The 57,671-nt window shown below is 61.7% G+C and carries 45 protein-coding genes, 1 tRNA gene and 1 pseudogene (1 of these 47 cut by a window edge); 18 read left to right on the forward strand and 29 right to left on the reverse strand.

The window, feature by feature from the left end; genetic code table 11:
- Together N005_RS05320 and N005_RS05325 are read left to right on the forward strand one after the other, a co-directional pair.
- The coding region (locus N005_RS05320; RefSeq protein ID WP_047700061.1) for a beta strand repeat-containing protein at positions 1–3,966 on the forward strand (3,966 nt) is incomplete at its 5' end.
- A gap of 183 nt (positions 3,967–4,149) precedes the next feature.
- Positions 4,150–4,488, forward strand: coding sequence for a hypothetical protein (locus tag N005_RS05325; protein WP_047700063.1), 339 nt, complete (start codon positions 4,150–4,152; stop codon positions 4,486–4,488).
- Between the two features lie 183 nt (positions 4,489–4,671).
- Here N005_RS05325 and N005_RS05330 read toward each other — a convergent pair whose 3' ends face one another.
- From N005_RS05330 to lapG, 3 genes are all read right to left on the reverse strand, one after another.
- Positions 4,672–5,004 (reverse strand): DUF6124 family protein, encoded by a 333-nt coding sequence (locus tag N005_RS05330; protein WP_047700065.1) that lies wholly within the window; start codon positions 5,002–5,004, stop codon positions 4,672–4,674.
- Between the two features lie 724 nt (positions 5,005–5,728).
- On the reverse strand, positions 5,729–7,681 hold the full coding sequence (lapD, locus tag N005_RS05335; protein WP_047700066.1) for a cyclic di-GMP receptor LapD: 1,953 nt from the start codon (positions 7,679–7,681) through the stop codon (positions 5,729–5,731).
- A 14-nt stretch (positions 7,682–7,695) separates the two neighbouring features.
- Positions 7,696–8,319 carry a cysteine protease LapG gene (gene lapG, locus N005_RS05340; RefSeq protein ID WP_408003363.1) on the reverse strand — a complete coding sequence of 208 codons (624 nt, stop codon included), beginning with the start codon at positions 8,317–8,319 and terminating at the stop codon, positions 7,696–7,698.
- Between the two features lie 280 nt (positions 8,320–8,599).
- Between lapG and N005_RS05345 the strand changes: the two genes are divergently transcribed.
- The 5 genes from N005_RS05345 to N005_RS05365 all read left to right on the forward strand — a co-directional run bounded on the left by N005_RS05345 (position 8,600) and on the right by N005_RS05365 (position 15,749).
- Positions 8,600–9,289 carry a GntR family transcriptional regulator gene (locus N005_RS05345; protein WP_047700070.1) on the forward strand — a complete coding sequence of 230 codons (690 nt, stop codon included), beginning with the start codon at positions 8,600–8,602 and terminating at the stop codon, positions 9,287–9,289.
- 687 nt (positions 9,290–9,976) lie between these two features.
- Positions 9,977–10,753 carry a DUF3050 domain-containing protein gene (locus N005_RS05350; protein WP_047700071.1) on the forward strand — a complete coding sequence of 259 codons (777 nt, stop codon included), beginning with the start codon at positions 9,977–9,979 and terminating at the stop codon, positions 10,751–10,753.
- On the forward strand, positions 10,750–11,682 hold the full coding sequence (locus N005_RS05355) for a diiron oxygenase (protein ID WP_047700073.1): 933 nt from the start codon (positions 10,750–10,752) through the stop codon (positions 11,680–11,682). Before N005_RS05350 ends, N005_RS05355 begins: the two co-directional genes overlap by 4 nt.
- A 10-nt stretch (positions 11,683–11,692) precedes the next feature.
- Positions 11,693–15,253, forward strand: coding sequence for a non-ribosomal peptide synthetase (locus N005_RS05360; RefSeq protein ID WP_047700075.1), 3,561 nt, complete (start codon positions 11,693–11,695; stop codon positions 15,251–15,253).
- Positions 15,254–15,284: 31 nt separating this feature from the next.
- Complete coding sequence (locus N005_RS05365; protein ID WP_047700076.1) at positions 15,285–15,749, forward strand: SRPBCC family protein; 465 nt, start codon at positions 15,285–15,287, stop codon at positions 15,747–15,749.
- 194 nt (positions 15,750–15,943) lie between these two features.
- Here N005_RS05365 and N005_RS05370 read toward each other — a convergent pair whose 3' ends face one another.
- On the reverse strand, positions 15,944–17,824 hold the full coding sequence (locus tag N005_RS05370; RefSeq protein WP_047700079.1) for a methyl-accepting chemotaxis protein: 1,881 nt from the start codon (positions 17,822–17,824) through the stop codon (positions 15,944–15,946).
- A gap of 252 nt (positions 17,825–18,076) precedes the next feature.
- Between N005_RS05370 and N005_RS05375 the strand changes: the two genes are divergently transcribed.
- From N005_RS05375 to N005_RS05385, 3 genes are all read left to right on the forward strand, one after another.
- A complete protein-coding gene (locus N005_RS05375) occupies positions 18,077–18,577 on the forward strand; it encodes a sigma-70 family RNA polymerase sigma factor (RefSeq protein WP_047700172.1) in 501 nt (166 codons plus the stop codon).
- Positions 18,567–19,568, forward strand: coding sequence for a FecR domain-containing protein (locus tag N005_RS05380; RefSeq protein WP_081993224.1), 1,002 nt, complete (start codon positions 18,567–18,569; stop codon positions 19,566–19,568). Before N005_RS05375 ends, N005_RS05380 begins: the two co-directional genes overlap by 11 nt.
- A gap of 84 nt (positions 19,569–19,652) precedes the next feature.
- Positions 19,653–22,157 (forward strand): TonB-dependent siderophore receptor, encoded by a 2,505-nt coding sequence (locus N005_RS05385; protein WP_047700081.1) that lies wholly within the window; start codon positions 19,653–19,655, stop codon positions 22,155–22,157.
- Positions 22,158–22,220: 63 nt separating this feature from the next.
- Here the strand turns inward: N005_RS05385 and N005_RS05390 are convergent, their stop codons facing one another.
- On the reverse strand, positions 22,221–23,294 hold the full coding sequence (locus N005_RS05390; protein ID WP_047700083.1) for a fatty acid desaturase: 1,074 nt from the start codon (positions 23,292–23,294) through the stop codon (positions 22,221–22,223).
- A gap of 100 nt (positions 23,295–23,394) precedes the next feature.
- Between N005_RS05390 and N005_RS05395 the strand changes: the two genes are divergently transcribed.
- Positions 23,395–24,399: an AraC family transcriptional regulator gene (locus tag N005_RS05395; protein WP_047700085.1), complete on the forward strand. Its 1,005-nt coding sequence runs from the start codon at positions 23,395–23,397 to the stop codon at positions 24,397–24,399.
- Positions 24,400–24,513: 114 nt separating this feature from the next.
- Here N005_RS05395 and N005_RS05400 read toward each other — a convergent pair.
- The 3 genes and pseudogenes from N005_RS05400 to N005_RS05410 all read right to left on the reverse strand — a co-directional run bounded on the left by N005_RS05400 (position 24,514) and on the right by N005_RS05410 (position 26,788).
- Positions 24,514–25,750, reverse strand: a pseudogene (locus N005_RS05400) (type II toxin-antitoxin system HipA family toxin).
- Positions 25,743–25,991, reverse strand: a complete 249-nt coding sequence (locus tag N005_RS05405; protein WP_047700087.1) for a helix-turn-helix domain-containing protein — start codon at positions 25,989–25,991, stop codon at positions 25,743–25,745. Before N005_RS05405 ends, N005_RS05400 begins: the two are co-directional and overlap by 8 nt.
- 110 nt (positions 25,992–26,101) lie before the next feature.
- A complete protein-coding gene (locus tag N005_RS05410; RefSeq protein WP_047700089.1) occupies positions 26,102–26,788 on the reverse strand; it encodes a Crp/Fnr family transcriptional regulator in 687 nt (228 codons plus the stop codon).
- 85 nt (positions 26,789–26,873) lie between these two features.
- On the opposite strand from N005_RS05410, the gene N005_RS05415 reads away from it, so the two are divergent.
- Positions 26,874–27,398, forward strand: a complete 525-nt coding sequence (locus N005_RS05415) for an Mpo1 family 2-hydroxy fatty acid dioxygenase (protein ID WP_047700091.1) — start codon at positions 26,874–26,876, stop codon at positions 27,396–27,398.
- A gap of 136 nt (positions 27,399–27,534) precedes the next feature.
- On the opposite strand, the gene N005_RS05420 is transcribed toward N005_RS05415, so the two are convergent.
- From N005_RS05420 to dibA, 9 genes are all read right to left on the reverse strand, one after another.
- A complete protein-coding gene (locus tag N005_RS05420; protein ID WP_047700093.1) occupies positions 27,535–29,751 on the reverse strand; it encodes a GMC family oxidoreductase in 2,217 nt (738 codons plus the stop codon).
- Positions 29,748–30,266: a sorbitol dehydrogenase gene (locus N005_RS05425; protein ID WP_047700095.1), complete on the reverse strand. Its 519-nt coding sequence runs from the start codon at positions 30,264–30,266 to the stop codon at positions 29,748–29,750. The genes N005_RS05420 and N005_RS05425 overlap by 4 nt, the downstream gene beginning before the upstream one ends.
- On the reverse strand, positions 30,263–31,627 hold the full coding sequence (locus N005_RS05430; protein WP_047700097.1) for a hypothetical protein: 1,365 nt from the start codon (positions 31,625–31,627) through the stop codon (positions 30,263–30,265). The genes N005_RS05425 and N005_RS05430 overlap by 4 nt, the downstream gene beginning before the upstream one ends.
- A 264-nt stretch (positions 31,628–31,891) precedes the next feature.
- Positions 31,892–32,881: a sulfate/molybdate ABC transporter ATP-binding protein gene (locus tag N005_RS05435; RefSeq protein ID WP_047700099.1), complete on the reverse strand. Its 990-nt coding sequence runs from the start codon at positions 32,879–32,881 to the stop codon at positions 31,892–31,894.
- Between the two features lie 3 nt (positions 32,882–32,884).
- Positions 32,885–33,754 (reverse strand): sulfate ABC transporter permease subunit CysW, encoded by an 870-nt coding sequence (gene cysW, locus N005_RS05440; protein ID WP_047700101.1) that lies wholly within the window; start codon positions 33,752–33,754, stop codon positions 32,885–32,887.
- A gap of 12 nt (positions 33,755–33,766) precedes the next feature.
- Positions 33,767–34,585, reverse strand: a complete 819-nt coding sequence (cysT, locus tag N005_RS05445) for a sulfate ABC transporter permease subunit CysT (RefSeq protein WP_041023314.1) — start codon at positions 34,583–34,585, stop codon at positions 33,767–33,769.
- 104 nt (positions 34,586–34,689) lie between these two features.
- Positions 34,690–35,703 carry a sulfate ABC transporter substrate-binding protein gene (locus N005_RS05450; protein ID WP_047700104.1) on the reverse strand — a complete coding sequence of 338 codons (1,014 nt, stop codon included), beginning with the start codon at positions 35,701–35,703 and terminating at the stop codon, positions 34,690–34,692.
- Positions 35,704–35,783: 80 nt separating this feature from the next.
- Entirely contained in the window at positions 35,784–35,966 is a 183-nt protein-coding gene (oscA, locus tag N005_RS05455) for a sulfur starvation response protein OscA (protein WP_042732574.1), read from the reverse strand.
- A gap of 232 nt (positions 35,967–36,198) precedes the next feature.
- The gene (gene dibA, locus N005_RS05460) at positions 36,199–38,103 is read right to left on the reverse strand and encodes a phosphodiesterase DibA (RefSeq protein WP_047700108.1); all 1,905 of its coding nucleotides are present in this window, start codon (positions 38,101–38,103) and stop codon (positions 36,199–36,201) included.
- 146 nt (positions 38,104–38,249) lie between these two features.
- Between dibA and desA the strand changes: the two genes are divergently transcribed.
- Both desA and N005_RS05470 read left to right on the forward strand, forming a co-directional pair.
- Positions 38,250–39,434, forward strand: a complete 1,185-nt coding sequence (gene desA / locus N005_RS05465; protein WP_047700110.1) for a delta-9 fatty acid desaturase DesA — start codon at positions 38,250–38,252, stop codon at positions 39,432–39,434.
- 333 nt (positions 39,435–39,767) lie between these two features.
- Positions 39,768–40,757 carry a GGDEF domain-containing protein gene (locus N005_RS05470; RefSeq protein ID WP_047700112.1) on the forward strand — a complete coding sequence of 330 codons (990 nt, stop codon included), beginning with the start codon at positions 39,768–39,770 and terminating at the stop codon, positions 40,755–40,757.
- Between the two features lie 126 nt (positions 40,758–40,883).
- On the opposite strand, the gene N005_RS05475 is transcribed toward N005_RS05470, so the two are convergent.
- The 3 genes from N005_RS05475 to gabD all read right to left on the reverse strand — a co-directional run bounded on the left by N005_RS05475 (position 40,884) and on the right by gabD (position 45,139).
- A complete protein-coding gene (locus tag N005_RS05475; RefSeq protein ID WP_047700114.1) occupies positions 40,884–42,101 on the reverse strand; it encodes an HDOD domain-containing protein in 1,218 nt (405 codons plus the stop codon).
- Positions 42,102–42,242: 141 nt separating this feature from the next.
- Positions 42,243–43,520: a 4-aminobutyrate--2-oxoglutarate transaminase gene (gabT, locus tag N005_RS05480; protein WP_047700115.1), complete on the reverse strand. Its 1,278-nt coding sequence runs from the start codon at positions 43,518–43,520 to the stop codon at positions 42,243–42,245.
- 176 nt (positions 43,521–43,696) lie between these two features.
- Positions 43,697–45,139, reverse strand: a complete 1,443-nt coding sequence (gene gabD, locus N005_RS05485) for an NADP-dependent succinate-semialdehyde dehydrogenase (protein WP_024780856.1) — start codon at positions 45,137–45,139, stop codon at positions 43,697–43,699.
- Between the two features lie 349 nt (positions 45,140–45,488).
- On the opposite strand from gabD, the gene N005_RS05490 reads away from it, so the two are divergent.
- Positions 45,489–45,565: transfer RNA gene (locus N005_RS05490), tRNA-Arg, on the forward strand.
- A gap of 167 nt (positions 45,566–45,732) precedes the next feature.
- Positions 45,733–46,365 carry a hypothetical protein gene (locus N005_RS05495; RefSeq protein ID WP_047700119.1) on the forward strand — a complete coding sequence of 211 codons (633 nt, stop codon included), beginning with the start codon at positions 45,733–45,735 and terminating at the stop codon, positions 46,363–46,365.
- A 262-nt stretch (positions 46,366–46,627) separates the two neighbouring features.
- On the opposite strand, the gene N005_RS05500 is transcribed toward N005_RS05495, so the two are convergent.
- From N005_RS05500 to N005_RS05515, 4 genes are all read right to left on the reverse strand, one after another.
- Complete coding sequence (locus tag N005_RS05500; RefSeq protein WP_047700121.1) at positions 46,628–47,245, reverse strand: hypothetical protein; 618 nt, start codon at positions 47,243–47,245, stop codon at positions 46,628–46,630.
- Entirely contained in the window at positions 47,242–47,814 is a 573-nt protein-coding gene (locus N005_RS05505; RefSeq protein WP_047700123.1) for an RNA polymerase sigma factor, read from the reverse strand. Before N005_RS05505 ends, N005_RS05500 begins: the two co-directional genes overlap by 4 nt.
- 235 nt (positions 47,815–48,049) lie before the next feature.
- Positions 48,050–49,729: a vWA domain-containing protein gene (locus N005_RS05510; RefSeq protein WP_047700125.1), complete on the reverse strand. Its 1,680-nt coding sequence runs from the start codon at positions 49,727–49,729 to the stop codon at positions 48,050–48,052.
- 181 nt (positions 49,730–49,910) lie between these two features.
- The gene (locus N005_RS05515) at positions 49,911–50,912 is read right to left on the reverse strand and encodes a zinc-dependent alcohol dehydrogenase family protein (protein ID WP_047700126.1); all 1,002 of its coding nucleotides are present in this window, start codon (positions 50,910–50,912) and stop codon (positions 49,911–49,913) included.
- A gap of 107 nt (positions 50,913–51,019) precedes the next feature.
- On the opposite strand from N005_RS05515, the gene N005_RS05520 reads away from it, so the two are divergent.
- Positions 51,020–51,898 carry a LysR family transcriptional regulator gene (locus N005_RS05520; RefSeq protein ID WP_047700128.1) on the forward strand — a complete coding sequence of 293 codons (879 nt, stop codon included), beginning with the start codon at positions 51,020–51,022 and terminating at the stop codon, positions 51,896–51,898.
- A 31-nt stretch (positions 51,899–51,929) separates the two neighbouring features.
- On the opposite strand, the gene N005_RS05525 is transcribed toward N005_RS05520, so the two are convergent.
- Entirely contained in the window at positions 51,930–53,243 is a 1,314-nt protein-coding gene (locus N005_RS05525) for an MFS transporter (protein ID WP_047700130.1), read from the reverse strand.
- An 82-nt stretch (positions 53,244–53,325) separates the two neighbouring features.
- Positions 53,326–53,886, reverse strand: a complete 561-nt coding sequence (locus N005_RS05530; protein ID WP_047700132.1) for a YbhB/YbcL family Raf kinase inhibitor-like protein — start codon at positions 53,884–53,886, stop codon at positions 53,326–53,328.
- A 138-nt stretch (positions 53,887–54,024) separates the two neighbouring features.
- Here N005_RS05530 and N005_RS05535 point away from each other — a divergent pair, with 138 nt between their 5' ends.
- Positions 54,025–55,560, forward strand: a complete 1,536-nt coding sequence (locus tag N005_RS05535) for an FAD-dependent oxidoreductase (protein WP_047700133.1) — start codon at positions 54,025–54,027, stop codon at positions 55,558–55,560.
- 112 nt (positions 55,561–55,672) lie between these two features.
- Here the strand turns inward: N005_RS05535 and pgaD are convergent, their stop codons facing one another.
- The 3 genes in view from pgaD to pgaB are tightly spaced (at most 1 nt apart) and all read right to left on the reverse strand, a layout consistent with a single transcriptional unit that may run on beyond the window.
- On the reverse strand, positions 55,673–56,176 hold the full coding sequence (gene pgaD, locus N005_RS05540) for a poly-beta-1,6-N-acetyl-D-glucosamine biosynthesis protein PgaD (RefSeq protein WP_047700135.1): 504 nt from the start codon (positions 56,174–56,176) through the stop codon (positions 55,673–55,675).
- Positions 56,173–57,528, reverse strand: coding sequence for a poly-beta-1,6-N-acetyl-D-glucosamine synthase (gene pgaC / locus N005_RS05545; protein ID WP_047700138.1), 1,356 nt, complete (start codon positions 57,526–57,528; stop codon positions 56,173–56,175). Before pgaC ends, pgaD begins: the two co-directional genes overlap by 4 nt.
- 1 nt (position 57,529) lies before the next feature.
- Positions 57,530–57,671: the 3' end of a poly-beta-1,6-N-acetyl-D-glucosamine N-deacetylase PgaB gene (gene pgaB / locus N005_RS05550; RefSeq protein ID WP_047700140.1), read on the reverse strand. The gene runs 1,856 nt beyond the window's last position; only the last 142 of its 1,998 coding nucleotides appear in the window; the start codon falls outside the window, past its right edge — the gene reads right to left on this strand; the stop codon is at positions 57,530–57,532.

A 57,671-nucleotide genomic window follows, 5' to 3' on the forward strand; every position in this document is an offset into this window, starting at 1 on the left:
TACACCGCAACCCTGACCGACGCCAAAGGCAATCCAGTCACCGCGCAAAATGGTCCTGTAACGGTCACCCTCGACAGCGGCAAAACCATCACCATCGAAGCCGGTGCAAGTGCAGGTACGTTGGACGTGGCCGTTGGTAATGACGTCTACCAAGGCCCAACGACGGTTACCGAGTCGATCAAAGATGCGACCGGCGGCAACCTCGAAGCCATCGGCGTCAACAAGACCAACGCGTCGACGGCCGTTGGTGACACGGTCGACAACACCACCGTCAGCATCAGCGGCAGCACGTCGGTTACCGAAGGCCAGGCCGCCACCTACACCGTCAGCCTGACCAACCCGGCGCAGACCGAGGTGACCCTCAAGCTTGTCTACAGCGGCACCGCTGCCGACGGCACGGACTTCACTGGCGTCTACACCGTCAAGATCCCGGCCAACGCCACCAGCGCGACCTTCAACGTGGCGACGCTGGACGACAAGATCACCGAAGGCACGGAAAACTTCGTGGTCAAGATCGATTCGGCGACCGGTGGCAACTTCGAGCACCTGGCGATCAGCGGCACCAATGGCAGCGTCAGCACCTCGATCATCGACAATGATGCGCCGCCGGTACTCGACCTGGACGCCAACAACTCCAGCGGCAAGACCGGAGCCGATTACCAGGTCACCTTCACCGAAGGCACCGCCGGCCCGGGCGTGTCGATTGGCGATACCGACCTGAAGATCACCGACCCGGACAGCACCCTGCTGACCGGCGCCACCGTCGTGCTGACCAACCGCCAGCCGGGCGATGCGCTGAACCTGGGCAACAGCGTCAACGGCATCAGCATCAACGCCAACAGCACCAACGGCACCGTCACGCTGACGTTGTCGGGCAACGCGACGCTGGCCGACTACATGCAGCAGATCAAGAACATCACCTTCATCAACAACAGCGACGACCCGAGCAGTGTGCCGCGCATCATCACCGTGACGGTGACCGATGGCACCAACTACTCGAACACCGCCACCACCACCGTGAACGTGGTCGGGGTCAACGATGCACCAGTGGCTGTCGGTGGCGCGGTGACCGGCACCGAAGACACTTCGCTGGTCCTCGGCTGGTCGACCTTTGGCGTCAGCGACGTGGACAGCGCCGTAGCCAGCCAGGGCGTGAAGATCACCGGCCTGCCAGGCGACGGCAAGTTGCAGTACCTGGACGGCACAACCTGGAAGGACGTGACCAACAACCAGACCTTCACCAAGGCTGACATCGACGGCGGCAAGCTGCGCTTCACCCCGGACGCCAACGAATCCGGGGCCAATGGCAACCCGACCGGCGTGGGCGACCAGAAATCCGATTACGCGCAGATCCAGTTCCAACCCACCGATGGCCAAGCGCTGGGCAACACCAGCACCGTGAAGATCGACATCACCCCGGTGGCGGATGCACCGAGCCTGAGCGTGGCCGGCAACAACGTGACCTCCACCGGCCTGATCAAGGAAGTCTGGACCGGCCTGTCGGGCCTGGGCACCGACGGCAGCGGCGCGCCGTCCGGCACGCTCAAGTCGGTGATCGATGCCGCTGGCACACCGAACAGCACCAGCACCGTGACCAACGTGCAGTCCGACAGCAACGTGAACCCCGGCACGGCCTCGAAGACCTCGGGCCTGATCTACCTCGAAGCGGGCAAGACCTACACCTTCAGCGGCACCGGCGACGACAGTTTGCTGGTCACCGTCGGCGGCAAGGACGTGGCAGCCATCACCTGGGGCGCGGGCGGCAAGCTGAACGGCTCATTCACGCCGACCACCAGCGGCTACTACACCCTCGATATCTACCACCACAACCAGACCGGCCCGGGCAGCTATGACGTGAACCTGTCGGTCAACGGCGGCACGCCTGTCGACCTGAGCGGCGCGGGCGTGCCGCTGTACACCAGCGTGACCGATCTGACCAACGCCGGCGTGACCGTCTCCGACCTGCACGGCACCAACGGCGAAGGCTACTACGACGGCTACAAGCTCAACGAAGGCGCCGAAGGCACCAGCGTGCATCTGTCGAAGATCACCACGGCGCTGACCGACACCGACGGTTCCGAGAAACTGAGCGTGAAAATCGGCGGCATGCCGGAAGGCAGCGTGCTGACCGACGGCGCGGGCCACACCGCGACCGTGGGCAGCAACGGCGAAGCAACGGTCAGCGGCTGGAACCTGGGCAGCCTGACCCTGACGCCGCCGTCCTACTACAACGGCCACCTGGACCTGACCGTAACCTCCACCTCCACGGAAACCCTCGGCGGGTCCGCCGTGACCACCGCGCATATCCCGGTCACCGTGTACCCGGCGGTCTACAACGCGGCGACCGCCACCTCGGGCAGCGACAACGTCACCGGCACCGATGGCAACGACATCATGGTTGCCGACATCGGCGGGCTGACCGTCGTGCCGGGCGTCAACTACAACATCGCGTTCATGGTCGACAGCTCCGGCAGCATGAGTTCGTCGTCCATCACTGCGGCCAAGAACTCGTTGTCCCAAGTGTTCAGTACCCTCAAGCAGAGCCTGGGCAGCAACTCCGGGACCGTGAACATTTTCCTGGCCGACTTCGACAACCAGGTGAACAAGAACGTATCGGTAAACCTCAATGACCCGAATGCGCTGACGCTGCTCAAGAGCGTCCTCGATTCGATGGTCTCCGGCGGCGGCACCAACTACGAAGACGTGTTCAAGACCACGGCGAACTTCTTCAACAGTACCCAGGCCCTGAGCAATACCGGCGCGAAAAACCTGACGTACTTCATCACCGACGGCCAGCCGACGCTCTACCAGTCCGGCGAACAGACGAACCCGACGCTGTACGGCACCGTCAAGCTCGATGACGTCTTGAGCGCGGCCAACTACACCATCGGCAAGTACTACACCCAGACGATCGACAGCACGCACAAATTCACCATCTACGAAGATGGTGAGATGTACCTGTCGACCAAGAACGGCAAGAACTGGAGCGACAACTACGTCGGTACGGTGCACGCCGAGGGCAACGGCACCTTCGAGTTCTCCTACCTCGACGGCACCTACAACGCCGACTCCTGGGCCGCGGCGGGTTCGACGGCCAGCTTCACCCTGCTCAAAGGCCTGAGCAACGTCGAAGCCATCGGCCTGAACAACGGTGTGACCCTGAACGACCTCAAGCCATACGACTCGGATCAGACCCCGCAGACCAACATCGACCCGAGCAACCTGGCCAACTCGATCATCGGCCACACCGAAGCGACCCTGCCGGGCGCGGATACGGTCAACGGTGGCGAAGGCAATGACATCCTCTTCGGCGACCTGGTGAGCTTCAACGGCGTCACCGGCGAGGGTTACCAGGCCATCCAAGCGTTCGTGGCCCAGCAGAGCGGCGTGGACGTCAGCAAAGTCACCACCAGCAACGTGCACCAGTACATCACCGAGCACTACACCGCGTTCGATGTGTCCGGTGCCCACGATGGCAACGACACACTGTTGGGCGGCGGTGGCAATGACATCCTCTTCGGCCAGGGCGGCAACGACTCGCTCGACGGCGGCAAGGGCAACGACATCCTGCTCGGCGGCACGGGCGACGATCGGCTGGTCGGTGGCCTGGGCAATGACACCCTGATCGGCGGCCTGGGGGGCGATACCTTTATCTGGAAGGCCGGTGACACCGGCAACGACGTGATCAAGGACTTCAAGGCTGCCGATGGCGACCGGATCGACCTGCGGGATCTGCTGCAAGGCGAGTCCGGCAGCACCATCGACCACTTCCTGCAGATCAGCACGGTCGATGGCGTGTCATCGTTGCAGGTCAGCACCACTGGCCAGTTCAACGGCGCCAACGGTGCATCGGCCGCACCGGACGTGACGATCAAGCTGGAAGGCAACAACTGGTCGAACGTCAACCTGAACACGTTGATCGCCGGCAGTGACCCGACCATCAAGGTCGATCACAACAATAGCTGAAGCTGAAACATGACTCGTGGCGAGGGAGCTTGCTCCCGCTGGCCTGCGCAGCGGCCCCCCAAAAAACGGGGCCGCTTCGCGCCCCAGCGGGAGCGAGCTCCCTCGCCACATAAGTGTTCATACTCGCGTTCAGTTGGCCTATGCTGCTCGGCATGACGCCGCTTAATCCATGAGGGATGCCCGATGTTTTATGTGCAACGCGATGCACAAGGCCTGCTGGTGCGCGTAGAAGCCATCGCCTATGCCGAAGCCACCGAAACCCTGCCGGCCGACAGCCACGAGATCCAGGACTGGTTCGCCAACCAGGCCGTGGAAAACAGCCTCAAACAACTCAAGCAAAGCGACCTGGAGATGATCCGGGTGCTGGACGACCTGATCCAGGTGCTGACCAGCAAAGGCATCATCCGCGTCACCGACCTGCCCGCGGCCGCCCAGGCCAAGCTGATGGACCGCAACCAGGCCCGGGAAGCCCTGGGCGGGCTGAGCCGGTTGATCGATGATGATGAGAAGGGGTTGATCTAGGCTGCCAGCGTGCAGGGAAAAGCCTGGACCCTGGCACAGGTTCAGGGTTGTCTGGGCTGACGCCATCGCGAGCAGGCTCGCTCCCACAGTTGATCGGTGCTGACCACACTATTCGGCGTAACACCCATCCCTTATGGGAGCGAGCCTGCTCGCGATAGCGATCTTCAACCCACCCGAAACCCCTCAGCCCGACGCCTGGGCTTCCAGCCGATCCATCGCCCGCTCCACCAACAAATGCACCCCATCGGCCATCCGACTGATCGCCAGGATCACGCTGCGCCGTGAACCGTCGACATCGTCGGCCAGATCAGTGGCAATGGCGCTGATGGACAGCAGGTCTTCGGAGGCGTTGGCCAGCAGGGTTTCGGTGTCGATGTCCGGGGCGACGACAAAAAGCTGACCGGATGGAGACTCGTCGACGGGTTTGGGTTTGAGGTAATAGTCGAGGGCGCGTTGGGCGGCTTCGTCAAGTGCGTTGGAACTGTGTGAAGTGTGTTTCGTTTCCGCTGTTGTCATTGGGAACTCCTAAACGACTAGTAAGGAGCCTTTGCTACACAGCGAGTCCAAATGAGATCGCTGAATCGCATGGGCCGTTTCGCCCTAAACAGATATTTCGGGCTTGCACGCCCATATCACCGCTTTTTTCAGTGACAAACCCAGACTAGCCACTCGTCCGGGGCCGGACAAGTTCACCAACTTCGCTACAACTTGAAGGAAACCTCCTAGGACCTGGCTGCCCTCTGCATAACCTCAAGAGCTGGGTTGTCTGGGCTGGCGCCATCGCGAGCAGGCTCGCTCCCACAGGGGATTGAAGTACAACAGAAAGGAACCAGTCGGCCGTAAGGCCGCCTTCGCGAGCAAGCCCGCTCCCACAAGGGGATCGAGGTCAGCCGCAAGATCAGGTCGGCCATAAGGCCGCCTCGCCTCGCTTTGCTTTTGCTTTTGCTTTTGCTCTGCTTTTGATCTGAAAGCCCCATTAACCACGCTGGCCGAACGCAGGCATTGCGTAGTGGGCAATCCGGNATGGATGCCGGGTTAGCCGCGCTGGGCCATGGATGGCCCTTCGCGGCGGGCCCACGGAGCAATGCCGGAGTGAGGGAACACCTCGCCTTGGCGAGGTGCCGAGTGGTGGGGCAAAGACCTTTGGTTACTTTGGGGCGTTTGCCAAAGTAACCCGCCGTAAGGGCGGAACCGCCAGCAGCCATTACCGCAGCAACGGATATGCACTCAACGTCAAACCTCAAACCTCACCCCAACGCCGCGGCCCCCCCACCAACTGCCCCTGCACCCCAAACAACCCCATCTCCCGAATCACCGCCAGTTCCCCCTCCGTCTCCACCCGCTCAGCAATCAACGGCAGGTCAATACTGTGGGCAGCACGCTGAATCGCCTCAATAAACAAACGCTTATCACTCTCCTGATCAATAGCCCGAATATAACTGCCATCGATTTTCAAATAGGCCAACCCCAACCGCGACAAATTGCCGATCATGCTGAAACGCCCACCAAAACGCTGCAGACTCAAGGAAAAACCAAGCTCACGCAGACGCCGGGTCAACTGCTCCAGCACCGCCTGCTCTGGCAATTGCTCCTCACCAATCTCCAAGGTCAGACGCGACCCGAGATTGGAATGGGCCCGCAGAATCTCAAAGACTTTGTTCAGCGCCTGCGGGTCGCCCAAGGTGGCGGAAGACAGGTTCAGCGCCAGGGCCTCTTCGTGCCCGGCCATTTGCTTGAGCACCTGTTCGAGCATCAGCCGGTCCAGGCGCGCCGTCCAGCCGAAGCGCTCCAACCAAGGCAGGAAACGCCCGGCAGGAATGGTCTGGCCCAGATCGTCGAGCAACCGCGAAAGAACTTTGTAATGCAGCACCAACTGAGTGTCCTGGGCGGCCACCACCGGCTGGAAATAGAGCTCGAACCGCTCATTGTCCAACGCCCGGTCAAGCAGCGTGTGCCAGGCATGATGATCGTCGCCGACACTGGCCGACGCACTGTGCTCCAGACAAGCCCAGCCCGGCTCGCCCTGGCTTTCGGCCTGGGCCAGGGCCTGGTCGCCAAGCTGTAGCACCGCTTGCGGCGAGTCGCCATGGACGAAGGGCGCCAGCCCGATAGCGGCCACCGACGCCACGTCGGTCGCCCCAGTGGCATGCAGGCTCGCCAGGGCGGCTTCGAGGTTCTGCGCCAGTTGCAGCGCCTCCTCGCGCACCAGCCCCGGCGCCAGCACCGCGAACTCCCCACCACGGATACGTGTCACCAGATTTTGGGTTTCCGGGTATCGGGCACACTCGCGTAACAGTTGCTCGCCCACGGCCTTGAGCAACTGGTCGGTGCGCTGCCCACCCAAGCGCTGGTTCAAACCGGCCAGGTCCCGCACCCGCAGCAACAACAGATAACCGGAACTGGCTTGTTCCGGGTTGCTCACCCGAGCATTGAGCTGCATTTCGAAATAACGCCGGTTGGCCAGGCCCGTGAGGTTGTCCTGGTAGGACTCGATCCGCAGCTTTTCACTGCGCTCGGCCTGCTCCTGGAACAGCGCCTTGAGCTTCTCGACCATCTGGTTCATCGCCTGCACCACGCGGCGCAGTTCAGGGGTGCGTGGCAGCTCCGGCAAGCTCAGGAATTCGCGCCGGGCGATAGCATGGGACTGGCGCACCATGTAATCCAAGGGCTTGAGCTGGCGACGCAGCAGCAAGGCCCCCAGCACCGCGCTCACGGCACCGCACAGCAGCAACCAGCCCAGGCTGCCCAACGCGCTCTGCCACAGCTTCGCAAGCGCGAACATCGGATGGCTGACCACTTCGACCCGTGCCGCCTGTTCCCAACCACGACTGACAATCGCATCGCCACCGGCCGGCTCCAGGCCGATGAGTTTGACGAACCACTGCGGCACGCTACCGGCGTCCGGCGTGCCGGTGCGCTCGACCAGGGTCTTGTCGGTGGCCACGTCGACCACGCGGATGCTTGCGTAGTAGCCGCTGTCGAAGATGGAACTGACCATCAGCTCCACCATCGCCGGATCGTCGATGTTCGGCGTCAGGGACAACGCCAGCGCCGTAGCCGCGTCCTGGGCGTGGGAGCGCAGCTGATTGACGTACTGGGCCCGCGAGCTCTCCAGGCTGACCATGAAGCTGCCGCTGAAGGCAACCACCAGGAACAGACAGATAGCGATCAACAGTTGTTTGAACAAAGACATCTGAGCGCGTGCTCCTAGTTAGTCGTCTCGACCGGAAAACCTTCGGCCTGCATTTTTTTCAACACATCCTGCCACCGGGACAGGCGCTTGGTATCGCTGACTTTCTTGTTGCCCTTGGTACCCGGCAGCCACAACCCTTCGGCATTGAAAGAGTAGACCGGCAACAGGTCGGTTCGCTGGCTGGCCGGTTGGATCGCGTCGATCAGACTGTCGAGCACCAGCGGCATGGCTTCGGGCGTGGCGTAATAGGTGAGCACCATGTGCGCCCGGTTCTGTCGCAACGCCTTGACGTAGGTGATGCGCAGCTTGTCACTGGATACCCCGAGGTGCCGCAGGCTGAAGTACTTGGCGATGGCGTAGTCCTCGCAATCGCCGGCGCCCTTCCATAACGCCTGGATCGGAGTTTCCCAGTAATCGACCTCATGCCACAGGTCGATGTCTTCCACGTAGCGCACCTGTTTGTTGAAGAACAGGTTCACCACCTTGAGCTGCTCCAGCTCAGGTGTCTGCTTTTCGGTCGCCAGCAGATGTTGCCAGGCGTCGATCCGTTGCTGCCCTTCGCCAAGCGGCCCATACAGTGCCTGCGCCCGTCGGCTGATCTGCGCAAAGTCCCAGTCGGCCCGCAGGCCACCCAGCATGAGGCCGGCCAGCAACAATGCCGAACACAGCCAGCGCAGGGACCTGAGGGCGGGGAAAGGTACAGCCAAGGGAATGCGTCCAGAAAAGACCGTTGGGAATGCGTGGGATGGTGAAGCCTGACCCGGCAAAAGACAATGGCAGGATGCAATCACCCAAGGCACGCTAAACTTCAGTTCAGGAACACTTTAGTTTATGAACTCCGGCCGTGAGGTTTTGACGGGCTGGTAATCTGCCACTAATGTTGGCATGGATCCAATTCGTCATTCAGGATGCGTGGTCGTGACAAAGAAGCCCAAGCCGTTAAGTACTATCCAGGTCAACGGACCCATCCCCGCTGCCCAGGCCCGCTCGATCATCGAGAGCGTGCTGCGCGAGGCCATCCTCGACGGACGCCTGCCCTGCGGCACGGCCCTGCGCCAGCAGGAACTGGCTGACCTGTTCGGCGTGAGTCGCATGCCGGTGCGCGAGGCGCTGCGTCAGCTTGAAGCGCAATCGCTGCTCAATGTGGTTCAACACAAAGGCGCCGTGGTCGCCCCGCTGATCACCAACAACGCCATCGAAACCTATGCGCTGCGCGCGGTGCTGGAAGCGTTCGCCTTGCGCCTGTCGGTACCTTTGCTCGATGCCGATGACCTGGCGCTGGCCGCCCACTACATCGAACAGTTGGAAACACAGACCGATCATGCCGAGATCGGCAAGCTAAATCGGCTGTTCCACATGTCGCTTTACCACAAGGCGCCCAACAGCAAGTTGTTGGACCTGATCGAACGCGAGCTCAATGAAGAGGAGCGTTTCCTGCGCTTTCACCTGTCGTCCATGGGGCTGGGCAAGCTGACCCAGGATGATCATCGCGCATTGCTCGAGGCGGTGAGCGCCAAGGACACCGATACAGCGGTGGCCCTGCTGGAGCGTCATCTGGAAAAAGCCTGCGTCACTATTCGGCGGTACCTGGAACAGCCATCCAATTGATCGTTCGCCGGCGACCTGGCCGGCGTATCACTTTCTTACATATCCTTCCTACCCGTCTTCCCGCCCATCTGACGCGGCCTGGCCGTGTCTGCGACCCGCCGCCACATCAGTTCAATGGCACTGCCGTCGATTTGGGCTCACTCTTGCGTTTGTCGATTCAAAAAAAGACCTGAAGAAGTCAGCGCCTGGCGACAAGCCAGGCGAATCGAAGCCACCACGCAAGGAGCGTCGCCCACCGGCGGGAGAATCGAATGTCCGACCGACGTCCCGCCCATAAAACCCAAACTTCTTTATTCCCTGTTCCCTGAAGTGCTCCGGGTGAGGCATTCACTCGAACTATTTATTCTGATCGCTATAAATCGGAAGGAGCAACTTCGCCCCAATAAAACTTACCCAATAAGTTTTATTGGAACTCTTCGCGCCCAATAAAACATGAACTTTAAATAATTAAAAAACTGCTTGCCGTCGGCTTGTTTCGTGTATTAGTTTTTTCTACGTCGAGTTATTTGCGACGCTTTAAAACCTCCGCAACCGATTAAAAATAAAGGCATTCATGCCTTGTAATTGAAATAGCAGCAGACACTTGCATGACTTGGGTAATTCATGGATTCCGGTTCAGGCACCCACTCGCCTTATTAAAGGCCCGGGGCACCCTGTCGGACAAACATCATTGATGAGGACGTTCAAATGCAGCCAACAAAAGAACAACTTTTTTTGAAAAAACGCGAACTTGGCCAGCACCCTGTTTTTTCCGAAATAACATCAATCGACCTGTTACGCCGCTTTATGGAAAGCCACGTCTTTGCCGTGTGGGACTTCATGTCGCTGACCAAGCGGCTGCAACGGGAGCTGACCTGCGTCCATCTGCCCTGGCTGCCTCCGGCCGACCCGCAGGCGGCACGCCTGATCAATGAAATCGTGCTGGGCGAAGAGTCCGACGATCGCCCCGGCGCAGGGTACTGCAGCCATTTCGAACTGTACCTGGACGCCATGCGCGAAGTCGGCGCGGACACCCGGGCGATCGAGCAATTCATCACCCTGCAACAGGAAGGCGTCAGCCCCGAAACTGCATTGGATAGCGTCGAGGTCGAACCCGCCGCGGCCCGCTTCGTTCGTCAGACCCTGCACACGGCCCTGCATGCCCCAGCCCACAGCGTCGCCGCCGCGTTCGTGCACGGTCGCGAGAGCGTCATCCCGCAGATGTTCCAACGCATGCTGGATGCCTGGGGCATCGGCCTGGATCAGGCGCCGACGTTCCGGTACTACCTGCAACGGCACATCGAAGTCGATTCCGAAGACCATGGCCCTGCGGCGGAGAAACTGTTGGCGCGCTTGATCGACGGCGACCCGCAGCGCGAAACCGAGGTGCTGTCCGCCGCGCTTGCCGCCGTCCACAGTCGAGCGGCGCTGTGGGATGGCTTGCGCCAGAGCATGACCCAACCGCTCGCGCAGGTGACGCCATGAACGCCATCCAATACCAGTCCTTCGCCGACGCCTGGGAAAGCCGCGCCACGATCCGTACCCGGCCACGGCGCCGGGTCGAAAATGACGACAAGCTGATTTTTCCCATGAGCCGTCAGCCCCTGGTGCACAGCCAGACTTTCCTCAGCCATTGCCCGCAGCTGCGCGATTATGCGCTGGTGCAGAGCCTCTACAAGTTCATCAACGACGTGGTGATCTTCGAGACCGAGCTGGTGGACCACACCGCCCGGCGCATCGCCAAGAATCGCTTCGGCATCGAGTTCCCGTTCGCCTGTCGCTACGACGCGATGACGGTCGTGGTGGACGAGGATTATCACGCGCTGGTGGCGATGGATTTCATGCAACAGACCATCGACATGACCGGCATCGAGCCTATTCCGTTGCCGACCCAGATCGAACTCAGCCGCGCGATCCCGGCAACACTGGCCCAGGCCCCGGAACACCTGCAAAGCGCCGTGGAGCTGATCTGCATCGCGATCGCGGAGAACACCGTGACCAACGAAGTCGCGGCGTTCGCCCGGGACGACTCGGTCAAGGCGTCGATCAAGGGCCTGATGGCCGATCATCTGCTGGACGAGGGACGACACTCGGGTTTCTGGACACGGCTGGTGCAGATGTACTGGCGCGCAGCCCCCGATGAAGACCAGCAGGCGATTGCCCGGCTGATGCCCGGTTTCATTGTCCAGTACCTGGCGAGCGATCTGCAGCAGGCCTTCGATTTCGAGCTGATCGCCCATCTGCCCGTCGACGAATCGGTGCGCCAGTCCCTGCGCGAAGACGCCAGCGCACTGGCCTACCCCATCAATCGCTTCCATCCATTGGTGGGCAACATCACCCGCTTTTTCCGCAGCAGTTCGATGCTCGCTTCCCCCTGCGTGCGCGATGCCCTGGCCGACTACCTGACCTCATGAGGAGCTGCCGATGAGACGCCTCGAAATTGCAGTGCCTGGCACCAGCCAGGCCATGGCCGAACTGGCCCGGGAACTTGAACTGCACGGCCATGGTGTCGTGACGACTCAAGCGCCGGCGATCGACCTGTTGATCGACGACGGTACCGCGCCTTCCACTATCGAAGCCCGCTTCTGCCTTCAGGTGCGCCTGGCGTTGCAGGCGCTGCCCGGAGAAGCATTGCCGCAGCCGATCATTGTGTTTCGCGACGGCGCGCAGCGGTTGTTGTGCCAGGAGATCATCGCCCCCGAAAACGGCAATGGTCAGTCCTTGCGGTTGCGGACACTGGCGAGGGTGGTTGAAACCGGTGCGCGGCTGGTCAGCCAACTGTCCCGCGAGGACAGCGGCTTCGAACATTGGCCGACGGTGCAGGCCGACGCCGAACTTGCTCTGCATGGGCTGGATGCCCTGGAGTCGCTGGCCTTCGAGCATTGCCTCAACCGGCCGCCGGTACCCTGGCTGCTGGCCGCCGCCGAGGTGCCGGTGATGCATGGCATCGAACAGCGCATGCTCGACGATGCACTGCAACCGGCGTTGTGGGTCGAAGGCCAGCTCACTGACTACAAGACTTTGCGCACCCAGGTGCTGAGGTTGCAGCAGGCCATGCTGGAACAGCTGGAACAGCTGGAACAGCTGGAACAGCTGGAACAGGCAGATTCTGCGGAAGCAAAACCTGTGGAGACAAGGCTTGCCCGCGATACAGACACAGCGGTACCCAACCAGACCGAGTCATCGTTCATCGCGGGCAAGCCTTGCTCCCACAGGTCTTGCACGCACAAGCCTAGCTCTCAAATGGTGATTGCGGTGTGTCTGCCCAAATCCGCGCCGTTATATGCAGCGATCCTGGCGGTGCTGGGCTGTGGCGCCGTGTACCTGCCACTGGACCCGCAACACCCCGTACAGCGTCGACGCTTCATCCTGGAAAACGCCAAGGCCGACCTGCTGCTGCACGACGGCGACAGCGACCTGGGCGACCTGCCGGTGCCCGCGCTGAACGTGCATCGGCTGCCAGCGCTCAAGCCGGGCATCCCCGCCTCGCCGATCCGCCGCCCGGTGGCCCTCGACGAGCCGGCCGTGGCGATCTACACCTCCGGCACCACCGGCCAGCCCAAAGGCGTGCTGCTCAGCCATCGCAACCTCAGCCATTTCTGTGCCTGGTACAGCGACTACGTCGAGTTGCAACGCGACAGTCGGGCGCTGCAGTTCTCCACCATCAACTTCGATGCGTCGCTGCTGGATATCCTCCCGACCTTCCTCCAGGGCGCATTGCTGGTGGTGCCCAGCGAAGACCAGCGCCGCGACCCGCAGCAACTGGTGGCGTTGATTCACGAACAGCGGGTCAGCCACGCCTTTCTACCGCCGGCGCTACTGAGCGTGTTGCCGCTGGAGACACCGCTGGGCCTGGCGCACCTGATCACCGGAGGGGATGTCTGCGAGCCGTTCGTGATCGAGCGACTCGCGCCCCAATGCCGCTTCCACAACATCTATGGCCCGACTGAAACCACGGTGCTTGCCACCACGCGGCAGTTTGGCGTTGGCGATAACAACCGCAACCTCGGCGTGCCCATTGCCAACGCTCGGGTGTTGATCCTCGATGAACAGCTGCAACCGGTGCCCCAAGGCGTACCCGGCGAGCTCTACATTGCCGGGCCGGGTGTCGGCCTGGGGTATCTGCACGACCCGACACTGACGGCCACGCGCTATCTCGACCTGACCCTGCCCGACGGGCAAACGCTGCGGGTCTATCGCACCGGGGACATCGGCCAGTGGAGCGACAACGGCATCGAACTGTGCGGCCGGCGCGACAATCAGGTGAAGGTCCGGGGCTTTCGGGTCGAACCCGAGGAAATCGAACACTGCCTGCGGGAGAGCCAGTTGTTCCGCCAGGTGGCGGTAGGTGTGGACGAGCGTCGACGGATCCTGGCGTTCCTGGTCCATCCCCGGGAAGACCAGCCCGGAGCCGCCCTCCAGGCACTGCGCGAGCATGTGCAGGACACGTTGCCCAGCTACATGCACCCGGGCGCCTACATCGAACTGCCCAGCCTGCCCTACACCAGCAACGGCAAGGTCGATCGCCGCGCCTTGCTGGCCCTGTCGGTGCAGGTCCAGGTCGGTGGCCAGCGACGCCAGCCGCAGAATCCGCTGGAAACCCAGCTGCAACAATTGTGGGCCGAATTGCTGGAGCTGCCGGCCGAAGACATTGCCACCGACGAAAGTTTCTTCAACCTGGGCGGGCATTCGATCCTGCTGTCGCAATTGCTGCTGAGTATTCGCCAGACCTTCGGCCGCAGCCTGTCGATCAATCGCTTCATCGAGGCACCGACGCTGATGACCCTGGCGAAGCTGCTCGACAGCCCGGAGCACAGCGACACATCGGTGCTCAGCCCTCAGGCCTTCATCGATGCCGAGGCCGAACTCAACGTCGAGCCGCTGCCCATCAGCCAATGCGGTGATGTGCACAAAGTAGTGGTGACCGGCGCCAACAGCTTTCTCGGCGTGCACATTGTCGAGGCGCTGCTGGCCTGGGGCGCCACCGAAGTGGCCTGCCTGGTGCGCGCGTCCGCCGGACAGAGCGCGGCAGAACGCTTTTCCCAGGCCCTGCAGGACAATCGCCTGACGCATCTGGACCTGAGCCGGGTCAGCGTCTATGCCGCCGACATCACCCAACCGCAACTGGGTTTGCCGGACGACGTCTATGCCCGCATCGACCGGACCTTTGGCGCCTTGGTGCACAACGCTGCCCACGTCAATCATGTGCTCGACTATGAGTCCCTGGCGCGGGACAACGTCGAGCCGATCTTCGAATGCCTGCGTCTGTGTGAAGGGCGCAGCAAGAAGATCTTCAACTTCGTCTCCACGCTTTCGGCCTCCAGTGCCCTCGGCGCCGACGGCCAGGTGCTGGAACAACCCGCCGCGCCGACGCCGCCAATCTACATCAAGAACGGCTACAACCTGTCCAAATGGGTCGGCGAACGGATCCTGCAACGGGCACAGGACCGCGGAGTGTGGGTCAACCTGTTCCGCCCGGGCAACATCAGTTTTAACAGCCAGACCGGGGTCTGCCAGCCCCACAAGAATCGCTTGATGCTGATGCTCAAGGGCTCGATCCAGCTGGGCCAGGTGCCGGATCTCTCACTCAACTTCGACCTGATGCCGGTGGACTTCCTGGCCCGTTTCATTGCCTTCCACGCCAGCCGCTACCAGCCGACGCAAGCGGTGTTCAACCTGCACAACCCCGAGCCCTTGAGCTGGGATGCTTACGTGGCGTCGTTCCGCGACAGCGGCCGGGAGTTTTCCCTGGTCAGCGTCGCGGATTGGCAAGGGCAACTGGGCCGGGTCGATGCCGACAACGCGCTGTTCGGCGTGCTGGGGTTCTACCTCAACGGGTTTGAAGAAGACATCGGCGACATCTCGATGATTCGCCATGACAACGCGCGGACCGGGGTGCGGCAGATGGGCGCCCGTTACCCGGAAAAGTCCCCGGCCCTGCTGCGACGTGGTGCCGACTACCTCAAAGCCATCGACTTCATCTGAAGCCATCCAACCCAAAGCAAGGAGCAAGACCATGAATGCATTTCAACCCGACACCCTGATCAGGAACCCTCAAGCCTGCCACGTAGAAACCTCAGTGGAGGTCGCGGCCGACGCGGCGCAGGTCTGGGAATTGGTGGGCGATTTTGGCGGTTTCAACCGTTTCATCCCGGCGCTCGCGCGTATCGAAATGACCGGCGAAGGCGTGAGGTCCCTGCGCAAGAAGTTCTTTGTCGACGGGCAGAACCTGGTGGTGGAACAGCTCAACAGCCGTGACGACCAGGCCATGCACATGACCTGGACCCTGATCTACAACACCCTGGGCATCGACAACCTGTGGGCCGCGATGCGCGTCGAGCCCCTGGCGGACAAGCGTTGCCGTGCCACCTGGACCATCATCGCCGACCACACCGACGCCCATTCGCCATCGGGGTTCAGGGACTTCCTGCAAGGCTTTGCCGATGAGGCGATGGGGAATGTGCAGAAGATGTTCGCCTAGGTAGTCCCCTTGTGGGAGCGAGCCTGCTCGCGATAGCGCCGGGTCAGTTGGCGATGAGGTTGGCTGTGCCGCCGTCTTCGCGAGCAGGCTCGCTCCCACACTGGGTTCCGAGCGGCTGCAAAATCCAGACTCACCCCAAATCCCCTGTGGGAGCGAGCCTGCTCGCGATGGCGGCAGTACAGCCCCCGCGCCTGTCAGATCTTGAAGCTGTCCACCAGCTGCTTCAGCCGATTGGCCTGTTGGGACAAGGCATCGCAGTCCCTCAGGGTTTCATTGAGGTTGGCCACGCTTTGCTGGTTCAGCAGGTTGATGTGGCTGACGTCCATGTTGAGGGTTTCCACCACGGCGCTCTGCTCTTCGGTCGCGGCGGCCACCGACTGGTTCATGCCATCGATTTCGCCGATCCGCTGCGTCACGCTGACCAGCCGCAGGCCGGCCTGGTTGGCCACTTCCACGCTTTCTTCGCTGGACACCTGGCTGGCGTTCATCGTCGTCACCGCTTCACGGGAGCCGACCTGAAGCGAGGTGATCATCTTGTGGATTTCTTCTGCCGACTCCTGGGTGCGGTGCGCCAGGTTGCGCACTTCATCGGCCACCACCGCAAAGCCACGTCCGGCTTCACCGGCGCGGGCCGCTTCGATGGCGGCGTTCAAGGCCAACAGGTTGGTCTGCTGGGAAATGCCCTTGATCACGTCCAGGATGTGCCCAATGTTGTCGGTGCTGGCATTCAGGGTTTCGATCTGGGTGCACGAAAGGCTGATTTTCTGCGACAGCTCGGTCATGGCCTGGATGGTTTTTTCCACTACCTGACGACCGTCGTCGGCCTGTTCGCTGGCACCGCTGGCCTGTTGCGATGCGTCGGCGGCATTGCGGGCGATTTCCTGGGTCGCGGCACCCAGCTGGTTGATGGCTGCCGCCACGCTGTTGGTGCGGGCGCTCTGTTCATCCGAACCGACGAGCGAGGCGTTGGACGATGTCATCACGCGTTGCGACAAGTCATGCACCTGGCGGGTAGCGGACGACACTTCGGAAATCGAGGCGTGGATCCGCTCCACGAACTGGTTGAACGAGCCGCCCAACACCGCGAACTCATCCTTGCCTTGCACGACCAGACGCCGGGTCAGGTCGCCTTCGCCCTGGGCGATGTCCTGCATGGCACGGCCCATGGTGGTCAGCGGACGCATCAATACCTGGATCAACAGGCTCAGCAGCAACGCGATGGCAGCGACCGCGACAAACATCGCAATCAGCGCGGATGTGCGGAACTGGCTCAGCGGCGCATAAGCCTTGGCCTTGTCGATCGACAGGCCGATGTACCACTCGGCGCCCGGCAGCCCGGTCACCGGGGTGAACGAAAGAATACGATCCTGCCCATTCAGTTCGACGTCCTGGATGCCTTTGCCGATGCGCACAGGCGTGCCGGGGTAGATGTCCTTGAGGTTCTTCATCACCTGGTCCTTGTCCGGGCTGACGATCACCTGACCGTCACCACTGACCAGGAAGGCATGGCCGATGCCACCGAAGTCCACCGAGTTGATGATTTTCACCAGGGTATCCAGGCTGAGGTCGCCGCCCACCACACCCAGCAATTCACCGCTCTTCTTCACCGGCAGGGCAATGGTCACCACCAGCCCGCCGACGGCGGCCGAATAAGGTGGGGTCAGCATGGTTTTATCGGCGGTCACCGCCTGTTTGTACCAGGGGCGCTGACGCGGGTCGTAGCCGTCGGGCATTTTTGCGTCAGGACGCTGGGTGAATACCCCGTTGGCCTGGCCTACGTAAGTGAACTGGAAATTCGACGTCAGCGCCGGCTGGTCGACCAGCCCCGCCAGATCGGCGGTAGCACCCTGGTGCGCAATGTTCTGCGCCAGGTTCTCCAGCACCAGCACGCGCCCGCTCATCCAGTTCTGCACACTGCTGGCCGTCAGGTCACCGGATTGCTCGATGGACGACTCGAGGCTGCGGCCGATGGTGTTGCGCTGCAGATAGTCGTTGTAGAGGGTGAACAGGGCAAACGCCAGAACCACCACACCAGAGGCGGCCAGAAGGATTTTATGACTGAATTTCAAATTCATCGGTGAGGCTTCTTATGCAAGGAGTGGGGGTGCGTTCCGGTTGCACGATCCATGTAACAGCGCGGGCAGGACGTGTGGCCTGCTCCACTTTGGTGCACACATATCAAGCTGTCGGCCAAGAGCTGAAAAAAATTAGCGCTTCGAAGAAATGGGCGACAGAAGGCCCCGATGGGTGAACGGAGGTTGCAAATTCACCAGACCATGATGACAATGCGACACATTATCATTTGCAGCATCAGGCCCGTCGCGTTCATGTCATCTCCCGAGTTTGCAGTACAGGCGCTCTACAGCAATCATCACGGTTGGCTCAATACATGGCTGCGCAGCCGATTGGGCAATGCGGCCGATGCGGCGGACCTGGCCCACGACACGTTCGTCCGCCTGTTGCAACGCAGCGAGCGCCTGGAACTCAAGGCGCCGCGGGCATTCCTGCGTACCATCGCCCAGGGCCTGGTGATCGATCACTGGCGGCGGGAAGAAATCGAGCGCGCCTACCTCGAAACCATCGCCCACCTGCCACAAGCCGAAACCCCGGGTGCCGAAGCCCAAGCCTTGATCCTGGAACTGCTGGAAGCCATCGCCCGGATGCTCGAAGGCCTCAAGCCGAAAGTGCGCAGGGCCTTTGTGCTGGCCCAGTGCGAGGGGCTGACCTACAAGCAGATCGCCGAACAGATGGGTATCTCGCTGCGCTCGGTGGAGCGTTATGTGGCCGATGCACTGTACCACTGCTATGTGTTGCGCTATGAAAGCTGAGCCGCTGGATAACACCCGGATCCACCGCAGCGGCCCGCCGCAGCAGGTCGTCAGGCAAGCGATCAACTGGTTGCTGCGCCTGCGCAACCACGCTTCCGATCCCGCTCTGCGCCGACAGTGTGAGGCCTGGCGCGCTACCGACCCGGCCCATGAACTGGCCTGGCAACGGGTGCAGTCGCTGCACAGCGAACTGACCGCGAACCTGCGGGCGGTGCCCGGCGTTCAAACGACCCTCGATACCTTGGAAAACAGTGCCCAGGGACTTGCTCGTCGCCAGGCATTGAAGCTGCTGTCGGGCCTCGTGCTGGTAGGTGGCGCAGCATGGCTGGGGAAAAATTCGCAATGGCAGCCGTGGAGCGCCGACTTCGCCACCGCCACGGGTGAACGACGCGGCTTCCAACTGCCGGACGGCACCCGACTTGAACTCAACACCCACAGTGCCGCCAATGTGGACTTCAGCGCCGACCATCGCCGGGTGACCCTGCTGCGCGGTGAAATCATGCTCAACTGCAACCGCGATGCCGCGCGCCCCTTGCGGGTACAAAGCCGCCACGGCTTGTTCGAGAGCGTCGAAGGACGCTTCGTCGTGCGCCAGGACAGCGACTGCACGCGCTTGAGCGTCACCCATGGCACGGTGGCGATCCGCTCCCATTCCAACGCCAGCGGCGCGCCCATCCAGGTGAGTACCGGGCAAAGCTACGTGATCACCCCGTCGACCGCGACGCTGGCGCCTTCGCTGGATATGGACGCCGGTGCCTGGACGGACGGGTTGATTGTCACCCGCAACATGCGCCTGGAGGACTTCCTCAACGAGGTAGGCCGCTACCGTTCGGGTTATCTGAAATGCACGGCGGCCATTGCCGACCTGCGCCTGTCGGGAGTGTTTCGCCTGGAGGACACCGACAAGCTGCTGGCTGTTCTGCCCCGCACGCTCCCGGTGCAGATACGCTACCGAACCCGGTGGTGGGTCACGGTGGAGCGACGGGTCTGATTTTTTTGGCGGGTTTTCGGCCGGTGTCCGGCTAGGACAGTAAGCAACGCTTATCTGCCTTCAGCGACTCCAATGGAACCTACAATGACTGAGCGCTCACTTCACCGTAATGCCCTCGCCCGCTCTTCGCAACCGGGCCTGTTGCGCCAGGCCATCCACGCCGCGCTGTTCTCCACCGTACTGGGTGTCGGCGTCCTGCCGCTGCTGGCGGTCGCTGCCGATGATGGCGCGACAACCAGCCATCAGCGCTACAACATCGCTCCAGGCCCGTTGAACGAGGTGTTGAATCAATTCGCCCGTCAGGCAGGCATCACCCTGGCCAGCACGCCGGCACAGACCAACGGTGTGCAATCTCCCGGACTCAAGGGTGACTACTCGCCCGACCAGGCCCTGAGCCATCTGCTCAGCGGGTCGGGGCTGGTTGCCGTCAGCCAGGATGGCAGCAGCTACGTGCTGCAAGCCGCGCCCGCCGACAACACCCTGGAACTGCCGACCACCGACATCCGCGGTTTTGCACTGGGCAATGCCTTGGGCAGCATGGAGGGCTACAACGCCACCCATAGCCAGGTCGCCACCAAGACCAGCACCGCACTGCGGGAAACCTCGCAAAGCGTGTCCGTGGTCACCCGCGAACAAATGGACGACCAGGGTGCGCAAACCGTGTCCCAGGCCATGCGCTATACCCCCGGCGTGCTGACCAACCCCTACGGCGCGACGCACCGTTACGACTACGTGGCCATGCGCGGTTTCAACGACGGTTCGGTGGACAACATCTACCTGGACGGCCTCAAGTCCATGGGGGACAGCGGGACCTACAGTTCCATGCAGGTCGATCCCTATTTCCTGGAGCGGGTCGATATCCTCAAGGGGCCGTCCTCGGTGCTCTATGGCCGCAGCTCCCCAGGAGGCCTGGTGGCGCTCACCAGCAAGAAACCCTTGTACGAGGCCTACCGCCAGGTCCAGGCCACGGTCGGCACCCAGGGCCAGCGCGGCATGGGCTTCGATTTCACCGGACCGGTGGATGACGAGCAACGCCTCACCTATCGCCTGATCGGCCTGGCGGACACCTCCGACACCCAGTTTGACCACACCAAGGAAAAGCGCTTCACCCTGGCGCCCACGGTGAACATCGACTTCAGCGAGGACACCTCGCTGACGCTCCAGGCCTATCTGCAGCATGATCCCGATGGCGGCTACCACGGGGGCATGCCGGCCGATGGCGCCTTGCACTCGCGCAATGGCCGGCGGATTTCCGAACACTTCTTCGAAGGCGAGCCTGGCATCGACCGCTATGAACGCGACCAGCAGTCGTTCGGCTACCAGTTCGAACATCGCTTCAGCGACGTGTTCACGGCCCGGCAGAACTTCCGCTACCTGGATTCGGAGGTGAAGAATGATCAGGTCTACGCCTTCGGCTGGACCACGCTTACCAGCAATGAACTGAACCGCTACTACACCGGCGCCGAAGAAAAACTCCACTCCTTCATCGTCGATAACATGCTGCAAGCCGAGTTCTTGACCGGCGCGACAAAGCACACCCTGCTGATGGGCGCCGACTACCAGCGACGCAAGACCGTGGTCGATTGGACCAGCGGCAGCCTCGCCCCGATCAACGCCTTCGACCCCAGCTACGGCAACACCGCCATTACCTACTTCAGCCCCACCAGCTACCTGCGGCGCCTGGAGCAGACCGGTGTCTACCTGCAGGATCTGATCGAACTGGACCAATGGCGCTTCTCCCTGGGTCTGCGCCAGGATTGGGTCGAGACCTCCGACGAGAACCGCATTGCCGAATCCGGTCGCCCGCAGGGCACCGAGATCAACGACAAGCGCACCAAGCTCACCGGCCGCGCCGGCGCGCTGTACCTGTTCGACAACGGCCTGGCCCCGTACATCAGCTATTCCGAGTCGTTCAACCCCAACTCCTATGCCGACAGCGCCGGCAACCCCCTGCCGCCCACCGACGGCAAGCAGTGGGAACTGGGCTTGAAATACCAGCCGCCGGGCACCGACGACCTGTACACGGCCTCGCTGTTCCGCATCGATCAGGAAAACCTGGCGACCAAGCTGCCCCAGGAAAACTTCTACCGTGCCATCGGAGCCGTGCGCTCCCAGGGCCTGGAGCTGGAAGCGCACCTGCAACTGACCGAACAGTTAAAGCTGCTGGGCAGCTACACCTTTACCGACATCGAATATTCGAAATCGATGATCAGCACCCTCAGCAGCGCCACCGACATCATCGAAAACAAGGGCAACTCGCCGACCCAGGCCCCGCGTCACATGGCCTCGCTCTGGGCGGACTACCGCTTCGACAGCGGCGCGCTCGATGGTCTGCGCCTGGGCGGCGGTGTGCGCTATGTCGGCTACAGCTGGGCCGACGCGGAGAACACCATGAAGGTGCCGGCCTATACGCTGTTCGATGCTTCGGTGGGGTATGACCTGGGCAAGGTCGGATTGAAAGGTGTGGACGTTCGCCTGAACGCGAACAACCTGACCAACGAAAGCTACGTCGCCTCATGCGCCAGCCTGAGCTTCTGCTACCTGGGTGAAGAGCGCAATGTGGCGGCTACGGTGAGTTATCAGTTCTAGTCATACCCATTCCTGTGGCGAGGGAGCTTGCTCCCTCGCCACAGGTTCTTTGCACGGACCGCCTCACGCCCGGACCGTATCCCCACCTTCCCTGGCGACGCTCTCCTGGCGCACGAACCGGTTCGCCCGGCCGAAGGTGCCGAAGTCATTGAACCGCACCCCCATCTCACGCATTACCTCATGGGCCACCGGCACCGTCAGTTGACGGATGTAGAACGGCTCCTTCACCACAAAGTGATGGATCCCGTGACTGCTGCCGAAGTTGAAGCAGAACGCCTGCAACGGCCACAGCCACCACGGGTTGAGCACCTGGGTTTGCTGAATGACATTGCCCGGTTCGACGTCACCGTAGTAATGCATGTTGGAACTGATGAAGTGCAGGCAAAAGGTGCGCAACACGTTCGGGCCGATGATCACCACCGCCGCGATATCGATCACGTGCATCATCGCCAGGGTGTCCGCCGACCAGTCAATCGACGCACCGAACAGGCCCGCAACGCCATTGGCCCCGTGGAAACCGAGAAACATGTACCAGGCTCCCCAGTGCAGCAAGGCCAGCGGGAAATACACCTTCAGCGTGCGCTTGAGGATGCTGCGTCTGTGCGTCCAGGTCTTGGCCCGCAACAGACGGATGAGCGCCGACATGACGTTGTCACCGACCATCAGCAACCGCGCCATCCCCCAGGGCTCGCCGTTGGTGATGGCCCGTTCTTCCAGGTCGGCCTCGGTGCCGGACATCTTGTGGTGATTGAGGTGCAGATGGCGGCGGATCCACGGGTTGATGGTGCTCGGCCGCGCCAGCCACACCAGCCCCATCATCAGGTTATGGGGCAGGCGCTGCTTGCGGAAATACATGCTGTGGATCAGATCGTGCTCCAACTCGTGGGTCAACGAGGCGAAAAAGGCATTGAGCAACAGACACGCCCAACCGGCCAGATAGCCATTGATGTAGAGCAGCGCCGAACCGATCATCCCCGCCAGGGCGAACGCCAGGATGCCCGCACCCAAGGCATCCTGATGCAGCAGGATCGGGTAGCGTCGGCGCAGTTCTTCGCCATGGGCCAATACCGCTTGGCGAATATGGGCGGATCGCTGTTGTGCATTCAATCGCTCGGGACTTGCGCTACGGCCAGGCATGGCTTAAATCCTCTGTTAGAGATGTGCTCATCCTGACCAGCCTTGCTGTGCAGGGTGGTAGCCGTAGACGCCAACCTGTTGACCGCAAGCGCCAATCATCATGACTGAACCGACCACCCTCGCCAGCTGGACCCGCGCCCTGCGCAAACAGCTCGATGCGCTGGGCCTGGATGGCCATGCCCTGTGCCTTGAGGCCGGACTGGACCCGCAGTTGATGGACGATCCGAACGCCCGTTACCCGCTGTCAGCCACCACCCGCCTATGGGCCTTGGCGGTGCAGGCCAGCGGTGATCCGGCCATCGGCCTGCGGGTATCGCGCTTCGTCAGCCCCACGACATTCCACGCCTTGGGCTACGCCCTGGTGGCCAGCGGAAGCCTGCGGGAAGTGTTCGAGCGCATCGTGCGCTATCACCCGGTGGTCAGCGATGCGCTGACGCTGCAACTCAATCGCTGCCAAGACCGTTACCGCTTCACCCTGGATGTGCCCCAGGGTCGTCCCATGCCGGCTTTCGAAGCCATCGACGCGTTCGCCGCAATCTACGTGCGCACCTGTCGTAACCGCCTGGGGCGCGACTACGCACCGCTGGCGGTGTACCTGCGCCGCCCTGAACCGGCAGACCCTGCGCCGTGGCATAAAGCGTTCCGCTCGCCGGTGCATTTCGCCGCCGAACAGGATTACCTGGAGTTCAGCCTCGCCGACTTCGACAGCCATCTGGACGACGCCAACCCGGAGCTGGCCGAACACAACGAAGCGGTGCTCAAGCGTACCCTCGCCCACCTCCAGCCGCTGACCTGGGAGCGCAAGGTGCGTGAAGCCATCGAAGCCCAACTACCCGAAGGTGAACCCAGCGCCGAACGCATCGCCCAAGCCATGCACTTGAGCCTGCGCAGCCTGCAGCGACACCTGGCGGACGAAGGCTGCCGCTTCGACGCGCTGCTCAACGAATGCCGGGAAAACCTGGCGCTGTTGCACCTGCGCGATCCCCAATGCTCGTTGAGTGAAGTCGGCTACCTGCTGGGCTTTGCCGACGCCAGCAGCTTCAGCCGCGCGTTCAAGCGCTGGACCGGGATGACGCCGGGACAGTTTCGGGAGGGGTTGCGCTAGCAGGACTGGCCTCATCGCGAGCAGGCTCGCTCCCACAGGGGTTAGGCGTTGCTGCGGATACCATGGCAAACACAGACCCGATGTGGGAGCGAGCCTGCTCGCGAAGGCGATGGGTCAGTCCATCGAAGGCTTGAGACTGCGTTGGAGCCCGGCCGTCCAGGCCTCGAATGGCTTCTCCGGTTGCTCTGAATCGTTCGTTAGCCCCCATGTAATGCCGCATCTCCACCATGGCAAGGTCCATCCCATGGATCACTTGCTCTATCAGCTCGTTGCAGCGGCCCTCGGTCAGGTTGCACGCTGAACGACCGAATCGTGTAAGCATTTTGTATTTTGGCCAGGCTTTTGAACCACCCAGCAACAGCGCCATGTTGTCATTTCGGATGTACACGGCAGTGCTGACGATGTCATAGGCTGGCGCAAGTCTGATAGACGCATCTGCCCCGCAATGGTCATAAAGCACTCCGAAATTTTTCAGATGTGCGTCGCCATTTTTCAGACCGGCCGAGAGTGCAACGATCTTGAACAAGGACTCCAGCGCCTGATTGAGTAAATGAGGTGAAACGAATGCCTTGATCTGCCGAGCCGCCCCTTCATATGAACCGTCGTACTTGGCCCTGGAGGGTGAGCCGTTGAGCACACAAAAATCTTCAAAGCCCAGATGACTCCCGGGACCCGGTAAATCAAAACGCTTCACGATCAGAAATTTTCCACGTTCGCTCAGCTCAAGTTCAGGAACCTCAAGCCCCGCGTGCAACGCAGCCCGCATGCAAAAAAACTCATTAGCGGCCAGTTCCGGGAACTCGTCGGAGCGAAAAGCCTTGATCAAATGCGTGGCCCCCCGATGGATCAACCGATCGAATGTCGCTCCACTGTCACGCACCAGAACCTTGGGTTGTACTCCCGAGACACCAGAATACTGCCCGTAAGTGTGCAGCAGATCCTCGAACAGGCCTTCGGCCCCATCATGCACCAACAAGTCCCCCAGACTGGTTTCGGGCGGACCGACCTCGGCCTCCAAGCGACCGATGCCAACCCGGCCCAATTGATGGGGGCCCACGATGGAAAGCATTGAAAAGTCATCGAACCCTCGGACCGCTTTGCTGAAACGACGAACCAACTCGTCACGCAAGGCACCTTCGGGCAAATTCATTTCGAAGATCGGCGGTACGCCCGATTCCCAGTCATAGCTTTCAAGGCGCGCGGGCATGGTCAGCGAAACGGACTGTTCTTCGGTCGTGTTTGCGGCATAGGAAAATACCGAGTCGCTGCGCACTTGCCCCCGCCCAAGAGTGCCTACGATCGTTTCGCTGACCGAAACCTGTAACCTGTCCGGTCCTTGCTCTTCAGCCATGGAAAGATTCCTTTTTCAGCGAGTCGAGCGTCGGGCGTTTCGATGGCCGAGCAATGGCTGCCAACTCGTAGCCGAAACCATTGAGGATCGCTTCGACCTTACGGATCCCAACTTCAGGAATGGTGTTGTTCTCGATGCCCGAAATCGTGGCTCGGCTCATACCGTATCGGGCCGCCAAAGCCTCTTGAGAGAGATTCCGTTCTTTACGGAGACGTCTGATCAATTCGCCAACTGTTTTCATAGGAACAATCCGCATGATATGCGATGCATAAAATGCATTTTTCTATAAAACGCATCGCATTTAGTTCAAATCATGCACGAGTGTAGCGTATACAGAATTTTGCAGGGGCCTCAAATCACGGTAAGCACTCGCAGCCGCTCGATATCAAGGATCTCGATTTCGCCATAACCCAGGTGAAGAATGCCCTGGGCCTGCAAGTCCTTGAGGATCTGATTGGTGGTCTGGCGGGATAGCGAAAGCATCAGGGCCAGTTGTTCCTGGGACAGTTGCAGGACCTGTCGCGCCGATTCGATTTCGCCGTAGCCCTCGGCGATCAGCAGCAGGCGATGGGCTACGCGTGCCGGCGCAGGCATCAGGCTCAGCTGTTCGAGGTTGATGAAGGTCAGGCGCAGTTTGTGGCTCATCAGCAGCGCGAGATGCCGCCAGCAGGCCGGGTGTTGGTCGAGGAAGGCCAGCAACGTCGCCTGGGGCAGATGCAGCAGCGTGCAGTGCCCCACGATGACTGCGTCATGGGTACGGGGCTGGCCGTCGAACAGGCAGATTTCACCGAACCAGTGGGGCGCTTCCACCACGCTCAGCAGCGCTTCCTTGCCATGTTCATTCACCGAGCCGACCCGCACCGCGCCTTCCAGCACGGCATACAAGCCGCACGGTGGATCGCCGCGCTGGAACAGCCGGTGCCCCGGCAACAGGCGGCGCACCCGCGACATGTCCAGCAGGCTATCCTGGAACGAGGCGGGCAGATGGCTGTACCAGTGGCCGGCCATCAGGTGCGAGTGCCAGGGGTGCGAATTCATGAAAACTCCGGGAAGTGTCGGCTAACTGACAGAACACCTTATGAGACCTGGGCATCATGCAGGCATCACCTCAGGAGGAACAACAATGAAAAGCCTCGTCGATCATCTCAGTCAATACGCCGCCTATCACCGCGATCCGCGCAACATCGCCAGCCATTTCATTGGCATTCCGCTGATTTTCGTCGCGGTCGCCGTGCTGTTGTCACGACCGGGCTGGCCAATGGGCGCGCTGCTGCTGTCACCGGCGTTGCTGGTCGCGGCGGCCAGTGCCTGGTTCTACCTGCGCCTGGAGTTGCGCCTGGGTGCGCTGATGACGCTGCTGCTGGGCCTGGCCGTGTGGCTGGGGCAGGTATTGGCCGCGCAAAGCACATCGGTGTGGCTGGGCAGTGGCCTGGGGATGTTTGTGCTGGGCTGGGCGATCCAGTTCGTCGGTCACTATTACGAAGGCCGCAAACCGGCATTCGTCGATGACCTGACCGGGTTGATCGTCGGGCCGTTGTTCGTAGTGGTCGAGGCAGAATTCCTGCTGGGACTGCGGAGCGAGCTGAAGCGGGCCATCGAGGAACGCGCCGGCCCGGTGGTGTTGCGCAACCAGCGCTCGGCCGCCTGACTCCCGCGAATAAGGTGGATTTTGTGGGAGCGAGCCTGCTCGCGATAGCGGTGGGTCAGTCAACACGCAGTTGATTGACAGGACGCCATCGCGAGCAGGCTCGCTCCTACAAAGGTTTTGCATACTCCTTCAAGGATTACAGCGCACCGAACTCGACCCGGATGGTCAGCGCGCCGGTGTTATCGCTCAAGCCAGCCCCGTATTTCCCGGTCAGGTCATCGTTGATGCACAGTTGCAGCTCCCCTTGCTGGTTGCCCGGCACCTGCGCCAGATCCCCCACCAGGAACGGCGTGCCATTGTTGCCCACACGACCGATCAAGGCGCCTTCGGCAGCACCGGGCAAGGTATAGCTGCTGTAGTCGATGTGCCTCGAACCCCCCTTCCCATCGACATTGCCGCCTTGCGGGCTGGCACACCATAACCCGCTGACGTAGCGAACCAGGCGCGGCACCAACCCGTTGACCTGCACACCGGTGCCCTGCCAGGCAACATTGGATTGGACCTTCATCGTCACCGCCCTCAGGTCGTTGGCCACGGTGTCCCCGGCCTGGAACGACAACGCCGCGATGGTCAGGCTCGGATTCGAGGTCCCGCTGCTGGGGAAAACACCATCGCCCACCAGGAACAGGTTCTTGTGATCCCAACTGCGCTGGTCCTTGTCGACCACCGATTTGGCCGGGTCACTGCCCATGCGATAGGTGCCCATCAGGTGCCCGGCACCTTGGAAGCTCATAGGTTCGTTGTAAGTGAACGTCCCCGGCTTAAGAGGCTGGGTCAGCTCTACGGCGCCAAGCAGGTCTTTGATAATGTGAGTGGCCAGCCGTTTTGCCTCCAGGAATCCCCTCTGGGTGTATTTGGACAATTCATAGTGGATTTCCGGCCGGGGAATACCGAGCCGGTCCTTGTAGTCGGCGGACGGCACGATGTAGCACTTGGCGTTATCGGGATCGTCTTCCACCTGCTCCACCAGGAACGCGATGCGGAACTGCCGGATGAAGATGTCGTTGAGTTTTTGCACCAGCGCCGTTCCATAAAGCGCTTCGGTAGGGGCTTTGGGGTCCTGGTTCGGGTTCAGTGGATTGACGCCGTTGTTGTTCGTGCCGTCGATGAAGTCGGCCACTGTGTTGTAGGGATCGTTGGCCGGCCAGTTCCAGCCCTCGTTGCCGATTTCAATGCGCCACGCCGCTCGCTGACTGCGAAAGGCACCGTCTCGCAGACTCTCGATACCCGCGGTGGACAGGGGACCGCGGTACGGAAAAATCGCCTTGCCTTCAGGCATCAGGCCCCACGCCAGGTAGATCGGGTGGTCGGCCAGGCTGCGTCCCACCTGACCGCTGCTGTTGGCTACGCCCTTGGGCCAGGCGGGCGTGGCGGAGTTGAGCAATAGCTTGGGGGTTTCGATGGCATGGGCGGCGATCACATAACGTTGGCCGAGGGCCACGCCAGTGCCGGTGACCGGTCCGTCACCCAATTGATACTGCATGAACTCCACACCGCTGACATTGTTGTCCGCACCCACGGTCACTTTGCTCGCCACGGTTCGGTACAGCACCTTGACCTTGCCGGTGGCCAGGGCCTTGGTCATCGTCACCGTGGCGTCGTACTTGGCCTGGATCGGGCAGATCGGTGTGCAGTTGGTATTGCCGGCACACACCCGGCGTCCCGCGTAGGGCTCGGAGTTGCGTCCAGCGGGTGTCGGACTGACCACCAATGGCAAGCCATCGAAGGTCTGCCCCGTCACCGCCGTGACAAAACTGCCATCGACCAGCGACAACGGAATGCTGTGCATCGGGAAGGCGTAGCCTTCGGGAAAGGTGATGCCCAGGTACGCCTGGTCGGCGACGTTGGCCGAGACGCCGATTTCCGCCTCGGCCCGACAGTAGGCGCTTTGCAGATCGTCGTAGCCAATGGGCCAGTCCACCCCGACGTTGTACAAGGATTTCAGGCGAAAATCGTTCGGCACCATGCGCAGGCTCGTTCCGACCCAGTGCCAGGTGGTCCCGCCGCCCACTCGCTCATAGGTGCTGGTGAAGGGCATCGGGCCTTTCTGCACCAGGTAACTGACTTTTGGATTGTCCCAGCCCAGGATCAGGTCGGCGATGGTCGCACGTGGAGCGTTCTGCCCGGCCGGGTCACGGGGCGGGTCCAGGCTGGTGACCGGTGGATAGGGCGATTCCGGGGTTTTCAGCGTGGTCGTGTAGAACCGTTCCAGGTATTGAGCCCGGTTGACCGGGATCTCCGGTCCCGACTCGAGCACCAGCACCTCCACCCCGGCCATGGCCAGTTGATAGGCAACGATGCTACCGGCCAGACCGGCGCCAACGATCACCACTTCGGCTTGTTCAGTACTCATGACCGGTCTCCTTGCTGTGCATTGGAGGACGCGGTGGCGGGTACGCCGGTCAAGTCCTCGAGGCTCGGCGGCTGTTCGTTCCAGTAGCCAAAGAACGATTCGCTGTAGCCCATGGGGTGAGCCTGGGCGGCTTTCCAGGCCCAGCTGTTGATATACGCCTGGTCGGACACCACCGCCGAGTCACCCTTTTTGTAATTCCCCGCGTCATACGGCTGGTACCAGACACCCAGGAACCAGAGCTTCATGATCGAACGCGCCGCCAGCACGGAGTTGGGGGTCGGTTGCGTGGTGACCAGCACCTGCTGGGCGATCTTGTCCGGGGGCACGTTGTCGGCCGCCAACGTGGCGTACTGCGCCAGCAACGGGTTGAGCACATCGGTGGTGATGCGTGGGGTGACGTAATCGAGAAACAGCGGCGGCAGACCTATCGGGTCGAGCTGCGGCGCCAGGCGCGCGATGGGAATACCGGTCAGGGCCGATGACAGGCCGACGAAATTGTCCAGGTCAGTGCTCATTGTTTGGCTCCTTGTCCAGAAGTGGACTGCGCGCGTTCGAGCAAATAAGTGAAGTCCGCGAAGCTGGTGCGTGGGGATTCGGTGACATGGGTGGCCGCGTTGCCATGACAAGCCATGCAACTGGAAGACGCCTGGGGCGTGGTGCCCTGGACGTAGGTTTCCAGCGTGGCGTTGGCCAGGAACGGTGGGGCGGGATTGCCCAACGGATTGGCGGCCGAAATCTGGCAGTTCGGTGGTGGCGTGGCGCTCGGCCACTGGGTGCTGATCAACTGATAGTTGGCCCAGACACTCTGCGGGTTGGCCGTGCGCAACAGGGCCTGGTAATGGGCGTTCAAGGTGTTGGTGGGCCCGGTCAGCGGCACTTCGCGCACGATCTGCGAAGGCGTCGCCTTGACGGCCGGGTTCCATGGTCGTGGTGGCGGCTGGTTGACCGCACTGGTGCTGGCGGGGTTGTAGAACAGGTATGGGCCTTTGCGCTGCGCCACCGGTGTGGATTGCTCCGGCACGTTGTTCACGTGCTCGAAGGTCGACCAGACCCACTGCGGTGCACTGGCGGTCTTATGGACGATGTGCAAGCCCACCAGCCCAACCGACTGCGATGCACACGACTCCTCGACGATCGGCCCGTGGCTCGGGTCGCTGTTGCCCGGCGTATAGACCAACGCGTCGACCGTGTGAAAATCCTGCGGACGGTCGTTGGCGCCCAGCACCTTCCAGGATGCCTTCACCATCACCGAACCGACCTGGCTCGTGTCGTTGGAACCACAGCTGAACGCCACGGTGTTGGTCTTGTTCGCGGCAAAGAATTTCTGCTGGCCTTCGATGCTGTACAGACCGTTGTCGACGATCCCGTTGAACATCGATTGGTTGACCACGATTTCGTTGCGCGTATAAACGCCGTTCTGATCCACCAGCGGGCCGCTATCGAAGGGCTGGATAAACTCATCCAGCATGTCGGGAACCTTGCCCATCTGCTGCAGCAACCGCCCGGGCTTGAGCTGCTTGCACACTTCGGGAAGCGTCGCCGGCGCATCCCAGGGCAAGGGTGTCTGGCCCTTGGCGCGGAAAATCTGGTAGCTCTCTTTCCAGCTTTCCCAGACCGTGGCCCCATCCTGCTTGCCAATGGTGGTGCCGGTATTGGGATTGCCATTGTCCAGGGCCGGCCAGTTCAGGGCGATGAAGGTCTGCCACGACAGTTCATCGAAATTGCCTTGCAGGCTGGACAGGGAGATGGGCTGGGTGGCCGTGACATCGAAGGGTATTTGCGGCGACAACGAGGGGTCGGCGCTGGCGTACGGGCATAGCAGAACACTTAACAAGGCACAGCCCAGCGGGCCACGCCGACTGACTTCCATTCTCATGCTTGATCTCCTTGGCATCAGGGCGCCAGAAGATCACACCGGTCCGTCATGGACTCTCACTGCCTCCTGGCACGTCAGAGTCTAGGTAGGGTTTGAATCAAGAAGAGGGGTGGAAGTAGAACCAATCGAAGCAAAGCGTGACGGTGTTATTCGGATACAGACGGTGTGACGGAGGACGCCATCGCGAGCAGGCTCGCTCCCACAAGGGATTTCAGGGAGACCACGATCCCTGTGGGAGCGAGCCTGCTCGCGATGCTTTTGACCCTAGAGGTTGGCGACCTTCTGCCAGACCTTCGGCTTGAAGAACAGCGTCTCACCCTTCGCCAATCCCACCAGGCTGTCGTGATCCTTCACTACTTCAGCCTCGATCAGCTCACTCTGACCTTCCACCTTCAACGTCACCCGGGTCGTAGCGCCCAGCGGACGGATGTCCCGCACCTCGGCGGCGTGGTGGTCTTCCAGCTCCGAACGCGACAGCGAGACTTCATGGGGACGGAACAGTACATGCCGGTCTTCACCCAAGTGCAGGCGGTTAGAGTCACCCAGGAAGTGATACACGAAATCACTGGCCGGGTTTTCGTACACGTCCCCCGGCGAACCGATCTGCTCGATCACACCCTTGTTCATCACCACGATGCGGTCGGCGACTTCCATGGCTTCTTCCTGGTCGTGGGTCACGAACACCGAGGTCAGGTTGATGTCCTCGTGCAGCCGCGCCAGCCAGCGACGCAGTTCCTTGCGGACCTTGGCGTCGAGGGCGCCGAACGGTTCGTCCAGCAGCAATACCTTGGGCTCTACCGCCAATGCGCGGGCCAGGGCGATACGCTGGCGCTGGCCGCCGGACAGTTGCTCGGGGTAACGGTCGGCGAGCCAGTCCAGTTGCACCATGTTCAGCAGCTCGTGCACCTTGGTCGCGATCTGGCTCTCGTTCGGACGCTGGCCCTTGGGTTTCATGCGCAGACCGAAGGCGACGTTGTCGAACACGGTCATGTGGCGGAACAAGGCGTAGTGCTGGAACACGAAGCCGACGTTGCGATCGCGCACGTCGTGGCCGGAGACGTCCTCGCCGTGGAACACGATATTGCCCTGGTCCGGGGTTTCGAGGCCGGCGATGATCCGCAGCAGCGTGGTCTTGCCGCAACCCGACGGGCCGAGCAGCGCCACCAGCTCACCGCTCTGGATGTCCAGGCTGATGTCGTCCAGGGCCCTGAAGGCGTTGAAATTCTTGCTGACGTTACGGACTTCGATCGACATGACTTATTCCTCCGCGGCGCTGGCGCGCAGGCGGTTGATTCGGTTTTCGCTCCACTGCTTGAGCAGCAGGATGAAGAGCGCCAGGATCAGCAACAGGCTCGCCACGGCGAACGCGGCCACATGGTTGTATTCGTTGTAGAGGATCTCGACGTGCAGCGGCAGGGTATTGGTCACCCCACGAATGTGCCCGGACACCACCGACACCGCGCCGAACTCGCCCATGGCCCGGGCGGTACACAGCACCACGCCATAGATCAGTCCCCACTTGATGTTCGGTACGGTGACATGCCAGAACATCTGCCAGCCGTTGGCGCCCAGCAGGCGCGCGGCTTCTTCTTCCTGAGTGCCCTGTTCCTGCATCAGCGGGATCAACTCACGGGCCACGAATGGTACCGTGACGAAAATCGTCGCCAGCACGATACCCGGCAGCGCAAACACGATCTGGATATCGTGATCCGCCAGCCACGGCCCGAACAGGCCCTGGGCGCCGAACATCAGTACGTAGACCAGGCCCGCGATCACCGGTGAGACCGAGAACGGCAGGTCGATCAGGGTCACCAGCATGCTCTTGCCACGGAACGAATACTTGCTCACGCACCAAGCGGCGCTGACCCCGAACACCAGGTTCAGCGGTACCGAAATCAGCACCGCGATCACCGTGAGCTTCAGCGCCGACAATGCGTCAGGTTCGAAGATCGCGTTGAAGAACGCCCCCAGGCCGAGCTTCAGGCCCTGGGACACCACGATGAACAGCGGCAACAGCAGGAACAGCGCAAAGAACAACCAGCCAAAGCCGATCAGGATCAGCCGCGACGTTGCGCTGCCGCGGCGGGCAGCGTTGGTGGAGGCCGCGGAAATAGACGATTGGGACATGTTCGCGCCTCCTTATGGGGTTTCGATGCGCCGCTGCAACAAGTTGATCAGCAGCAACAGGACGAAGGAAACCACCAGCATCAGCACGCCGATGGAGGTGGCGCCGGTGTAGTCGTATTGGTCGAGTTTGACCATGATCAGCAGCGGCAGGATCTCGGTTTTCATCGGCATGTTGCCGGCGATGAAAATCACCGAACCGTACTCGCCCACGCCCCGGGCAAACGCCAGGGCGAAGCCGGTCAGCCAGGCCGGCAACAGCGCCGGCATCAGGATATGGCGGAACACTTGCCAAGGTTTGGCACCGAGGCAGGCGGCAGCCTCTTCGACCTCACGGGGGATATCCGCCAGCACCGGCTGCACCGTACGCACCACGAACGGCAGCGTCACGAAGGTCAGCGCCAGGGTAATGCCCAGCGGCGTATAGGCGATCTTGAACCCCAGGTCGGTGGCGAACTGGCCGACCAGGCCGGTCGGTGCATACAACGCCGTCAAGGCGATACCGGCCACGGCGGTGGGCAGGGCGAACGGCAGGTCGATCATCGCGTCGATGATCTTGCGGCCAGGAAAGGTATACCGCACCAGCACCCAGGCCAGCAGCGTGCCGATCACGCCGTTGATGATCGCGGCGCACAGCGCGGTGCCGAAGCTGAGCTTCAAGGCCGCCAGCACCCGCGGCGCCGAAATGATCGTCCAGAACTGCTCCCAGGTGAGTTGGGCGGCATGTACGAACATCGCCGCCAGCGGTATGAGCACAATCAGACTGAGGTACACCAGGGTGTAGCCCAGCGTCAGCCCGAAGCCGGGTATGACGGGGGAGATGCGACGCGACATAAAAGTCCTTGGTTGAGAACGCGCAGAGAACCCTTGTGGGAGCGAGCCCTGCTCGCTCCCACAGAAGCCTTCTTAAATAAACAGTCTTGCCAGGTCCATCCAGCTTACTGCGCCTGATAGATCTGGTCGAACACACCACCATCGTTGAAGAATTTCGGCTGGGCGGTTTTCCAGCCGCCGAAGTCCTTGTCGATGGTCACCAGCTCCAGTTTCGGGAACTGCCGGGCGTACTTGGCGGCCACGTCCTTGTCGCGCGGTCGATAGAAATTCTTCGCGGCGATTTCCTGTCCGGCCGGGCTGTACAGATGCTTGAGATAAGCTTCGGCGATCTCCAGGTTGCCTTTCTTCTCGGCGTTCTTGTCCACTACCGCCACCGGTGGCTCGGCAAGGATCGACAGCGACGGCACAACGATGTCGAATTTGTCGGCCCCACCTTCTTCTTTCAACGCCAGGAAGGCTTCGTTTTCCCAGGCCAGCAACACATCGCCCTGACCGTTGTTGACGAAGGTAATGGTCGAACCGCGGGCGCCGGTGTCGAGGATCGGTACGTGCTTGAACAGCGTCTGCACGTACTCCTTGGCCTTGGCCTCGTCACCTCCATTGGCCTTGAGGCCATAGGCCCAGGCCGCGAGGAAGTTCCAGCGCGCGCCGCCGGAGGTCTTCGGGTTCGGGGTGATGACCGAGACGTCATTCTTGATCAGGTCGCCCCAGTCCTTGATGCCCTTGGGGTTGCCCTTGCGCACCAGGAACACGATGGTGGAGGTATACGGGGTGCTGGCTTCCGGCAGACGCTGCTGCCAGTCCAGCGGCAGGGTTTTGCCCAGCTTGGCGATTTCATCGATGTCACCGGCCAGGGCCAGGGTCACGACGTCGGCACGCAACCCATCGATCACCGCTCGGCCCTGCTTGCCCGAACCACCGTGGGATTGCTGGATCTTCACGCTGTCGTCCGGGTGCGCCTGCTTCCAGAAGCTGACGAATTCGGCATTGTAATCCTGGTACAGCTCGCGGGTCGGGTCGTAGGACACGTTGAGCAGCTCGTAATCCTTCGCGACAACAGAACCTGCGAAAACAGCGCTGGCCAGGGCGGCCAGGGCATAACGGCGAATCGACGACATGGTGAAAGCTCCTGGAATTCTGGTTTCTTATGGTTCTGGCAGATCGGATGGTCCTGACAATTCCCCACAGCCAAACTGTTTCAGCCCGGCTTGTGGCTCGGCTGCTGCAGGCGGAATTTTTCCTTGCGTTCGATCTGGACCACCTGCGCGTTGTGCACGGTGATTTCCACCGCGCCAAAGCGCAGATCGCGCAACGCGCTCTGGATCTCGCGCAAGATGGTTGCTTCGTCCTGGCCGTCAACGCTACGTAGGGATGCGCTCATGCTGCTGCTCCTTGAATGAATGCCCGGCAGTGGGCGGCACTGCCTGGGGCGTGGAGCAATACTAGATAAGCCTGGATATTCTTAAAAAGACTATTTAAGAATTTTTATATAACCAAAAACCAAAAAATTCTGTGGGAGCGAGCCTGCTCGCGATAGCGGTGAGACAATCAACATTTTTGTCTCTGGCAGACCGCATCGCGAGCAGGCTCGCTCCCACAGGTTTTTTTGTCTGTCAGGTGATCGCCGGGGCCCGCTGCCAATCCAGCTGCTGCGCCGGCATCGGCCGCCCGAACCAATAACCCTGCCCCATCTCGCTGCCCTGCTCCAGCAGGAACCTCGCCTGTTCGCGCTGTTCGATGCCTTCGGCGTGCACCTGCATCCCCATGCTACGGGCCAGGGCGATGATCACCCGGACGATTGCCGCGTCGTCCTCATCCCACGGCAACCCGGCGACAAAACCCTGGTCGATCTTGAGCTTTTGCACCGGCAAGCGTTTGAGCCGCAGCAACGACGAGTAGCCGGTGCCGAAGTCATCGATCGCCAGGCGCACGCCCAGCTCCCGCAAACGATGCATCTGTTCCAACGCCACTTCCGGGTCTTCCATCACCGCGCTTTCGGTCACTTCCAATTCCAGGAACGCCGGATCCAGGCCGGTCTCATGCAGCACCTGGGAAACCTGCTCGTACAATTCGCGATGGGCGAACAATCGGCTGGAAACGTTCACCGCGACGAACGTCAACGCGACCCCGGCCTGCTGCCACTGGCACATCTGTCGGCAGGCCTGGGCCATGACCCAGCCATCGATCTGGGCGATCAGCCCGGTGCGCTCGGCGACGGGGATGAATTCGGCCGGCGAGATCAAACCACGCACAGGATGTTCCCAGCGTACCAGCGCTTCGACCCCGATCAGGCGACTGGACGCCAGGTCGTGCACCGGCTGGTAGTGGACCCGCAGCTCCTGCTGGGCGAGGGCACGACGCAGTTCGAAGGCAATCTCGACCCGCTGTTGCGCGTGAGCAGTCAGTTCTTCGGTGTACAAGGCATAGCCGTCACGCCCGGCACTCTTGGCCTTGAACAGGGCCGAGTCGGCATTGCGCAACAATTGCCCGGCGCTGAGGGCGTCGCCGGGAAACAGGCTGATACCGATACTGGCGTTGATGAACAAGGCATGACTGTCGAGCCGCAGTGGTTCCTTCAGGGCGTCGAGAATGCGCTGGGCCAGGACCGCTGCCTGCCCCGGCTGCGAACAGTTTTCCACCAGCACGGCAAATTCATCGCCGCCCAGGCGGGCCAGGGTCACCCCCGGCACGAAGAGCTCCTGGAACCGCTCGGCCACGCCTTTGAGCAACTCGTCGCCCACCGAGTGTCCGAGGCTGTCATTGATGTTCTTGAAATGGTCCAGGTCCACCAGCAGCAGGGCGCAGCCGCGCTTGTGCAGTTGCGCCGAGGCCAGGGCCTGTTCCGCGCGGTCGGAAAACAGCATGCGGTTGGGCAGGCCGGTCAGCGGATCGTGATGGGCCAGGTGCGCCAGTTCGTGTTGCGAATCCTTGATCGCACTGATGTCGGAGAACACTGCAACGTACTGGCTGACTTGGCCGTTGTCGTCGACGAGCGCCCGGATCGTCTGCCATTGCGGGAAGATCTCACCACTTTTGCGTCGATTCCAGATTTCCCCGCTCCATTCGCCCCGCCCGTTCAGGGAAGCAAACATGTCGCGGTAGAAATCCGGCCCGTGGCGACCGGACTTGAACAGGTTGGGGCGCCGGCCCAGCACCTCGTCCCGGTCATAACCGGTAATCGCCATGAAGGCCCGGTTCACGTGCACGATCAGTCCGCTGCGATCCGTCACCAGTACCCCTTCGCGGGTGCAATCGAAGACGGCGGCGGCCTGGCGCAGACGCTCGCGATCGCCTGCGTGCTCCCCTTCGCCGGACCGTGGCGTCCGCGCCCGCGCGAAAAAGATCAACCCGGCGCTGACCAGCAGCCAGGCATAGCCGTTGATCAGCTGCCAGGTCTGCCTGGCGGCGGATTGATCGAAGAAACTGCTTAATAAATAACCAACCAGCTGCAGCCAGGCAACTGACAGCACCAGGTAAAGCAGCGCTTCACCCAGGGCAATGCGGTGATGGGCAGTCATGCGGTCGTCCATGTCCCTATAAATAGGCGGGGATTATAGAGGAAGAAACATCCTGCCACTCTTATCTGAAAGGCCGACTGGTTTTATCTGTAGGGCTGGTGATAATGCAACGGCTGTTTCTATTTTTATCGAGGGCCCTACAGCCTATGTGGTACGAAGGTTTTCTTGGCTTGTCGCCCTGGTCGCTGGTGGCGGTCACCCTACTGATGACCCATGTCACGATCATCAGTGTCACGGTCTACCTGCACCGTTATTCGGCTCACCGCTCCCTGGAGCTCAACGCCGGCCTCAAACATTTCTTCCGCTTCTGGCTGTGGTTGACCACAGGGCAGAACACCCGCGAGTGGACCGCTATCCACCGCAAGCATCACGCCAAGTGCGAAACCGTCGACGACCCCCACAGCCCGGTCGTCAAAGGCCTGTCCACCGTGCTGCGCAAGGGCGCCGAGCTGTACCGCGCCGAAGCGGAAAATCCGGAAACCCTGCGCATCTACGGCAAGAACTGCCCCGAAGACTGGATCGAACGCAACCTCTACAGCCGCTACCCACTCCTGGGTGTGGCGATCATGGGCGTGATCGACCTGCTGCTGTTCGGCACCATCGGCATCACCATCTGGGCGATCCAGATGATGTGGATCCCGGTCTGGGCCGCCGGCGTGGTCAATGGCCTGGGCCATGCCGTGGGCTACCGTAACTTCGAGTGCCGCGACGCAGCGACCAACCTGGTGCCCTGGGGCATCCTGATCGGTGGCGAAGAGCTGCACAACAACCACCACACCTACCCCAACTCGGCCAAGCTGTCGGTACGCAAATGGGAATTCGACCTGGGTTGGGCCTGGATCCAGCTGTTCCGCTTCCTGCGCCTGGCCAAGGTCCAGCGGGTCGCGCCGATTGCCCATCGGATCGAAGGCAAGGGCCATCTGGACATGGACACCGCCCTCGCGATTCTCAACAACCGGTTCCAGATCATGGCCCAGTACCGCAGGCTGGTGATCGCCCCGCTGGTCAAGCAGGAACTGGAAAAGGTCGATCATTCGGTGCGCCACCAGTTCCACCGGGCCAAACGCCTGCTGTCGCGGGAAACCAGCCTGCTGGATGAGCGTCACCATCTGCGCATCCAGAACATGCTGGAGCACAGCCAGGCACTGAAGGTGATCTACGAAAAACGCCTGGCCCTGCAGCAGATCTGGGCCAAGACCAGCAGCAACGGCCACGACATGCTGGCGGCCATCAAGGAATGGGTCCACGACGCCGAGATCAGCGGCATCCAATCCTTGCGGGACTTTGCCGACCAGCTCAAGACCTACTCGTTGCGGCCTGCTACGGCCTGATAACCAAACCCGTCTTGAGAAAAAGACAAACCTGTGGCGAGGGAGCTTGCTCCCGCTGGGCTGCGCAGCAGCCCTTCTTTTGTGAGCGCTTCGCACTCAAGCGGGAGCAAGCTCCCTCGCCACGGATTTTCCGACTGCCGTACGTGAACAGCATCCAGCGGGTCTTCCCTTTCCTGCCTGCGGCTCCGTGGCAGCCAAAACCCCACCCCTTCGTCGCCTGAAAAGGAACTTCACCCCGAATCCCTTATCTCAAGAGCACTTCGCCATCCAGGCGGGCTTTGGAGCAAGCGCGTGCGAACCTTCAACAGTGCACGCTCTTTGAGATTTGTACCAATGGTCGACAAGAACCTGCAGGATTCAACCCAACCTCATTGGCCCGAGGCGGCCCAGACGCTCATGGCGCTGATGCACGCCAAGGGCGAAGTGGCGCGCCTGAGCGAACGTGAACAGCTCTTCAGCTCATTGCTGGTCAGCGTCAATGCGGTGCTCTGGGCATTCAACTGGGAAACCCGGCAACTGCTCTACGTGAGCCCCGCCTACGAACGGATCTTCGGCCGGCCCGTCGGCCTGGTACTGGCGGATTTCAACGAGTGGCGCGACGCAATCTACCCCGATGACCTGGATTACGCCGAACGCAGCCTGGCCGAAGTGCTGGTCAAAGGTGCCGTGGAGGATCGCGAGTACCGCATCATCGCCGCCGATGGCCAGATCCGCTGGCTCAGCGACAAATGCTTCATCAACCGCCAGGCCGAATCGGGGCAGCCGGTGATCGTGGTGGGCATCGCCGAAGACATCACCGAAAAGAAGCTGCTGGAAAGCGAACTGCAACGACTGGCGACCACCGACGTGCTGACCCAGAGCAGCAATCGCCGCCACTTCTTCGAATGCGCCCACCGCGAGTTCGAACAGGCACGATTGCAAGGGACGCCCATGGCGTTCCTGTTGCTGGACATCGATGATTTCAAGGTGATCAACGACACCTACGGTCATCAGGAGGGCGACTGCGTGCTGCAGAAAATCGCCGAAAGCGGGCGGACCGTGCTCCGCAGCGGCGACCTGTTCGGACGGATCGGCGGCGAAGAGTTCGCCGCCGTATTCCCCGGCTGTGCCCCGGACATGGCAATGCAGGTGGCCGAGCGCCTGCAACGGGAGATCCAGCGCCTGACCTTCCGCAGCGGGGAGCAGGGTTTCGGCATCACCGTCAGCCAGGGCCTGACCAGCATCACCGACGAAGACCAGACCCTCGACAGCCTGTTCGCGCGCGCTGACGCTGCCATGTACGAAGCCAAGCGCCAGGGCAAGAATCGGATCATCGTCGCCTGATCGACGTCCTACTCAAGTCCCTGTGGGAGCGAGCCTGCTCGCGAAGCGGTCTGACAGTCATTGCATCGTTGAATGCAAGACCGCTTTCGCGAGCAGGCTCGCTCCCACAGGGTTGAATCGACGGTCTTACTTCCTGCGCAAACGCATCAGCTCCGGCAAACCGATCTTCAGCAAACGCGCGGTGCGCCCCCGGGCCAGTTCTTCGAGGCCTTCGTGCTCGGTCAGGTGGGCCATTTGCGCCGCCATGTTCATCACCAGGGCCTCGCGGGAATACACCCCGCCGCCGAGGCCGTAGACCGCCGCAATCAACTCCCGCAATTCCAGCGGCAAGCGCCAGCGGGTGCGCAACGCCGAGCCGAAACCGGCACCATACTGTGCCAGGACATTCCCCACTTCCTCCGGCTCATCCAGTTCGCCAGCGGCCTGCTTCCATTCTTCCAGACAGCGCAACACCGCCAGTTCACCCAGGCGATGCAGCAGCCCGGCGCAATAACAGCGCTCCTGGTCCAGATCCAGCAAACGGGCCATCGTCCGGGCGTATTCGGCGGTGTGCAGCGACAATAGCCAATAACGCTCGGCATAGTCCGCCAGACAGGGATTATTGAGGCGGGCACAGCGCTTGAGGGTCAACCCGAGGATCAGGTTCATGCTTTGCCCGCTGCCGAGCTGGTGCAGCGCCTGGGCCACGGTCTGCACCGGACCGCCGCCCTGGTGCTGGGCTGCGCTGTTGGCCGCGGCGATCAGCACGGCGGTGATCTGCGGGTCGGTACGGATTTCCTCTTCCAGCAACTTCAGGTCCAGGCCGCCGGGGTTGAGGCTGCGTTTGACCGCCACTTGCACATCGGTCATCAACGGTGCGCCTTCGGACTGCTCGCGCCGACGCTCAAGATACACGGCAAGGGTCAGCGCAGGCCCGGGAGCCGGCGCATCTCCGGCGGCGTCCTCAGAGCCACTCAACAGCAAGCCTTGCAGGCGTTGGGTCAGGCTTTCCCGGTTCAAGGGCTTGGTCAGATAAGCGGCCGGCGCCAGCGGCAACACCTCCCGCACACTGGCGCTGTCATTGCGTCGACTCATCAGGATGAATGGCAACGGTGGAGTGCGGCGTTGGTTGCGAAGGCCGCGCAGGATACTCAAGCCATCGACACCCGGCAGCTCCCAATCGGCGATCACCAGGTCGTAAGGCTGCTGCGCCAACAACTCCAACGCCTGTTTGCCCTCACTGCACGTGTCCACCCGCGCATCGCAACGCACATCCGATAACACCTGTTCCAGCAACTCACGGGAGGCCGGGTCGGCCTCGGCGATCAATACGCGGGGTACAGCGGGTAAATCCACAGCAGTCATGCGGCATCGCTCCCTTGCAATACCTGCACCTTAGACAATGGCTGCCGTTCCAGACAGCCCAAACCCTCAGAATAGGCGCCCGGCCATGAAAAAACCCGCCAAAAAGCGGGTTTTTTGTGGGTCAGCGCACAGCTCGCAAAGTCAGAGTTCGGAGAAGCACTCTTCGAGGATCGCCAGGCCTTTGTCCAGCTGTTCGTCTGGCGAGGTCAGGGGCACCAGCACACGCAGGACGTTGCCATAAGTGCCGCAGGACAACAGGATCAACCCCTTGTCACGCGCCTTGGCCACGACCTGAGCCACGGCAGCAGCGTTCGGCTTATGGGTATCGCCGTTTTCGAACAGCTCCACGGCAATCATCGCGCCCAGGGCACGGACTTCACCGATTACCGGGTATTTCTTCTGGATAGCCTTGAGGCCGCTGACCAGGCGCTCGCCCACGGCCTTGCAGCGATCCAGCAGGTGCTCTTCTTCGAACACTTCCATCACCGCCAGCGCCGCCGCGCAAGCGATCGGGCTGCCCGCATAGGTGCCACCCAGGCCACCCGGGGCGATGGCGTCCATGTATTCGGCCTTGCCGCAGACACCGGCCAGCGGGAAGCCGCCAGCGATGGATTTGGCGAAGGTGGTCAGGTCGGCGGCAACGCCCATCTGCTCCATGGCGAAGAAAGTACCGGTACGGCCTGCGCCGGTCTGTACTTCGTCGGCGATCAGCAGAATGCCGTGCTGGTCGCACAGGGCGCGCAGGCGCTTCATGAACTCTTTCGGCGCCACATAGAAACCACCCTCGCCCTGCACCGGCTCGATGATGATTGCAGCGATGTCACGCGGCTCGGCGTCATTCTTGAAGATGCGTTCGATGCTGGCGATGGAATCGTCGATGCTCACGCCGTGCAATTCGTTCGGGTACAGCGCACGGAAGATACCGCCGGGCATCAGGCCCATGCCGGCCGAGTACGGCACGACCTTGCCGGTCAGGCCCAGGGTCATCATAGTACGACCGTGGTAAGCGCCAGTGAAGGCGATCACCCCGGCACGGCCAGTGGCGGCACGGGCGATCTTCACGGCGTTTTCCACCGCTTCGGAACCGGTGGTTACCAGCAGGGTTTTCTTGGCGAAGTCACCCGGTACCTTGGCATTGATTTTTTCGCACAGCTCCACGTACGGCTCGTAGGCCAGGACCTGGAAGCAGGTGTGGGTCAGCTTGTTCAGCTGTTCGGTCACGGCAGCGATGATTTTCGGGTGCACGTGGCCGGTGTTCAGCACGGCGATACCGCCGGCGAAGTCGATGAATTCACGGCCTTCAACGTCGGTCACCGTGGCGTTCTTCGCCGACTCGGCGAAGATCGGGTGGATCTGGCCGACGCCACGTGGAACGGCAGCGGTACGGCGGGCCATCAGATCAGCGTTAGTCTTGCTCATTACAGTCCTCATTCGCCGCTCATCGGTCGGCGTGGCTCAAGGATTACACGGCGGGAATTCAACAGCGGCAGCATGCGATGATCGACTGCCGCGGCGTTCCCGGCCGCAGAAAAAAGTGCAGTTTTGAAACGGCGCAAAGGGACAGCGCTCTCGTGCCCTTTGCGCTTGCAGCAGGATCAGATACCCAGGCAGAGGTATTTGATTTCCAGGTAGTCCTCGATGCCGTACTTGGAACCCTCACGGCCCAGGCCCGAGGCCTTGATACCGCCGAACGGCGCGACTTCGTTGGAGATCAAGCCGGTGTTGACGCCGACCATGCCGTATTCCAGGGCTTCGGCCACGCGGAACACACGGCCCAGGTCACGGGCATAGAAGTACGAGGCCAGGCCGAACTCGGTGTCGTTGGACATCGCGATCACTTCGGCTTCGTCTTTGAAGCGGAACAGCGGCGCCAGCGGGCCGAAGGTCTCTTCCTTGGCCACGGCGGCATCTTTCGGGACGTTGGTCAGGATGGTCGGCTCGAAGAAGTTGCCTTGCATCGGTTTGCCACCGGCCAGTACGGTCGCGCCTTTGCCAACGGCATCGGCGATGTGTTCCTGGACCTTGGCGACGGCTTTCTCGTCGATCAGCGGACCGGTGGTGGTGCCGTCCTCCAGACCGTTGCCGATCTTGAGCTTGGCCACCGCGGCCTTGAGTTTTTCCGCGAACGCGTCGTACACCGAATCCTGGATGTACAGACGGTTGGCACAGACGCAGGTCTGGCCGTTGTTGCGGTACTTGGAAATGATCGCGCCTTCGACGGCTTTATCGAGGTCCGCGTCGTCGAACACGATGAACGGCGCGTTGCCGCCCAGTTCCAGGGAAACCTTCTTGATGTCCTTGGCGCATTCGGCCATCAACTGGCGACCGATTTCGGTCGAACCGGTGAAGGACAGCTTGCGCACGATCGGGTTGCTGGTCAGCTCGCCGCCGATATCGCCGGCGCTGCCGGTGACCACGCTCAGCACGCCTTGCGGAATGCCGGCACGGTGCGCCAGTTCCACCAGGGCCAGGGCCGAGAACGGCGTTTGCGAGGCCGGCTTGATGACCATGGTGCAACCGGCGGCCAGGGCTGGGCCGGCCTTGCGGGTGATCATCGCGGCCGGGAAGTTCCACGGGGTAATGGCAGCGGTCACGCCGATCGGCTGCTTGATCACGATCAGGCGCTTGTCGGGCTGGTGGCCGGGAATCACGTCACCGTAGATGCGCTTGGCTTCTTCGGCGAACCACTCGATGAACGACGCGGCATAGACAATCTCGCCCTTGGCTTCGGCCAATGGCTTGCCCTGCTCCAGGGTCATCAGGCGACCGAGGTCGTCCTGGTTTTCGATCAGCAATTCATACCAGCGGCGCAGCTTGTTGGCGCGCTCCTTGGCGGTCAGCGCACGCCAGGCCGGCAGCGCCTTGTCGGCGGCTTCGATCGCACGGCGGGTTTCGGCAGCGCCCATTTTCGGCACGGTACCCAACACTTCGCCCGTTGCCGGGTTGGTGACCTTGATCGTCTGACCATTGTCCGCATCAACCCAAGCGCCATCGATGAAGGCTTGCTGGCGGAACAACTGGGTGTCTTTAAGCTGCATGTCGGCTTTCCTTAACAGCACCGCGCGCGCGCGGAGCGAATTAGAGTTGTAGAAAGGCGCCTTATGGGCTGCCGTCAGGGAAATCATTCACTGGGCTGAAGCACAGAAATAACGCACAACAAGCATAGACGTGCGGTTCAGCACCCAGACAAGAGCGTTTGAAATCTCAAACGAATCCTAGGGCCGATGGGGGTGAAGGACAATAGGCTGTTCGAAAAAAAGAACGAAAAACACGAAATTGACCGTTTTTTCTGATCAGCGTAGCCAACGCGTGCCCTAAGGCCGGAAAACAACGGCAAATCAGCAGCATGGACGCCCGCCATGCATATGAGTATCATGGCGCCGCGTTGCACCAGTAGCTCAGCTGGATAGAGTACTGCCCTCCGAAGGCAGGGGTCGTGGGTTCGAATCCCGCCTGGTGCGCCATACAGTCTCTGGAGCTGTCTCAGACACTCCATGAAACACCTCAAGAAGCCCGCCTTGTGCGGGTTTTCTTGTTTCTGGCTGTACCTCGTTGTATATCCGGTAGCTTCACACCGTACATGCACTTGTATGGCCCACGACTCAGAAACGCCGGAGCGTTACTCGGAGCTATGCAAGGGAAGTATTGGAAGGACCATCAGGACAAGAAGCACATAGAGATCGATGGGGTTTGCTGGCTTCTGGATCATCTTCGCCCGTTCAGCTTCAACATGAATATCCCTGCTGCCAATGGTCAGCCAGCCGTAACCTTGGCCATAGAACTGGAATACAGCTCCCACTGCATCAGTCGGGGCCCCCGGAAAAATGAGGAAATCGATTTCCAATCAGCAGGATACGAACGCTTGGTGATCGACCATCGGGAAATCAGGCGTGAGTTCAAGCAGGACCGACATGCCCTATCCTTCCTCCTGCCCAGTATCGTAACGACGCTTCGCGACCGTCGATGCTTCTTCACCGGCAAGGAAAACTTCCTGATATTCGAGATCGGCGAAATCCTGCCAGGCTACGCCAAGGACACCAAGTACGAGATTTTCTTCAACGTGAGAAGAGGCGATGCACGCAATTCTTTACGGCTTTTCATCGAGAGCGCATATGTTCGAGATGAGGAAGCGGATAATGAACCAGTCAACTTTAAAAAGTCCGACAAAATCACGGCCTGGAAGCTTTTTTTGAAGAAGTCGCGGGGTGAATCGATCAAGGCACCTACAGGCAATGGCCTCCAACGTAACAGACGCCGTCAGTAGCCAGAAAAAGCAAACCCTCCAACGATGAAATCGAAGGAGGGTTTCGCGGATGCCCTTAGGGATAACCCCTTCAACCGGCACGGCCGAGAACCTGTGGCGGCATCTGAACACCTAGGCCTTATATGGCCCAAGCTCCGTATATATCCAGACGCCGTCAGGCTAATCAAAATTGATCAACACGTCAATGTAACATCGGTAACGTCCGTCGGTTGGAGTCTTGGACCTATTACAAGCAGGAAATAGGACTCAGCCCTTGGTTCACTCAACGCTTGCGCAACGCCTCCAGCCGCGCCGGCAAATCCTCCTTGGGAAACCGCTTGTGCAGCGCAAGCAGCTTCTCATCCGCCGCCCTGGTCTGCCCTGTCTGGCGCAGCCGTAGGATTTCCAGCAACCCCTGCTCCAGCGAAGGGGATACGGCGGGCACGGGCTTGCTCTTTTTCGCCATGGGTTCATCTGCCAGGACTTGCACAGGCTTCTCCGGGACCTGGCTCAGTTCGCCCATTGGCGCTGCCATGCGTGCCATGGGTGCCGGGGCAGCAGGGGCGGCCGGAGCGGGGGCAACGGCGAGCTCCTGACGGGCAGCGGAATAATCCAGTGCAGCCGGCGCAGGCAGTTCGTCCCTCGGGACCGGCGAGCGCAGCATCAGGCCGATCATCAGCGCCACACCCGCCACGGTGGCGAATGCCATTTGCCAGCGCGGCCGCTGACAGGCGTGCAGCCAACGTTGCCACAGGCTCGGCCTGGGCGCCGGCGCTTCGCGGCGGGCGGTGGCCAGGATGAAGGCGTCCAGGGACGCGGGGGGCTCTCCGCCGGCGTGTTGGCGGAAATGCTCGATCAGCGCTTCGTCGGCGGGAACCGAGGTCTGTCGGGAGTCAATCATGCGGGTACCTCCTCGGCCAGCAGCCGGTGCAGCTTCTGCTGGGCGTAACGCAAACGGCTCTTTACTGTTTCCAGCGGGACACCGGTCAGGGCGGCGATCTGTGGCAGCTCCAGATCGCCGTGCAGGCGCAGCAGGAAGACTTCGCGCTGGTCTTCCGGCAAGGCTTGCAACGCGGCTTCCAGACGGTCCTGATCGCGGCTCAGGCTCAGCTGTTGCTCCGGGGTATTGGCGTCGTCGGTCTGGACGTGAAGCTGCTCGTCATAGCTGTCATGCAATGGATTGTGAACACCGTGCTGGCGCCAGTGATCGATCAAACGGTTGCGGGCAATCTGGAACAGCCAGGTACGAAAACTCGCCCGTCCTTGTGGCTGGGTGCTGCTGCGGATCAGGCTGAGCCAGGTGTCCTGGAAGATTTCCTCGGCCAGCTCGGCCCTGTTGCTCAAGGACACGAGGAAACGGTAGAGCCCCTGCCGATGCCGCGCATACAGGCTTTCAAAACTGGCGCCATCACCGTCGCGGTAGCGGGCCAGCAACGATTCGTCGCTGACTGAGTCAATCGGGGCGGGCATTTGGCTGGCGGACTCCTTCCAATTGAATGCGATTTTGCAAACAGCACAGGCCCACTGTGGGAGCCGGGCTTGCCCTAATGCCAGTCAGTTAAGGATCAAACAGCGCAACACCTGTGGGAGCAAAGCTTGCTCGCGATAGCGATGGACCAATCAACATTGTTGCTGACTGACTTACCGCAATCGCGGGCAAGCCTTGCTCCCACAAGCCCTGCGCCACATTTCGATCCGATAATCTTCAAGAGCCGTGCTTGACCTCAGGCTTGAGGCTCTGCGCCAGCTCGACCATCTGCACGAACTCGGCACGCAACCCGAACGGGTCATCGCCCCGGGCAGAACGGGCCAACTGAGCGGTGTCCTTCAAACTCATCGACCCAGTGTAGCGCCCCTCCCCCTTGAGTTGCTGCGCAAAAGCCGCCACCGCCGCCGAGAAACGCAGGTCATCGCTGGCCTTGCTTTCGCCCTGTGTGCTGGCGATGGGATGTTCGATCAGTCGGCTGCTGCCGCCTTCAGCGGGTTTGTAGCGTACCCGCACCATTGCCAGCTCACCGGCCTTGCCCTCTTGCTTGGGCTCCGGGCTGGCATAGCGCAGCGGCTCCAGCCAGCCCTGCTCACCTTTTGGCACGATTTCATACAATGCCGTCACCGTGTGCCCGGCGCCGATTTCGCCGGCATCGACCTTGTCGTTGTTGAAATCCTCACGTTTCAGCGCTCGGTTCTCATAACCCAACAGGCGATACTCGCTGACTTGGGCCGGGTTGAACTCCACCTGCAACTTCACATCCCGCGCCACCACCGCCAGGGTCGAGCTGAGCTGGTCCACCAGCACCTTGCGCGCTTCGAGCAGGTTGTCGATGTAGGCGTAGTTGCCGTCGCCGGCATCGGCCAGCTGTTCCATCAGGTGTTCGTTGTAGTTATCCACACCGAAACCCAGGGTCGTCAGGGACACGCCACTTTTACGCTGGTCCACCGCCATCTGCTTGAGGCTGTCGAAATCACTGATGCCGACGTTGAAGTCGCCATCGGTAGCCAGCAGGATGCGGTTGATGCCTTTGTCGATAAAGCTTTCCCGGGCCATCTCGTAGGCCAATTCGATACCCGAGGCGCCTGCGGTGGAGCCTCCGGCGTCAAGCTGATCGATGGCGTTGCGGATCTGGGCTTTATCGCGACCCGAGGTGGGCTTGAGCACCACACGCGACTCACCGGCATAAACCACCAGGGAAACCCGATCCTGATCGCGCAACTGGTCCACCAGCAACTTCAGCGTGCTCTTGACCAGTGGCAGGCCTTCGCGACGGTCCATCGAGCCGGAAACGTCCACCAGGAAGACCAGGTTGGCCGGCGCCAGGTCCGCCACGGCGCGGTCGGAGGCCTTGATGCCGATGCGCAGCAAACGGGTGTGAGGGTTCCACGGCGACGGCGCCACCTCGGTGGTCACGCCAAAAGGCGAACCATCGGTGGGCAGTGCGTAGGTGTAGGGAAAGTAGTTGACCATTTCCTCCAGCCGCACAGCCCCTTCGGGCGGCAGGCTACCCTGGTTGAGGAAACGTCGCACATTGGCGTAGCTGCCGGTGTCGACATCCACGCTGAAAGTCGACACCGGTGTTTCGGCCACGCTATGGATGGGATTGTCCGGCAGTTTTTCATATTGTTCCCGCGGCTCGGAGCGGTAGTCCCCAACGATCGAGTCGTTCATCACCTTCGACGAGGCCATCGGTGCCGGCGCACTCATGCGCTGTACCGCAGGCTGGGCCACATAGGCCACTTCGCCCTTGAGTTCGGAGCTGGGCGCCGCAGCTACCGGCTCGCCCGGCTTGGCGGTTTCCCCGTATGGCTGGCTACAACCGGCCAGCGCCACCAGTAGGGTCACGGCGAAGCCCTGAGCAGCAGGGCGTAGGAATGGGAGCGGGCGGGACATGGGCTGAACCTCGTGAGTGGATGATCCGTTCACAAGCTCAGACGAGGAGGATCTGCGGTTCGGGTTAACGACAGCAAAATTTTTTTGGAGGCGCTGAAACAGCAGCGCCTGGTCACCGTGGATGTCCAGGCGCAAAAGGCGGCCAGCGAGACGGCACATGACTCGCAACGGGGGAATCCAATCATTCGATCCCGATTTCCACCACCGTTTTCCCTTGCCCGCGTCCTTCGGCCACTTGCACAAACGCGTCATTGACCTCGCCCAGGCCAAATCGCCGTGAATCGACCTTGATCCGCAGTTTCCCGGCCTCAACCAGCCCTGCCGCCTCCCGCAGGATCTGGCCATGGCGCTCGCGCCCCTTGCCGGTCAGCAAGGGCATCAAGGTAAATACGCCGGAATAACTGGCGCCACGAAACGACAATGGCGCCAGGCTGTGTTGTCCCCAGCCCAGGCAGCTGAGGACGTGGCCGGTGTAGGTCTTCACGGCATTGAACGAAGCGTCCAGGGTCGGGCCGCCGACCGTGTCATAGACGATGTCGAAGCCCTCGCCATCGGTGTGCAGGCGTACGTAGCTATCGGTGTCCTCGGAGCGGTAGTCAATGGCCGTCGCGCCCAGTTCGCGGATGAAATCCAGACTGCCGCTCGAGCCGGTGGCATAGACCTCGGCGCCCCGGGCCCTGGCGATCTGCACGGCCATTTGACCGACACCGCCCGCGCCACCATGGATCAGCACTTGCTGGCCGGCGCGGACATTGGCGCGATCCACCAGCCCTTCCCAGGCCGTGATGAACACCAGCGGCAATGCCGCCGCCTCCCGCATGCTCAGTGAAGCGGGTTTGGGCGCGACCAGCCGAGCATCGACGGCAATGTATTCGGCCAGGGCACCTTGGGCGCCGCCGATACCACCTGCCATGCCGAATACTTCCTCGCCGGGGGCAAAATCATTCACACCTTCGCCCAGTGCTACGACCGTCCCGGCCAGGTCAATCCCCAAAACAGCGGGCAGCGGCTGACGAGCATGGGCACCGCCCCCTGCCGCGATCTTGGTATCCAGCGGGTTGATTCCTGCAGCGTGGACCTTGATCAAGACCTGTCCCTTGCCCGGAACAGGCCGGGGAATTTGGCGGACGATCAAGGGAGCCTGGGCAGCTTCGGCGACGGCGGCGGACATGGTGTTGTTCATGACGGTAAACCTCCAATGAGTGGGCAGGTTCATATTGCGAGCAAAGACGCATTCCGATAAGTGAGCAACAATGGATAGTATTTATTCCCCAAAGAGGCCAAATTCCCATGGATCTGTTCGACGCTATGCAGGTATTCGTACGGGTGGTGGAACGCGGCTCGTTCTCGGCCGTCGCCAGGGAACTGAACCTGGGTCAACCGGCAGTGAGCAAGCAGATCCGCGGGTTGGAGCAACACCTGGGCGGAGCGCTGTTTGCCCGCAGCACCCGCCATCTGGCGTTGACCGACCAAGGCCAGCGCTTCTACGCCCAGAGCAAGGACATCCTCGCCAGCCTGGACACTGCCCGGCTCAGTTTCGCCAGCGGACAGGAACAGGTCGCCGGCCCGCTGCGCGTGGCGGCGCCGGTGAGTTTCGGACGGCTATGCATAGCACCTCTGGTGGGTGACTTCCTGGCGCGTCATCCACAGGTTCGGATCGATCTGAGGCTGAGCGATCACCATGAGGATGTACTGAAGGAAAACATCGACGTGGCCATTCGTATCGGCGGAATCAAGAACGAAGGGCTGGTGGCCTTGAAGCTCGGCGAAAGCACGCGCCGGGTGTATGCCTCTCCCGCCTACCTGCAACGGCACGGTACCCCGCTCGAACCGTCCGACCTATCCCGTCATAACTGCCTGGGGTTTACCCTGCTGGAGCATTATGACGTCTGGCGGTTCGACTGCCAGGGCGAGCAACATCACGTGACGATCAAGGGCAACGTCACCAGCAACAGCAGCGAAGCGATCCGGGAAATGGTGCTTGGCGGGTTAGGCCTGTCGCTTTCACCCCAGTGGCTGTTCGCCGCCGATGTCCGCCAGGGAACGGTGACCGACGTGCTCGCTCCTTATCAGCCGACGGCATTGCCCATCCACGCGGTATTCAGCCAGGACCGACGTCGCTCCGCGCGGACCCGGGCATTTGTGGACTTCTTGCGCGCATGCCTCTGAAGGCTGGACCTGCAGAGGCGCCTGAGCAGGACTAGGCGTCACACGCCAATGAAGGCTGCGCCGACTTCATGGGGCGCCGCGAAAAAAACATCGCCGCCGCGACGCCCACTGCCCCCATCACCACGCTATACCCCACGCACACCCACGGACTCCATGGCACCAGCGCAATCAGCACCAGCGGCGTGACACTGGCCCACAGCGCATAGGCGATGTTGTAGGTGAACGAGATGCCGGAGACGCGGATCTTCGGCGGGAACAGATTGACCATCACCGAAGGCACCGCGCCGACCACGCCGCAACCCAGGCCGGCCACGGCGTAGGCCAGGCCCAGCCAGGCGCCGCCGTTGATCAGGCTGGCGTAGAGCACGGAAATGCCCAGGGGCAACAGCAGGCTGTAGAGCATGACGGTGCGCCAGGCGCCGATGCGGTCGACGATAAGGCCGGCCAGGACACAGCCGATGTTCAGGAAGACGATGCCCAGGCTGCTCAAGGCAAAGGTCTGGCCGGGCGTCATGCCGAAGCTCTTCTGCATCACGGTCGGGGTAATGACCACGAACACCACTACGGCGGAGGTCAGTACGCAGGTCAGGATGACGGCGGGCAGCAAGGCCTGTCGATGATCCCGCAGCACCGTGTGCAACGGCAGCTCCGCCGCGCCTTCGCGGTTGGCTTGCAAGGCCATGAAGATCGGCGTTTCGCTCAGCCAGCGACGCAGCCAGACGCCGATGACACCGAAGACTCCACCCAGCAGGAAGGGCAAGCGCCAGGCGTAATCGAGGATTTCCGTCGGGGTGTAGATACGGGCCAGCGCCGTGGCGGTCAGCGCGCCGAGCAAGTAGCCAAAGGTCAGGCCCGCCTGGAGGAAGCCCAGGGCGTAGCCGCGATGGTGGAGCGGCGCATGTTCGGCGACGAACACCCAGGCGCTCGGCACCTCACCGCCCACCGCCGCGCCCTGCAGGATGCGCAGGGCCAACAGCAGCAGCGGTGCGAAATAGCCGATTTGCGCATAGGTCGGCATCACGCCGATGAGCAGGCATGGCAAGGCCATCATCAGGATGCTCAGGCTGAATACCCGCTTGCGTCCCAGGCGATCCGCGAAGTGCGCCATGAGGATGCCACCCAGTGGCCGCGCCAGGTAGCCGGTGGCGAAAATCCCGAAGCTTTGCAGCAAGCGCAGCCAGTCGGGCATTTCCGGTGGGAAGAACAGCTGGCTGAGGGTCAGGGCGAAGAAGACGAAGATGATGAAATCGTAGATCTCCAGCGCCCCGCCCAAGGCGGCAAGCCCCAGGGTCTTGTAGTCGGACCGGCTGAACCGGTCGCCTGGCGGATGGGTGATGGCGGTCATGGGCAGATTTGACTATCAGGTGGTTGGAATGGCGAGGCGCCGTCGCACGGAATCCCCCGCCATAAGGTTCACATGGCTTGAATCAGCGGTGGTAACGCCGCACGACGCTGCTGTTGCGCAACACGTGACCGTTGATCTTTTCCATCAGTTGGGCACGGGTCAGCCCGGCGGGCAACGCATCCGGAGGCAGGTCCAGGGCGAAGAGCTGGATCAGATAGTGATGAGCGCTGTCGCCGATGGGTGGGCAAGGACCGATATAACCGTGGGTATTCTTGCTGTTGATACCGCTCACGCCTTCCAGCGTGGTCTTGCTGCCTGCCCCCGTCGGAATCTGCCGCGTGCTGGCCTTGATACCGTAAAGGACCCAGTGGTCGACGCCCTGACCCCTTTGGCCATCCGGGTCCAGCATGACGATGGCGTAGCTGAGGGTACCCGGCGGGCCGGCGTTCCAGCTCAGGGCGGGGGAAATGTTCTTGCCACCACAATTGTTGGCGTCACTGGCAGCCGCAGCGGTGAAAAGACGGTCATCCGACACGCCAGGGATGTTGAGCGTAAAGCGCTCCTCGGCCTGGACAGCCCCTTGTGCGCACAGCACCAGGGCGAAGGCTGCCAGCCAGGGGGTGAGGGAAGTCAATCGGGTCATACCGGGCACCTTATGCGGGTCAGGCCATGGACGGCCTGCGCACTATAGCCCCAGCGCCGCCCGGGTTGCAGTGACAATTATGCTGAACCTCGCTCCAATCGGCCGACTCCAACGAGAAACGCCTGCCGGAGACCGACCATGCCCTTGCATCAAGTCGCCCGCTTCGCGGATGTACGCGAAGACCGCGGCCTCGAAGTCAAGATCGACGAAACGCCCCTCCTGCTGCTGCGCGTAGGCGACCAGATACGCGCCTTCCTGGGCAGATGCCCGCACGCCGGCGCGCCGCTGGCCAAGGGGGCGGTGTGTCATGGAAGGCTGATCTGTCCCTGGCACAAGGCGGCCTTTCGGGCCGAAGACGGCGCCCTGTGCGAACCGCCGGCCCTCGACAGCCTGGAGCGTTATCACGTCGAAGTGCGCGACGGCGATATCTGGGTCGATGACCAACCGTTGCCCGCCGAGAAAACCCCGCCGGCCGACGACCCGCGCACCTTTGTCATCATCGGTGCCGGGGCAGCCGGCACGGCATGCGCCGCGGCATTGCGCGAGAAAGGCTTCGGCGGCCGGATTCAGCTGATTGATCGCGAAACCGACGCCGGGTATGACCGTACGGTGCTGAGCAAATACGTCCTGGCCGGTGACATGACCGTCGACGACACCCCCGTGTTGCGGGATGAAGCTTATTTCACCCAGCAACGCATCGAGCGGATTCACGGCGAGGTCGTGAGCCTGGACAGCACCTCCCGCCAGATTCGCCTGGCCGACGGACAGACGCTGGACTACGACGCAGCATTGATCGCCACCGGCGGAACACCCAGGACTCCGGACCTGCCCGGCATCGATCTGCCGCAGGTGTTCGTATTGCGTTCAATGGAGCACACAAGACGGATCCTCGACAGCGCCCGGCCGGGGCAACGGGCGGTGATTATCGGTGACAGTTTCATAGCCATGGAGGTCGCCTCGTCGCTGCGCAAGCGGGAACTGAGCGTCACAGTCCTGGCCCGTCATCCCGTGCCGTTCGCGGCGCAGTTGGGTGACAGCGTCGGCCAGGCCATTCTGGCTCGGCATCGAGCCAACGGCGTGGTGTATCACAGCGATGGCGAAGCGGCGCGGATCGAAGGGGCCGGCAAGGTTGAGGCGGTGGTGCTGGATAACGGCCAGCGCTTTGCGGCGGACCTTGTAGTTGTCGGGATCGGCGTACGTCCGGCCACCGATCCGTTCGCCGATTTTTCACGGGAAGAGGATCAGTCATTGACCGTCGACGCCGGCATGCGCGTCACCGATGGCATATGGGCCGTTGGCGATATCGCGACCTTTCCTCTCAGCGGCCAGCCCCGGCGAATCGAACATTGGCGCTTGGCCCAGCAACAGGCCCGGATCGCGGCGGCGAACATGCTCGGTGGTGAGGAGCATTACCTGGACGTACCGTTTTTCTGGACTTATCACTTCGGCAAACGCTATGACTACCTTGGCCATGCCGAACAATGGGACGAGGTGCAATTCAAGGGCACTCCCGAGCATCCGCCCTTCATTGGCCTGTTGGGCAAGGATGGCCTCGTCGCCGCGGCAGTGGCCTGCGACGAGGGCCGGGCCATGGCGGCGTTGGCCCAACGCATGAAACAACCGCTGCCGGTGGATGAGGCGTGGCGGTTGATTCGGGATTTTTCGAGCGCCTGATCCATCGCCATCGCGAGCAGGCTCGCTCCCACATTGATCTGAGTTGCCTAGAAACTTGGGCTCACACCAATCCCTGTGGGAGCGAGCCTGCTCGCGATGGCGTCGGCAGTGTCTATATCGAATTATCGGCCGGAAGCTGGATAACCCGCCCCTGCTCCAACGGCGCCAAGGGTGGCGGCTGCAATTCCTTGCTCAGCACATGGAAGTGCGGCACGACATGGCTGATATCACCGTCCTGATTGTTGTGGATGATTTTGGAACCCGGCCGGCGCAGGGTATCCAGGCGCTCGTCGGTCAATTTGAAACTGGCGCTCAGGCCCTGGTCGTCGACCACCGGTGCCGGCAGTCGACGCTGGGCGAAACTCTGACTCTTGCGCTGCTGATAACGCGCCCAGGCAATCAGAATGACCGCGTTGACCAGCGCCACCCAGCCATAGATCTGCAACGTCCCGAGGGTGTCCAGCCACGTTCCGCCGAAGCGCGGCCCGGCGTGACTGTCGAACAGCGGCCAGAGCCCATTGACCAGCAGGTACAACAGCCCAACCCACGCCAGTACCGTGAAGAACACATCGATGAGCACCAGAAAAGGCCTTTGCCGGGTCCTGATAATTTTCATCGGATCACTTCCTCTTCGTCATCGCCAAACGGTTTGATTCCTCGATCCGGGCTGACCCAGCGGGCACGTTTCTGATGCTGCCCGAACAAGACCTTCGGAAAACTCACCAGGGTGGTGAACAGGCTGATCAACCAGAACACCAACGGGTACCAGACCACCCAGAACATGATGTGCCATAGGCCTTTTTCGTAACGGCGATCGATGAGGATGCTCACCGCGAATTGGACCAGGCACACCACCGCCAGCAACAGCCCGGTGAACGCCGGCGGCATGAGATGCTCGACCGCAATGGCCGCCGGCATCTCGACGAATTTACCCGTGCCCCAGAACACCACCGACAGCAGGAAGGTGAACGCCCATCCCGTCGACAGGCAATATTCGAACAGCAGCGGCCACAGGTAGCGATGGCGGTATTGCCAGATGCCACGGATATTCTTGAACAGCACCTCGGCACCGCCCTGGGCCCAGCGCAGCCGTTGCCGCCACAGGCCGCGCAGGGTTTCGGGCATGAGAATCCAGCACAGCGCACGGGGCTCGTAGAAGATGCTCCAGTGGTCCAACTGCAGCTTCCAGCTGATGTCGATGTCTTCGGTGATCATGTCCGGGCTCCAGTAGCCGACCCGGTGCAGGGCCGTGCGACGGAAGGCGACGATCACGCCGGAGACGGTAAAGATCCGCCCGAATACCCGCTGAGTGCGCTTGATCAGGCCGATGATCGAGGAAAACTCGCCCACCTGGACCCGACCCACCAATGTCGAGCGGGTGCGGATACGCGGATTGCCGGTCACCGCGCCAAGACGGGCATTTTCCAGCATCGGCGCCACCAGATAGGCGCAGGTATTCGGCGCCAGCAGTGCATCGCCGTCGATGCACACCAGGTATTCGCTGCGGGCCGCGATGGCGCCCATGCGCAGGGCCACGGCCTTGCCCTGATTCTCCGCCAGGTGCAGCACCCGCAGGCGCGGATCCTCCAGCGCCAACAGATCGAGGACTTGGCCGGTGTTGTCCTTGGAGCCATCGTTGATGGCGATGACTTCGATGTTCGGGTAATGCTGGCCGAGCGCTGCGTGAATGGTGTCGGCGACGTTGTCGCCCTCGTTGAAGCAAGGCACCAGGATGCTGATCAGCGGCTCCCCGGCCAGGGGCGGTGGCAAGGTGTCGTCCTTCCACGGCCAGTGACGCTCCCAGTGCAGCCAGAAATACAAGCCACCGGCAATCCACAGGCCGGACATGAACAGCGGGTAGAAGAACACGAAGTCCATCAGGAATTGCCCGGTGACCAGGAAGATCAGGCCCAGGGGCACCCCAAGGACGATCGCCAGCACCAGCAGGGCGAGCAGTCTGTCGAGCATGTCAAGGATTCCACTTGTTGGAGAGCGCCGGCCGCACGGTTTTCACCGCCGGCTGGTCTTCGATGAAGTTGTCCGGGTAGTAGCCGAAACTGGTCACGCCCTGGCGCTTGAGGCGTCCCATCCAGTCAGCCAGTTGTTCACCC

Source organism: Pseudomonas mediterranea CFBP 5447 (assembly GCF_000774145.1).
In the GTDB taxonomy this organism is placed as follows: Bacteria; Pseudomonadota; Gammaproteobacteria; order Pseudomonadales; family Pseudomonadaceae; genus Aquipseudomonas; species Aquipseudomonas mediterranea.

What these genes read in the sequence shown, in the direction of transcription:
- N005_RS05325 (WP_047700063.1), top strand. Translation starts at nt 4,150, where the DNA reads ATGTTTTATGTGCAACGCGATGCACAAGGCCTGCTGGTGCGCGTAGAA.
- N005_RS05330 (WP_047700065.1), bottom strand. Translation starts at nt 5,004, where the DNA reads ATGACAACAGCGGAAACGAAACACACTTCACACAGTTCCAACGCACTT.
- lapD (WP_047700066.1), bottom strand. Translation starts at nt 7,681, where the DNA reads ATGTCTTTGTTCAAACAACTGTTGATCGCTATCTGTCTGTTCCTGGTG.
- lapG (WP_408003363.1), bottom strand. Translation starts at nt 8,319, where the DNA reads ATGCTGGGTGGCCTGCGGGCCGACTGGGACTTTGCGCAGATCAGCCGA.
- N005_RS05350 (WP_047700071.1), top strand. Translation starts at nt 9,977, where the DNA reads ATGCAGCCAACAAAAGAACAACTTTTTTTGAAAAAACGCGAACTTGGC.
- N005_RS05355 (WP_047700073.1), top strand. Translation starts at nt 10,750, where the DNA reads ATGAACGCCATCCAATACCAGTCCTTCGCCGACGCCTGGGAAAGCCGC.
- N005_RS05360 (WP_047700075.1), top strand. Translation starts at nt 11,693, where the DNA reads ATGAGACGCCTCGAAATTGCAGTGCCTGGCACCAGCCAGGCCATGGCC.
- N005_RS05365 (WP_047700076.1), top strand. Translation starts at nt 15,285, where the DNA reads ATGAATGCATTTCAACCCGACACCCTGATCAGGAACCCTCAAGCCTGC.
- N005_RS05370 (WP_047700079.1), bottom strand. Translation starts at nt 17,824, where the DNA reads ATGAATTTGAAATTCAGTCATAAAATCCTTCTGGCCGCCTCTGGTGTG.
- N005_RS05375 (WP_047700172.1), top strand. Translation starts at nt 18,077, where the DNA reads ATGTCATCTCCCGAGTTTGCAGTACAGGCGCTCTACAGCAATCATCAC.
- N005_RS05380 (WP_081993224.1), top strand. Translation starts at nt 18,567, where the DNA reads ATGAAAGCTGAGCCGCTGGATAACACCCGGATCCACCGCAGCGGCCCG.
- N005_RS05385 (WP_047700081.1), top strand. Translation starts at nt 19,653, where the DNA reads ATGACTGAGCGCTCACTTCACCGTAATGCCCTCGCCCGCTCTTCGCAA.
- N005_RS05390 (WP_047700083.1), bottom strand. Translation starts at nt 23,294, where the DNA reads ATGCCTGGCCGTAGCGCAAGTCCCGAGCGATTGAATGCACAACAGCGA.
- N005_RS05395 (WP_047700085.1), top strand. Translation starts at nt 23,395, where the DNA reads ATGACTGAACCGACCACCCTCGCCAGCTGGACCCGCGCCCTGCGCAAA.
- N005_RS05405 (WP_047700087.1), bottom strand. Translation starts at nt 25,991, where the DNA reads ATGAAAACAGTTGGCGAATTGATCAGACGTCTCCGTAAAGAACGGAAT.
- N005_RS05410 (WP_047700089.1), bottom strand. Translation starts at nt 26,788, where the DNA reads ATGAATTCGCACCCCTGGCACTCGCACCTGATGGCCGGCCACTGGTAC.
- N005_RS05415 (WP_047700091.1), top strand. Translation starts at nt 26,874, where the DNA reads ATGAAAAGCCTCGTCGATCATCTCAGTCAATACGCCGCCTATCACCGC.
- N005_RS05420 (WP_047700093.1), bottom strand. Translation starts at nt 29,751, where the DNA reads ATGAGTACTGAACAAGCCGAAGTGGTGATCGTTGGCGCCGGTCTGGCC.
- N005_RS05425 (WP_047700095.1), bottom strand. Translation starts at nt 30,266, where the DNA reads ATGAGCACTGACCTGGACAATTTCGTCGGCCTGTCATCGGCCCTGACC.
- N005_RS05430 (WP_047700097.1), bottom strand. Translation starts at nt 31,627, where the DNA reads ATGAGAATGGAAGTCAGTCGGCGTGGCCCGCTGGGCTGTGCCTTGTTA.
- N005_RS05435 (WP_047700099.1), bottom strand. Translation starts at nt 32,881, where the DNA reads ATGTCGATCGAAGTCCGTAACGTCAGCAAGAATTTCAACGCCTTCAGG.
- cysW (WP_047700101.1), bottom strand. Translation starts at nt 33,754, where the DNA reads ATGTCCCAATCGTCTATTTCCGCGGCCTCCACCAACGCTGCCCGCCGC.
- cysT (WP_041023314.1), bottom strand. Translation starts at nt 34,585, where the DNA reads ATGTCGCGTCGCATCTCCCCCGTCATACCCGGCTTCGGGCTGACGCTG.
- N005_RS05450 (WP_047700104.1), bottom strand. Translation starts at nt 35,703, where the DNA reads ATGTCGTCGATTCGCCGTTATGCCCTGGCCGCCCTGGCCAGCGCTGTT.
- oscA (WP_042732574.1), bottom strand. Translation starts at nt 35,966, where the DNA reads ATGAGCGCATCCCTACGTAGCGTTGACGGCCAGGACGAAGCAACCATC.
- dibA (WP_047700108.1), bottom strand. Translation starts at nt 38,103, where the DNA reads ATGACTGCCCATCACCGCATTGCCCTGGGTGAAGCGCTGCTTTACCTG.
- desA (WP_047700110.1), top strand. Translation starts at nt 38,250, where the DNA reads ATGTGGTACGAAGGTTTTCTTGGCTTGTCGCCCTGGTCGCTGGTGGCG.
- N005_RS05470 (WP_047700112.1), top strand. Translation starts at nt 39,768, where the DNA reads ATGGTCGACAAGAACCTGCAGGATTCAACCCAACCTCATTGGCCCGAG.
- N005_RS05475 (WP_047700114.1), bottom strand. Translation starts at nt 42,101, where the DNA reads ATGACTGCTGTGGATTTACCCGCTGTACCCCGCGTATTGATCGCCGAG.
- gabT (WP_047700115.1), bottom strand. Translation starts at nt 43,520, where the DNA reads ATGAGCAAGACTAACGCTGATCTGATGGCCCGCCGTACCGCTGCCGTT.
- gabD (WP_024780856.1), bottom strand. Translation starts at nt 45,139, where the DNA reads ATGCAGCTTAAAGACACCCAGTTGTTCCGCCAGCAAGCCTTCATCGAT.
- N005_RS05495 (WP_047700119.1), top strand. Translation starts at nt 45,733, where the DNA reads ATGCAAGGGAAGTATTGGAAGGACCATCAGGACAAGAAGCACATAGAG.
- N005_RS05500 (WP_047700121.1), bottom strand. Translation starts at nt 47,245, where the DNA reads ATGATTGACTCCCGACAGACCTCGGTTCCCGCCGACGAAGCGCTGATC.
- N005_RS05505 (WP_047700123.1), bottom strand. Translation starts at nt 47,814, where the DNA reads ATGCCCGCCCCGATTGACTCAGTCAGCGACGAATCGTTGCTGGCCCGC.
- N005_RS05510 (WP_047700125.1), bottom strand. Translation starts at nt 49,729, where the DNA reads ATGTCCCGCCCGCTCCCATTCCTACGCCCTGCTGCTCAGGGCTTCGCC.
- N005_RS05515 (WP_047700126.1), bottom strand. Translation starts at nt 50,912, where the DNA reads ATGAACAACACCATGTCCGCCGCCGTCGCCGAAGCTGCCCAGGCTCCC.
- N005_RS05520 (WP_047700128.1), top strand. Translation starts at nt 51,020, where the DNA reads ATGGATCTGTTCGACGCTATGCAGGTATTCGTACGGGTGGTGGAACGC.
- N005_RS05525 (WP_047700130.1), bottom strand. Translation starts at nt 53,243, where the DNA reads ATGACCGCCATCACCCATCCGCCAGGCGACCGGTTCAGCCGGTCCGAC.
- N005_RS05530 (WP_047700132.1), bottom strand. Translation starts at nt 53,886, where the DNA reads ATGACCCGATTGACTTCCCTCACCCCCTGGCTGGCAGCCTTCGCCCTG.
- N005_RS05535 (WP_047700133.1), top strand. Translation starts at nt 54,025, where the DNA reads ATGCCCTTGCATCAAGTCGCCCGCTTCGCGGATGTACGCGAAGACCGC.
- pgaD (WP_047700135.1), bottom strand. Translation starts at nt 56,176, where the DNA reads ATGAAAATTATCAGGACCCGGCAAAGGCCTTTTCTGGTGCTCATCGAT.
- pgaC (WP_047700138.1), bottom strand. Translation starts at nt 57,528, where the DNA reads ATGCTCGACAGACTGCTCGCCCTGCTGGTGCTGGCGATCGTCCTTGGG.